We start from the raw sequence: 54,509 nt of genomic DNA, 5'->3' as shown, positions 1-54,509 counted from the left end.
AAAAAGTTAGGCCATACATATTTGAATTAGCAAGGAGTTCTTTGCACTAAGGTTTGTCAAAAAAATTAGGCTGATTTTACGTTTCTTTGAAAGTCAAGTCAAAGATTTTTTACTGATTTATTTCATTTTTTTAAGATTTGTCATATAGAATCAACTTCAGTTAGTGAGCATCGAATTTCCTGAGTTTCCCGCCTGTGAACTGCCCGGCAGCAAAAGATAACATAAGCAGCGGTATAACCTGCCAGCCAAACCCGGAGAATATTCTTAACAAAAACACGAAGGGTACAGGAATATGCACAGCCATCATCCAGCGCCTGGAGAACCTGGCGGTATTGAACCTCCAGTAGCCAAAAGGCAGGTTGATCAAAAACACCACCAGTATCAGTTCTATTAAGGACATTGCTATGCACCGATTGTTTCCATAACAGATGATTCTTCTCTTTACATTAATCACATTTGTGCTTTAAAAATGTAATGAAATAAATAACCGGACTTTAATTTTTTAAACCGCAAACTATTTACTTTACACTACTTGTAAAGTAATTTGTTTACATTGTGTGTAAAGTAATCGAAAGTTGAGCACAATATATCAGGAGGCATCTTTGGACATTATTGAACTTGATGATGTATGGAAGATATACAGAATGGGTGAAGTGGAAGTTCCTGCACTTAAAGGCCTGAGCTTAAAGATAAAACCTGGTGAATTCCTGGCTCTCATGGGGCCAAGCGGAAGTGGTAAATCAACAGCATTGAACATGATCGGCTGTCTTGATATACCCACAAAAGGCAGGGTGTTCCTTGAAGGACAGGATATTGCCGCCCTTACGGAATTGGAACTCTCCCGTATAAGAGGCAAGAAAATAGGTTTTGTCTTCCAGTCCCACAATCTATATCCAACGTTAACAGCTCTTGAAAATGTCCAGTTACCCATGAGAATACATGAGTTCGCTGAAGAAGATATCTGGGACAGGTCAGAGGAATTGCTGCAACTTGTTGGCCTTTCCGGCCGTGCAAATCATTATCCTTCCCAGCTGTCGGGAGGCCAGAGCCAGAGAGTAGCGATTGCAAGAGCTCTCTCTACAAATCCCTTATTGATTTTAGCTGATGAGCCAACCGGTAATCTCGATACGGAAGCAGGAAAAGAGGTACTGGATATTTTCACAGACCTGAATGCAAAAGGCGTCACGATCGCCATGATCACTCATGATGAAAAAATTGCGGGAAGGGCGAATAAAACTGTGAGAATGATAGACGGAAAACTTGCATCATAATTAACCGGAGTAAAAAATATATGAATCATATAAGAAAATATTTTATCGTTTTGCTGATCTCGCTGCTATTTTTGCAGGGAGCGGCTGCATCGAATTATTATCTTGTAACAGAACATGAACCAGTATATCCGGGAGACACGGTCTTTGTCTGGATCCCGATCAATAACATTGGCTATGGTACATCGCTGGTAGACACTGTTGTGAAACTGGTCCCGGCAAATAATGCTACGGAAAAAACTATACATGTACTTGATAGTGAGGTGTCACTCGGCAATATTGATGACTGGAATGATATGCGAACAGCCAGTTTTAAAGTCCATATAGATCAAAATACACTGGAAGGAGAATACGAGTTTATCGTTTATGTCACTACAAAAGAGAAAGAAAGCGGCATCACCACCACAGCAGCGTTAAAAGACAGGATACTTGTCATTAAAGGCACGCCGATTGTAACACTCGCAAACACCTCTATCTCTACTATCGCACCGGGCTCTACAAATAATGTTATATTAAAATTCAAGAACGAGGGAACGGGCATTGCAAGAAATCTGTATGTGGATTTAAACACTGACAGTGAGCATACTGCTTCCGTATTTTCAATAACAGGTTCCGGTACGCGATTTTTCCTCGGAAGCCTTGGCCCCGGGGAAGAGACCGAGATGAAATTCGATATGATAGTTGATTCTCAGGCCCAGACAGGTGTATATAATATACCTATTAAGATCTCAGGGATCAATTATTCTGCAAGCGATTTTATCGGATTGGGTGTTGCAGGGATTACTGACTTTGAATTGAGCTACCAGGAGTCTGGAAGCAGTTTTCTCCTCAGCGTATCCAATGTAGGAGTCAATCCGGCTAAAGCAGTCAGCGTGGAAATACCCCCTCAAAGCGGTTTCACTGTTTCGGGGAGCAATACACAGGTGATAGGCAATTTGAATTCCGGAGACTATACATCTGCAAATTTCCAGGTTGCCCAGAAAAGCGGATACAATATGAACATCAGGATACAGTATACTGATGCCGCAGGTGTTCGAAGATCAATAGATAAGAAACTGCCCGTAAAACTTTCCGGCGGTATGGCGGGTGCGACATCGAATTCAAATAATGACCAGCATGCGGCTATGCATGGCGGAGGAACGAATTATTCCACAGTTGCGCTTAGCTTTGCTCCCTATATCGGGATTGCGCTTCTTGGCATCATTGGCTTCTGGCAGCGAAAGAGCATCACCGGGATGTACCAGAGGATAAAATTCCAGAGGCAGAGAAGAAAATGAGGCTTCCGGATATATTCCTTCTCTCTCTTTCCCATGTGAGGAAAAGCAGGATGAGAAGCTGGCTTACCATAGTGGGCGTGATCATAGGTGTTGCCTCGGTCGTAGCCATTATATCCATAGGACAGGGAATGCAGGAAAATGTGCAGCAAAGGCTCGGCGGCTTTGGCGCTGATATAATAACCGTGATCCCAGGATATTTCAGGGCGACTGGTGTACATAGCGAGATGCATACAGACAGGTCTGTAAGTACGAGTTCTTCGATCAACCTCACAGATAAAGATTACAGGGTGATCAAACAGGTACCTGGCGTAAAGTATGTCAACGGGCTTGTTTCAGGTAAAGCCGATCTTAAATATGATAATGAAAAAACAGTTGTATCAGTGACTGGCGTCGATACTTCTGTCTGGAGACTGATGGATAATACGGGATTAGATGACGGGAGGTATCTCCAGTCCGGAGATTCTAATTCGATCGTCGTGGGATATAATCTTGCTTATGGGGCTTTCCTTCAGCCAATAACGCTTAACCGCCCGATTACCATTGGTGGAAAAAATTTCAGGGTTGTGGGTATCCTGAAGCAGTCAGGTGGGTTAGGAAGTGGCAGTGATACCGGGATATATATGCCGGCTGAGATGGCAAGAGAAGTTATCACTGAAAAAGTAGCAAATAATCAATTTACCTCTATGGTCATTAAGGCAACGGATGCCTCTCTTGTAGAATATGTGAAAGCTGATATCGAGCAAAAGCTTATGAGTTCAAGGCAGGTAAACCCGCGGACAAAGGATTTTACAGTAATAGCTTCAGCCCTTATCCGTGAACAGATGAGCGGCGTGACCCAGACTTTATCACTGTTTTTAAGTGCGATCGCTGCTGTCTCGCTCCTTGTGGGAGCAATAGGTATAGCCAATACCATGTTCATGTCGGTCATGGAACGAACCAGGCAGATAGGGTTATTGAAGGCGATTGGAACAAGTGAACGTGAGATCATGAAACTTTTCCTTATCGAGTCAGGAATATTCGGACTCGTGGGTGGGATAATCGGGGTAATATTTGGTGCTGCTATTTCCCTGCTCATCCCTTATCTGGGAATCCAGGCACTTGGTTTCGGAGGAGATATGAGAGCTACGATTACTGCAGGGACCATATTCTTTGCAATCGGTTTCTCGGTGGTGATAGGCATACTATCGGGAATAATACCTGCCAAGCATGCAGCCAAGATGAGACCTGTGGATGCTATAAGATATGACCAGTGAATAAAGGATTTCAATGTTAAGGGAATTTATACCATTATGTTTGATATGTTTATTGGATTACCAGGAGGCGCAAATATGATAGAGGACGAACTGGATGTTATTGAAAAGGAGATGCTTGATGATCTTAAAAAGCCAAAAGGGAGAAGGATACTTGTGTGTCCTGTCTGCGGCTCTGCCGGGGTCACATATTATATGGGCCTGAAAACAGGCTATCAGTACCAGTGCAATAGCTGTGATTATGTGGGGGCCGTGGTGCTGGAGCTGGATTGTTAATTATGCCAATTGACCCGGTTTGCTGGATGCATGTGGATAGAAAGACTGATTTAAAAAACGAATATAATGGCCAGACATACTACTTTTGTTCACTCAACTGCAAAAAAGAATTTGAAAAAGCTCCAGATAAATACCTGGGTGTGAAAAGCTCTATGAAGATGCCTGACCAGGTACAGGGCAGCAGCGTGGGGATAAATGAGAAAAACCCCTATGTAGCGCTTATCTGCAGCCACTGCGAGTTCTTCAAGGAAGATGATATCGAACTCGAATGTGCAGCATTCAAGATCTTAAAAAGCATGCTCCGGAAAGGCATGATCACGCAGGAAGAAATAAAAGATGCCTTCAAATGAGTTATATCCGGTACTTGCGCCGGGCCATACGCTGCGAAATCTTGAGGCGCATTTTGTCTATAGTATTAATGATGACCAGTTATATGAACTGGATGATGAGGCATTTGAATTCCTGGAAAAATGCGATGGCAAGAATCCTTTTCCAGTATCATTTCCAGGTGCGGCCAGCCACAAAGATACTATTGAATTCATTCTAAATGAAGGAATAATCCTGATGCAGGATTCTGTACATCAAAGAATTATAAAAGTTGACCGATCACCAATTCCTTCATTGCGCTATCTTTTACTGAACATAACGAACAAATGCAATCTTGCCTGCAAACACTGCTATCTTGGGAAATCAGGAAATATCGACATTGAAGTTAGCCGGTTTGAGAAGACGGTCTCACAGTTTGAAAGCATGGGCGGCCTGAAGCTTATGATCTCAGGAGGGGAGCCGCTTATGCATTCCGGATTCCGGGAGCTTATGGAAGTCCTGCCTTCCTATGAACTCAGGAAAGTAATTCTAACGAACGGGACATTGATCGGCAAGAAAGAGGCAAAGAAACTCTCAGAATATATAGATGAAGTACAGGTCAGTATCGATGGTATCTGTTCTCATGATATTTTGCGGGGGGTGGGCTCTTATGAAAAAGCCATGCGCGGGATCACCAATCTCCAGAGTTCCGGTATTCCTGTTTCTATCGCTACAATGGCGCACAAATATAACGCGGAAGAATTCGATGAAATGCAAAAGCTTTTTTCCGGCATGAATATCATTTCATGGAGCGTTGATGTGCCCTGCAAGGCAGGTAATCTTAAAGATAACCAGGATTTCATGCTTGATCTGAAAGGAGCGGCACCGCTTTTAAATTATGGCTTTGGCGCTGGCGCGCATGAGAGTACGGGAGATTATACGTGCGGCTCTCACCTGTGTGCCGTATCGCCTGATGGCATGGTCAGTAAATGCGGTTTTTTTGAGGATGAACCTGCGGGGAATATTGATGACCTAAGGGCAGCATGGGCAAAAATATGCAGGGAATACCTGTGGACGCTTGATAAGCTTGATTGCCATGATTGCGAGGTAATCCATGATTGCAGGGGAGGGTGCCGCTTCAGGGCAAGGCAATATGGAGGGATTTTAGCCCCTGACCCGCTGTTATGTCATGCTAACGGTATTCTGACCTACCTGTAAGATGTCGGATGCGTTTTTGTAACAACAAGAAAATCCCGGTAAAATTTTATAAACTTAAACCAACAACCTATTAATGAATTAAAATAATTTGTCCATTGAGGTGAAAACGTGAAGATCAAAATAGTAAAGAAGATCGCCAGAGGAACCTGCAAATGTCATTCTTCCTGCGCTTAATACTGCACAGCAGAGGAGATTTAAAACTTGCAGAATAACCTGTCGATTGTATATAATGGGCACATTGGGCAGAAGTGGGGTTTAAAAATTTTTACCTGGAAGTTATAGTGAGCTAATGCATAGAAGTAATGGTTTTGAGGCCATATACTTCATTACCTTCTGTACTCATACAAATCCTGCACTTACATAGACGTTTCAGCCGCAGACATCCCGGCTGCAGATGTCTTAGCCATAGAAGACATCTGGGCCATAGACATTTCAGACATCTTCTCACAGGAATCGGCGCATCGGCGGCAAACCCTGGCACAGGCTGCCATTATCTCATCGCCTTTGAACTGTTCGCAGCTTCCAGCGCACTTTATGCATATTTCTGCGCACAGATTACAGGTACGAGTGCTGAAATTCGAATTGCGCAGCATAAAATTTGCGCTTACCTGGCAGATTTCGCTGCAGTCAAGCATCAATCTCATATGCCCTGGTTCTGCATGCTTGCCGCCCTTCTCCAGGCAGTAAGACATGCTCGTTTCCAGGCATATACTGTGACAATCCAGACAATCATCTATGCACTTCTCCATTTCTTTACCCCTTTTAACTACTGTAGTACGTGCTATCGCCATAAAACTCACCTCCCTCATATGATGGCATATTTATATCTGAATCACTATTTACTTAAATGTTTCGCTCATAATTTCCAGAATCACTGTTTTGCCAAGAAACACTTTAGGCCCTTTAACGGATGTGAATCCGGCCTCCCGGGCTTTTCTGATAGCTTCTTCGAACGCTGTTTTTGAGACATGAAGAGGCGGTTCAACTATGAGAACTTTTCCATTCGGTTTTAGTATGGATTTTATTTCTTCAAAAAATTTTTTCTGATCCGGTAATTCATGAACTACGTAGAAAGCTAAAACAAAGTCGATTTTTTCTGATATTCCTATTCTGCTCTCTTCGGACTTATGCAGCGTGATACGTTTTTCAAGCTCTGTTCCCTGGATCTTGTCTTTTACCTTTTGAAGCATTCCTTCCTGCAGATCAGCAGCAATAACCCGGCCGGATTTGCCAGCCAATTGAGCCATATCAATAGAAAAAAAGCCCGGCCCGCAACCCATATCCAGGGCCACCATCCCTTCATCAATATAGGGTTCCAGTATTTTACGGGGATTTTGCAGCCACCTCCGAATTCTATTATCAAAATGTCCTGCCCTTTCAACCCGGCAAACAGGATTTTTCTTACTGCTCATTATATTTTTCTCCCCTTTTTACAATTTTCGTCTTAACTGATATGCAATACCAGCACTTAGCAACCCAGATATAACTTCAAACCCCGGTGTTGTTGGTGCAGGTGTTTTTGCTTCTTGCATCCTTGTAGATGCAGGTGTTGGGGTTACTTCATTTTCAATCACGATATCCACCGTGCGTTCAGAGAAATTTGCAATATACATCATCGCTTGCATACGGTTTCCACCTGGCATGGTCAGCCAGAATGAAGATTCTTTTGCATCATACAGCTCCTGCTCTGTCATAACCTGCCTCATTGGTTCGTTGTCAAGGTATAAGCGCACTCTCTGGTTTTCATTCCACACTAAAGAACTGTTATCTATGTTCATCATAACAAATTTCCCCGAAGAGTCAGTGGAATTAATTGTCATTCTCATACGATTTTTCTCCATGGATCTTACCATTACGTTCATATTCCCGGAATAGTTAACAATGGAATATTTATTGGACATACCCACAGAAACCTCTGCTCCCACCCTGTTACTCATCATTTCTCCCATGAACTTTTGATGTATCCCATCCACAGGCATATTCACAGGTGAAGCCCTGAAAATGATATTTCCTTTGCCCTGTCCGATCCTGACCACTCCTCCGTCAATACTTATACTTGTAGAATTCGTCGAGGCAATAAATGCGGTCAAATTACCAGCATCTATCTTCACTATATCATCTTCTTTTGAAGCTTTCACGCCTTCTGCAATATCAAAAGTGACAGTTGTATCTGTTTTTGTCATAATATTGATCACCGAGGCAGGATTATCATGAATTTGCATCACCACAGAACCGTCTTTGCTTGTAATTCTTGTCAGGGCGTCCGCTGTTGTTGAATCTTTGAAATCAATGTTGGTGACTTTTATAGAATCAAAAATCGTGATACCTGATATACCGTAATTCATCACGGCTCCCGTACTATTATCCACAGAAAAAGTCACATAGTTCCCGTAGTTGTTCCCCTCGCTATGCATGAATCCCATTCCGGTCATTCCTTGCTGACTTCGCATTTCGTTGCCCCGGTTCATCATGTCTTTTGCTATTCCACGCATCATATCGCTGCCAATCATGCCTTTTCCACCCATCATACCACCACCGGCCTGTCCATAAACCGGCAGGGATAGCATGAAGATAGCAAGCACGACAACAACTGTTTTTATAGATATATTCATATTATCCTCCCTTAACTTTATAAAATAATATCTCTTTTTTAGTTAATAACTGCTTCGTTATCAGAATAATTATCCCTGAAATCATAAACAGCACTCCTGACCAGAGTACATTCACAAACGGCATCAATTCTATATTCAGTTTTAATAAAACCGGGTTAAATGCATTTGAATTAAAATGTATCAGGATATCAGTAAAAAACGTCCTGTGGATCATGAGGTCATGAAAATAATCAGACTCTTCGCTCCTTAATAACCTGACTATTCCTGATCCATGAAGATCCCCATTTTTGTATATATTTACATTCACAGCCTGCTCACTTGAATTCCAGGCTATGGAAGTTGCGCTCACATTCGTTACGGCAATGCTCCATATTGCATCCGTACTCTTTGGCAGATCCAGTTCCAGGGATGTGTAATTCAAATCCACCGACCTGTTGAACGATGTGGATGCAACCGACCCGAGAATTACAAGTATGAATCCGGTATGGATCAACATTATGCCTGCATTGTTGGAGGAAAATTGGTTTTTTCCATAAATTAGCTTGAAAATCATCAAAGTTAGAACAAGGAGAGACATCGCTATGTAGGAAACTGCATATACAGAACCCGCTAATTGAACAAATGATGCTGATTTAAAAAAATCAGAAGAAGCGGAAATAAGCGCGGGTGTCCCGGGCAAATAAGACGCTGCCGCACCTGTAATGGCAATTAATGCCACAATAATAACAAGTTTTCCTGGTTTTATGTTACCTTGCAGCAGGCAATATCCGGTCAGGAGAGTTAACATAAACACAAGGGGAAAACTCCAGAAATTATACGCATCCTCTGGAAAAGGAATAAATTCACTGGAAAAACTCCCAAAAATGATCGAATACATTATACCCCAGAATGGGACAAAAGCAAGCAAGCACAATAATAAAATAGTTGCATTAAATGAAGTTCGAATCGAATGCAGATTCAATCCCTTATTGCCAGCAAGCTGGGACGAACCCTTCCTCAATACCAGGAAGAGTATCGATCCGGCTGCCAACAGCATTGCGCCAAGAAAAATGATCCACATCCGGTTCCCAAGAAAAATATGTTCAGAGCCTTTTATGCCTTTTCCCGTCAATACAATTATAAATATGTATAGTATAAAAACAAAGGCTGATAACAGGGGAGCAGTCATATCATATTCCGCGGGATTCCGACGATGCCTGGCAATAGCATGAAGTGCAGCTGTCAGGATAAGCCAGGCAACAAGAGCGCCGGATTGGGCAGGATCCCATCTCCAGAAGCCTTCCCATCCAACAGTCCCGTAAGCCCATAATCCGCCGGATGCCATCGAAAGTGATAACAAGAGCCATGAAGCTCTTCCCCACGATCTTGCCGTTTTTGCCCATTCTTTTTCCCCTGAATAAAGGAATGTTATGGCGCTTGCAAACAGGATCACTCCTGCCGCATATGCCAGCACAGCCAGCGGAGGATGTAAGAGAAACCAGGGATTCTGGAATTTCGGATTGAGGTTATAGCCTGTTGATGTAGTCCCATCGAACAGCGGGGATATTTTTTCAAATGGCGAGCCGGGAAGAAGGATTATTAATAACACAATCTCAATAACAAGAGCTATACACAATGTCTTTCTCCTGAATCCGGGGTTTTCACTGTCCCCGTTATTAAAAAGCAAAATGCAAAACATTACTGCCCATACGAGCAGAAGATAAAATCCCTCTTTTCCTGCCCACAAGGCAGCAACCCTGAATGGGAGGGACTCCCCAATATTGTAGATCGATACATATTTTATGGTATAATCTACGTAAATAAAATAATAAATTAGCAATACAAGCGCCATTGAAATGGAAACAAATGAAAAGCTAAGCGGGATTATATAATATTGACTTTTTCTCGCACAAAAAAATAATGAAACAGTTGCCGCAAAGAGTCCTATCAACAAGAAGATATTTCCAGCATCCATAAATTACCTGGTTTTTTTAATAATATACATTATTGCCAAAATACCGATTATCCCGAAAACAAGCTCCTGGTGCTCAAAAATATGCCAGATGCTCAATGTTTTGTTTATCACGAAAGGTACAGGTCTTACATCTCCCCACCTGTCCTTTGAATCACGGGCATGCACATAGATTATATGTGTCCCTTCTTTTAATCCGCCTGTATCCACATCTGAGTATGCTTCTATGGCCTGTTTACCTGCCAGTTCTTTTCCAAGTGTCAGGTTCCTGCCTTTCCCTCCATCCTTCACAGTATCGATAAAATACTCTGCGCCTGTGATATTGGCATCCCATCCCGATATGGCAAGAATATTCATTGAAATCTTTTTACCGGAAATGATCCTTGAGGGAACAAGGATAATATCTTTTATATACGGTGTTGTGTTTGAACTCGAAAGCACATGGAGACCGATGGGAGTGTCCCCGCCATGGCACAAATTGCAGTTACTTGCAGCCCTGTGTTGCGGGTTGGTGAGATTTGTGGCATTAAACGGGGTATCTCCGCCATATCTGACATGGCAATCAGCGCATTGCGCTCTTTCTCCCCGGCTCCAGTCTGTCCACCCCGGGGACTGGACGCTTCCTGTCGGGAATTCACTGTAATGGAATCTCTCTTTTCCAGTGCTATTATGGCAGGAATCGCAGGATATAACCTGTTGGACATCCGGTTTTTTCTCATCTTTCATAAAGTCTTTTTCCCGGTTAGAAAGATTATGGAACTGGTTTTTAATCTCGTTATGGCATGCTCCACAGGTAAAAGTCTTGTTAATATTTTCCACTGTGAGTGTACTGAAGTGGGAAGCATCATAACCTGAATGGCATGTAGAACATGTGGTGTTTTGCAGGTTCTGCTTTATATGGATATTGTGGCAGTCCGTACATTGTGCATTCCTGCTATCCGCAACCCTTCCAACAGGTCTTTCCCAGGAAAGTGTGGGTTTATGGAACCTGTTCACTTTCCCTGATTCATGGCATGTTTCACAATTTAGTTTCATCCCCAGCGCGACGTGCTCTCTCTGGTTACCATGAATGATGCGCGGGATCTGGACTGCAGGCTTATATGGAAAGCTTCCTTCCGTACTGTGGCACTCAGAGCAAAATATCTGTGATAAGTTGTCATCCTGTGGAATATTATTCAGCTCCAGGAGATTTTTAGTCAGGGAGCGGTTATGGAGCGTAGTGTTGGCCGTATTATGACACAGCTCGCATGAGAAGCTGGCATTCTGCGCTGTCGTATTTGCCCGCCCTTGCGGCGCTCCCGGATAATGTGTGCGGATAATATCCCTGACCCCGTATTTTTCAGCAGCGTCCTCTCTCGTATGACATTTTATACATGTTCTCTCAGCGGGAATTGTAAGATTTATATCGTGCAGCGTTTTAACCTGCCCTGTTCCGTGGCAATCAATACATGAACCGTTTTTAGCGTGGGAATATACCCGGGACGCGTTCCCCCATTTAGTGGCATTGGCAGGATTCCCGTGGCAGGAAAGACAATCTGTGGAGTTATATGTTATATTTGCAGCGTAATGCGAAACATTGGCTTTCGAAATATTAAATCCGGATTTTACGAGACTGTTGCCGTGGCATATCTCGCAGTTTATTTTCAAAACCAATTTTTCCCCGGCTTTTGTGTGGCCATTTACACCCGTGGCATTATAAGAAGTAGTAAATGAATGACATGATGCGCATGATCTTGGCGCCAGGTATTCTTCAGGATGGGTCACAGGCATGGTGCCGTTGCCGTGACATGCCCAGCACGCCTTGTTGACCGGATCGGTTACTCCTTTGCTTTCTGTCCTGTTATTGAGGTTCGCATGGACGCTCTTTCTTAAAGCATTAACATCTATCTGCTTTGCGGCTAATCCACCGAGGTTGTGACAGCCGCTGCATTCAGGGCTGAAATTCCCGCTGGTCAGGGAAGATTCATGGAACGTTGCCGGCACTTCACCTATTTTTATATACTGCCCCGGAACCAGTTCCGAACCGGTATAATTTCCAACAGTTTCATTTTGCCCGATCACATACGTTTCATTTGACAGGTGGCGAACATCTTCAATTACGATAATTGCCACTTCCGCCGCAGCGGCAGATGATACATTGATCACCTGGAAGATGAGAATAATAAAAAACAGGTATTTTATCAATTCATTCATACGTACTCATCCATTTACGAACATACCAGCTATCTTCAGGCTTAACATCGTGACCTCGACGCCATTCGATGTTGTATTGTATGTGAAGTAATCCCCTTCCCTGACGAACTCCTCTTTGACAACAATATTGTTTTTTATTAATGTGAGATACATATTTGTGCGGCTGAAATCCTTTATCTTCAGTTCATATCCGCTTCCAAGATCCCATGATTCACCCGGGTATATCGTTTTTTTATCAGCGGCTGAGAAATCGATGTCCATCTGGCTTAATGTGATATTCTCCTTCTCGTTCTTGAGTACGAAATACCTGTACCCGTCCGGCTTAGCCTGCCTGTAATCCCTGACATGGCAGGTGTAGCACTGGAAGCTGCTCGTTTCGGTATGTATATGTTTTGGCACAAATCCGCGAAAAGTCACAAGGCTCACTGTTCCGCCGTATAATATTTCCGATATCCCAAGATCGATTATTGTTTTTTTATCGCCGTTCTCAACAAGTTTCGCATCATACTTGAAGATGCCACCTTCGGGAACAAGGTCTTTCCGTACCAGTTTCCCGTTGTAATACAGTTCAAGCCAGGCCGACTGGCCTTCTTTATCCACTTCGGTGATCGCTATGCTGTAGTTCCGGTCAAGTTTCCAGGTTTCATCTGAAACAAGTTTCTTTTCAACCTCAACAAGCTGGATTGTCTCTCTCGGGTCAGGCGGGCTCCCCCATTTCTTCCCGGTTTCTTTATCCTGGTGGCAGCTTACACAATCCCTGGTATCCACTTTCGGGTATTGGGCGTAATGAGATACAGTGGAATTTATTGTTTTCCCTGAAACAAGGACATTATTGCTATGGCAAAGGATGCAGGCTGCCGCAACCTTTACCTGGCTGCTTTCGGGAGTATGCCTTGACAGATGATTTGGCTTTAATTTTTTTGTCAGGTTAAGAGGGCCGTCAATGTGGCATGTGGAGCAGGTATCCGGCTGTTCAGCTATATCCGGGTGTGCAGCAGGTGCAGTAATTATATTTGAATGACATGTCCAGCATGCCCGGTTGAGACTTGAACTTGCATTGTTCAGGTTTGCATGAATACTCTGGTTGATGGATGATTCGCTTACTTTATTCAGGGCAAAGCCACCTGTCCCGTGGCACTGTATGCAATTCGGTAAATTATAACCCTGCATATTTGCAAGTGTTGAATTGTGTAGCCTGCCTGTGCCGTGGCAAGATGAGCAACCAATACCACCATTGTGAGTTATGTTCGTCCTTGAGGTCTTATTGAAAACATCCGAGAACCCGGAACCCGGATCCTGGTGGCAGGAAGTGCAGTTGGTGCCGGACTTATTTTGATCAATCATATCTGTTCTTTTCTTACCGTAATGAGATATTGTCGAATTCGGGTTGCTCCCATTGAGGTTTATCATCTCTGGTTTGCCGTGGCATAGCTGGCATGTGGCATTCACTGTGATATTTACAGCACGGGTAGTATGCTCGGTTGTTCTCAGCGAATTAAATTTCCCGGAGATGTGGCAGGAGGTGCATGTGATCGCAGGATTATGCATCGGGTGCTTTATCGGCGGTGTTGTTGAGTTGGAATGACATGCCCAGCATGCCCTGTTGGGATCGGAACTTGCGTTATTCAGACCTGCATGAATGCTCAGGTTCATGATGCTTTCATTGATTTTCGGGGTCATTTTTCCCATCATGCCGCTGCTGTAATTCTTACTGCTCCCGTGACATCGCAGGCACTCGGACACTATTCCCATACTCATATTATACCCGGTCATATTGTGCCCGGTGTCGGAAAAAGAAGAAACTGCGAACAGGGATAAGGATTCTGTAGATGCCCTCAGTATATTTTCGCCTTCAATTAATTCAGTGGGCAACTGTGACCACGTTGAATTGGAATAATGGAAGATAGAAAGGTTGTTTTCATTCGTTATGTTCAATTCTGAATCGAAGTATGCTACCTCCATATTCACTTTATCATATGATAAATTTACGGCGTCTATCCTGAAGAATTTAATCGGGCTTCCGGGTAATGAAGCAATGGAGCTATTTTTACTATCCAGCTCAAGGACGATTTTTGTGCCCACGGGTCCTGTGAAGGAAACTGATATCGGCGCTAAATCTTTATCTGCATGGTCATGGGAGGTGTTGTTCTCGATTTTGGGTGTGTTATTATGGTTATGGAAAGAGGAATTATCAGAATGAGATGAAACTGCAAATAGAGATAAAGAATCGGTTGTTGCCTCCAGAGTATTTCCTTCCTTGTCCACTTTTGTGGGCAGCATGACCCATATTGAATTATTGTGTTCATGCCGGAAAATCATGAGTTTTCCTTCATCAGTATCTTTTAACTCCATTTCCGAATATGATATATTAACGGTGATGTTTTCGAAAGAAATGTTCTGTGCATCTGCCTTAAAAAACCTGACCGGGAAACCAGGTGGTTCTGAAGCCACAGGATTTTTTGTTCCGAAGTCCTCGATATTAACTTTTATTTGTTCCGCAATGTCTTTTATCAGGAAGGCTACGGACAGATTCGCATCCGGATGAAGGTGCAAGGAAGAATTTGCAGTCGTATTCGGGTGAATGTGGCCGGCTGATGAATTTGTGCTGTTATCCGAAGCATTATAATCTTGAGAATTGCCGTCTGTGGCATATGCCAGAGATGAGAAGAATGTCAGAACAAATATTATGACAACAGCCAAATAATAACGATTAACATATTGATTGCTGCTGCCATTTCTAATTTGCATCCTGTTTTTCAAAACGAGCATAATCTATACCATGATCATGTTAATAATTTTGTATATGGACTTTGGTTTTTAATACAGTTGTGCTTTATAAAGCCAAGATAAATATACATAATATATTAATTTTCTAAAGCGCAAAGTATTTAGAAATGTTTGGTAATACTATGCGAAAAGCTTGATTTATCCTCAGTTCATATCCTCTTAAGCAATTACTACTGCCAATTCTTCAATCTTAGCAATATGGATACAATCAAAATGGAAAAAACAAATGCCAGTATTGGAACTATCCATGTTTCAGGCAGGGTAAAGGGTATGTGGGTGTTTATTCCCCATTTATGCAAAAAGAGATCAAGCAGGCTTTCTTTCCCGGCTACATGTCCTCCCATTGAACCAGTCAGCGTTATGCTTAAAAATCCTCCCAGAGCCATCGAAACATACAAAGATTTCAGCTTCAGGCTCTTCCATAAATCTACTCCATACTTCCATCTTATAAGCAGGAATATCATCCAGAATATTATTGCGAATCCTGTGAAAATTATCTTATTCAGGACTAAAGGGGAAGCAAACAAAGCCTCCCCTGGCCAGGTCGAGGTGACCCCGGTTACAGCACTGAGTATAAGGAACAACAACCCGGCCAGTGCTGAAACATAGGCGGTCTGCTCAAGAACCCCGGTTATTTTTGGGAATTTTCCCAGTTTATCTATAATTATTATAAGTGAAATAGAAATGAATGCCAGGACAAGCATCCCGGTATGCATCTCGGCCGAAATTGTGTGTAAATGACTCATTTACTTCCTCCTATTTTCCGGAATGATAAGCAAAGCAGCTGCTATACCTGCAATTGAGATAACTCCGGTAATCATGGTAAGGAAGGATTGATACCGATCCTTTCCGGTTGGGATGGAATCAGTTGCCGGGTTTTGGGTTTTTAAGACGCTATCTTCCTTTCCTGGATTATCTGCATCATTCTTCCCTTTGCCTGAAAAGAAGTTTATATATGCTATTGATTTTGCCGGATGATAGCTGGTCAGGTCATCTGTATCTGAATATGCTAACTGGACTTTATACTCATTATCTGTCAAAGCCCTGTCAAAACTATCTTCAGTATTTAGTTTCCTTCTAAACTCGATAACCATACCCTTATCGCTCTCGGAACCTGCAGATTCCAGAATATCATTTTTTCCACCAAGAGCGGTATCAGGAGCATGATTTACAGCTGAATTGGCAAAATTATCCTGGATAAACAATTTGCCATCTTTCATATAACCCAGAATTATATCCGCTCCTTGCATCAGAGAGCCTGTGGGAGCTATGCCGATGCCCATCCATCCTTTAGCATGGCTTCTCATTGCCATGTATATATTTTCCTCATTCAGCGTCCAGTAAATATCCATATTTATTTTAGTATCCCTGTAATGATTTTGATATTCATCGTCCTGAATTTGTCCATCTATTTCAGGAATAAACTCGTAGAAAGCTGAGCTAACGCTGACGAAAGATAATAGAAATAACATTGCTGTGATGCCCCTCAAATATATAATTTTTGATTTCTTACATCGAAGAGATTGTATTATTTCGTCAAAAGTGCTTTTTCTCATAGCTATTCTTCAGCTATTGCACGTCTTGCTTTTGTTATGGCATCCTGTGCATTCAGTCCTTTTGCTATAAACTCGTCTCTTTTTTTACAAATATACATTAGTATGTTAAAAGTATCCATGATTTCGACTCTGCGTTTTAAAATTATGTACCGTTTATTTTTTCCGAACGCGGACTTATTCACCTCTTGATCTTTAACATGTTAATAGTATATGCTTATCCCTTAATCTGTTTTTGCTTTAAAAAACCAAACGACATATACTGGTTTTTGATTTTTTTGAAACAAAACGAGGTATTAATTTATATAAATTTAAAGCCCATATTTCGCTCTTCATAAAATTGATTTCACATTATTTCAAAATTCCTGATTTAAAGATGATTTGACGCCAAAAATATTTATCCCGTTGATCCTGGGGGCAAATTTCTAATCTTCCATAAGTATCCTAAATCAGGATTATGCCCCGAAAAGTAAAAGATAATATGGTCTTATTAAACCTAAGAAGATAGGATTTCATTCGCTAGTTTCTGAGATTTGTCTTCTCCCAATATCAATTTTCCAGATATCTTGCACCATTTAGCCAAATCAGTTTTATCTGTCGGTTCCAGTAGTTCAGGATTTTTATTCAGGTGGGCGGAAATTTGTCTATCCAGAAACATTTTCCCACCACCTGAGAGATATTTTTCACAAAGTCCGCATATTTTATCATAATATAATGTCATTTTTTTGCCTCATATAGAATTATGTTGATATCAACATTTTTCTCCACTTATAAAAGCTCACACCCATTGAAACCATAGCCAAGCTATTCAGTATTAGATTATATAATTCAGCGTCAGCTTCGCTAAAATTAGAGAGATGTGGGAGATATCTTATAACCGCAGAGACAATAAAAATACCCATAGCAATTGGGATGAATATAAAGACATCTTTTTGGCCAGTAGCCTCAATGACATCTATTACAAATTTTGCTACGATAATTGCTATAATCACCTGAGCAATATGAAAATAAAGAATTAAACTGCTTTCGTCTTCAGTTCCGTCAGTAGACATGCCCTGTGCGTAAACTGAACCAATTAAAAACATCAAAATCACCATAACTGTTAAACCAGAGATATAATATTTTAATTTATGCACCTTAATCACCACAATTATCATTATGATAATTGTATTTATATGTATCGTTAGATTAGGCTCTGGGACGACAAAAATATTTATCCCGTTGATACTGTAAATCCTGCTATCAAATTTATTTCGCATATGTGCGAAATGCAGGCTAAGGTCTTACCCATCAAAAATTTTAATGATTGCCCCGAAATAAACAGGCATATCCGGGGCATCAGGCCAGAATGGATTTATGGACATAAAAAAGCCAAGGTCTATTCCCACCATCCCATTGGCGGGATTTTCCTTGAATAATCACCTCTTGTATTGTTTTCTTCACCTCTGCTATTGACTTCTGTATCATTATTTTCTCTTACTTCTCGCACGAACTGATGCTTCATAATCTTCCTCTGTGCGCCGAAAAGTCCTGAAACATTTCCGGTTGTATTTGAAACTGAATCCTCAACTGCCCGGATTTTTTCCCTGTACCGCTCAATCGCCATATTGGCGTAATCCTTATTATTGCTTCTCAATTCGGTTTTTGCCTCCGCCAGCCGCGATCTTGCATAATTGTGCCATGCCAATATTTACTGTAAAAGCAATTGATAACAGGATTATTCCTGACATTATGCATTTCCCTTGATCAGAGATAACTTTTAAAGACGGAGAGTGGGGGGTGGTTGGGATTATTAAAACAGATTCTTTGGTCCCATCTCTGCTTTCGTCAAAAGTTTCGCTCATATTCATAAATCTAATTCACCTTTTAAGTATTCCTAAATCCAAAGGATTCGGCTTTCGGGCGCTTTTGAAGGGTTCACTCTGGCACAAACTCTGAACCCGGATACATGTTAATTGTAGGTGTTATCCCTTAATCAGTTTTTGCTTTAAAAAACCAAAACATATTTATCAATCTTTTTACTTTTTACAATTTGGCTGAAACTTCATTTGCAGCTGCTGGAACTAGCGATGCCAGGGCTTGGAGGAAAAATATAGAGTATATTTTTAACCGAGCCCCCGGATATTACCATGGATACCTCTATATCTTTGCTCTCTTCATCAGAAGGGCATTGGCAACCACGCTTATAGAGCTTGCAGACATGGTAATAGCGGCAAATTCAGGTTTTAAAATTATTCCGTAGGGAACAAGTATGCCAGCAGCTATCGGGATTGCCACGACGTTATAACCTGTTGCCCAAACCAGATTTTCATTCATTTTGCGCATGGTCTTATCGCTCAGCCTGATAAGCCTGGAGACATCCCCGGGATCGTTCCTGATTAGAACAACATCAGCAGATTCAACTGCAACATCAGTGCCTGCGCCGATAGCTATCCCGACATCTGCCTGAACAAGCGCAGGTGCATCGTTTATGCCATCTCCAACCATCGCAGTTCTCTTTCCCTGATCCTGCAATCCTTTTATAGTACTTGCTTTCTGCTCTGGAAGAACCTCTGCAAAGAAAGTGGTCAAACCCAGCTCTTTAGCTACGTAGGCTGCGGTCTGTTTATTGTCCCCGGTAAGCATAGCTACTTCTAAGCCGAGTTCTTTCAAAGCCTTAACTGCTTCTCTGGATTCATCCCTTATCAAGTCCGCCATGGCAATTAAACCTTGAAGTTTCTTATTCTCCGCCACATAAACGACAGTCTTACCCTGGGACGAAAGTCTTGAAACAGCATCCTGGTATTCTTCAGGTTTTATTCCTAAATCTCGTACGAGATTTGCATTTCCTATGTAAATCTCACTATTGCCGACAATAGCCCTGGCGCCTTTTCCCGGAATAGCCGTAAACTTTTCAGGTTTTATGCTCCGCAATCCCTCTTCCTCAGCTTTTTTAACTATTCCTTTTGCTATAACGTGCTCTGAATTAACCTCTACGGAGGCGGTATTTTCCAGGATATCTTTTTCGCTCCAGTCTCCCAGCTTAATAATATCTGTAACACCGAATTCCCCCTTTGTTAAGGTTCCTGTTTTATCAAACACCACAATATCGATTTTTTTTGCAATCTCCAGCGCTTCAGCGTTCTTTATGAGTATACCTCTATTGGCAGCCATGGTCGTAGATATTGAAGTAACTGCCGGGATAGCTAATCCCAGAGCATGGGGGCAGGCAATAACTATGACCGTGATAGCAAGCGTTAGAGCGAAAAGGCTGCCCGCTCCGATTCCGAACCAGAAAAGGAACGTTCCGCCACCCACAAAGATTGCTACAAGGGTCAGGTAGCTGGCTGCCCTGTCAGCAAGTTTCTGAACCTGGGGCTTGGAAGCCATGGTTTGCTCAACAAGCTTAATAATCTGGGCAATGGCTGTTTCCTCACCCGTCTTTGCCACCCGGACGCGGATAGCGCCTTCAATATTAATAGTTCCTCCTATAACCCTGCTTTCTTTCCTCTTTTCAACTGGCTTTGATTCTCCCGTGATCATAGCTTCATTTATTGAGGTTTCTCCCTCCAGAACTAAGCCATCTATCGGAACCTTCTCACCCGGTCTGATTAGAACAATGTCTCCGACTTTGAGATCTGAAGTAGAAACTTCTACAATTTCACCGTTCCTTATCAGATTAGCTGTAGGCGGGATCAATTTAACAAGCTCTCTTAAGGCTCCTGCCGCGCTTCTCTGAGCTTTCATTTCCATCCAGTGCCCGAAGAGGATAAAAGTGGCAAGAGTGCTTATCTCCCAGTAAAAATCCGGCGCTTCGAAAAAGAAAGTAGAACCTAAACTGTATAGATATCCTGATAGCAATGCAATTGTTACCAGGACGTTCATATCAAGCGTGCGTAATTTAAGTGATTTAACCGATCCTTTATAGAAAACAAAGCCTCCATATAGAATCACCACCGAAGCTGTGATAACGAGCAATATTTTCCAGGCAGGGGATGGCGGCAGTGTATATCCGGCCCAGCCCTGGATAGAGGGTGAGAGTATCAGAACAGGAACCGTGAAGATTGCAGCAACAATAAAGTGCCTCTTTATCTCAGCCTCCATCATCGCGTGGTGATCATGCGGGGCTGGCTTCTTCATCTTCGCTGCTTCATGCTCCATATGGGCTTTATCATGAACAGCTTTTTTTTCCTCGCAGCGGATTCCACATTTCTTCAACTCTTCTATTATATCCCCGGAACTGACCATGCCCTTATGGACTTTAACAGTCAGTAAGTTGTTCACGGGATCAAAAGAAGAATCAGTGACGTGCTCAACAGAATTCACCATGTCCTCTACCTTACAGGAACATTCAGGGCGTATGTAATCGCGAACCTCCAGCCTTATTGTTTCGTATTGATTTTCCATCAAAAACCCCTTGCAGAAAGCATTGGCATAAATGCACTGCCATACAAACATAGGGCTTCTTTTTACGATATACTTTTCCTTTTGATTATTTGCATTTACTGCAATATATAATAAAAATAGTAAAAGGATGATTATCCAAATCTTGGCACAACACTCTTCTCCCAGCCATAGAAGTCGGCTTAAAAAGCTTTATATGGGGAATGAAGAAATATATAATAGGAGGAGTGAATTAGTGAATGGAAAGCGATAAGAAGAAAAATACGAAAGTTGTAGAAGAGACTGTGGAAACCCTCAGAAACAATCTCAAATTTTTAAAAGTATTTGAAAAAACGCATATCGAAAAGCTTGAGCCGCCATGGATAACAAAAAACAGCATAATAATGGATTTAAACACGTTGAAACTCAGGGATTTCTCCAGAGGAGACAGCGGTATCCCCATGCTAATCATACCCCCTTATGCTGGCCATACTTCCACAATAGTTGATTTTAACACTAAACAGAGCCTTATTGAGCTGCTCCTGGAGAATGGGATAAAGAGTGTATACTCGATAGACTGGAAGAGCGCAACCCGGGAGATGAAATATTGCAACATAGATACCTATCTGAGCGAGCTAAATATATGCGTAGACGAATTAGGCGGGCGGGTCAATCTTGCGGGAATGTGCCAGGGCGGGTGGCTGGGCACCATGTATGCTGCAAGGTTTCCGGGCAAAGTAAATACTCTTGTTCTTGGAGGAGCTCCTATAGATACTGATGTCGGGGATGGGACCATTATGAAATATGCTCACATGTTACCTCTGGAATTTTTTCATGGACTTGTATCGATAGGAGGAGGCGTTCTGAAAGGCGATTTCATGCTTGGCGGCTTTAAAAGCCTTCACCCCGATGACCAGTATTTCAACAAATACGTGGCGCTCTACAAGCATATCAATAACCTGGAACACGTTAAGAGGTTTGAAATCTTTGAGAGATGGTATGAGTATACCATTGACCTTCCTGGGAAATTGTACATTCAGATTGTAAAAGAGCTCTTCAAAGAAAACAAATTTTTTAAAGGGGAGTTTGTTGGGCTCGGAAAGAAACTGGATCTTGGCAATATAAAGTGCCCTGTATACATGTTAGCCGGGGAGAGGGATGACATAACCCCTAAAGAACAGGTATTCAATGCCGGGGAGCGGCTTGGAACCGATAAGAGCGAAATTGTAAAGGACATAGCTAACGGCGGTCATATTGGACTGTTCATGGGTTCAATACCCCTCAGGGATAACTGGCCGAAGATTATTGAATGGATAAATGTACATTCAGCCGGATAAGTTATGTCCGTGCAGAAAATTGTATTTTAAAGGAGTTAAATCCTTTTTAACATATCTTTTCCACAGACCTTGCACGAAGGGCATAACCAGTCATCCGGTATATCTTCAAAAGCAGTTCCGGGCCTGATTTCAGGAGGCTCACCTTTATCCGTATCATAGATATAGTTACAGATACTACACTGATATTTTGCCATTTATCCACCTCTTTTAAGGAAGCGCTTAATTAATAACATAACTCCCTGTAGCTAGTTTGTATTTAATTAATCAAAAAGCTATCGTATAAGGTTAAACGAACATCAGAGGGATTTCATATTATCTTCTCCGCAACCATATTTTGAACGGGGGTGCTTATAAGTGAACACTCTCTGGCAACATTTTGATATAATCTATCAGTTCACGGTAAATCTCATGCCTCGGACCCACAATTATCACGTGAGCCGGAGGATGAATTTTCTTCAATCTTCCGATGGCGGCACTGGCCGAATCCACCAGCGGCACAATAGCTGCAGCCACACACCCGCCTTTTATTGGAACTTTCATTACATTTACGAGTATGTTGTCTGCAAACCCTGGTTCAAGCTTTTTTGGTACTTTGGCGTATGATATATGACCATACTTCACAAGGTCACGAAGCGCTGTTCTTAATTTAGAACTGTCATTCGCTCTAATTACTGCCAGTGATTTCATTTTTTCTACCTTATACCCTAAAGGTGCTTCTTTCATTAAGCTGATTTTGGTTTAAATTGATAAAAAATATAATGGTTTAATTTTATTTTCTAATAAATTCGATATTTCGGCAATGCGGGGAAAGGGAGATATGCGCTTCAGGCCTCAGCTTGCCGATTAGACGGTATTTATTCAACACAGCGAAGCAACCGTAAAACTTATTAGTAAGGAAAAACCTATAATACTTAGGAGTTCAGGTTTGTGTTGGTTCAGGGGAATTTGTAGTACTTCACGACTCAATTTTCATGACAATTAATTCAATGCCAGCATAAAAAAGTTAATATAAATCGATAAGGGAGGAAAAAGATCATGAGGAAGATAATTCCGGGAAGAATAGATATTTTGATTGGGATAGGAATAATAGGGATATTACTGCTTGCGCTGGCAGGAACCGGAAGCGCGCATAGTGTTTATGGATCGGTGGTCGGGAGTAATTGTGCTGCTTGCCACAGTGGAATCCCGGCATTGAACGCAAACGGTATTCTCTTTAAAGAAAATCACAAATTTAATGGTCTGACAGAGCCGCTAACATCAACTGCCAGCTGTACTTACTGCCATACAAATTTAGCAACCGGTTTTCTTCCGTTTACGTCTAATGGTTCTTTTTATAACAGTACGCACAGGTACAATGATACCACGCTGGCTTCAGCAAGGCTTGCACCACCAGCCTCCTGTTATAGTTGTCATGTGAATGTCAGTGCTGGTAATTTCGCTCTTATCTCTGGCGTTCCTGCAACGTACCTGAAATCGACAACCTGTGAAAACTGCCACAAAAGCAAGTATGACAACTGGCGCGGCACAATGCACCGTGTAATGCTGACAGATAACAGCACTGCCCAGGGCATGGGCCTCCCAACACCGCCGAATTTAACCTGGACGGATATGTCCTATGTGATAGTGGGAAAACAGGAACTGAGATACCTGAACGAATCCGGATACTTGTTCAAGAGGTTCTTTGCTGAAAACGGGACATCTGCTGATTATGGCCCCAGCCAGTATACATGCGGGCGTTGCCATACAACAGGATATAATGCAAGCAATGGTAACCAGAGCGGCCTTCCGGGTATAGTGGGGACATGGAGTGAGCCTGGTATCGCATGCGAGAGATGCCACGGCCCTGCAGGCGACGGACATCAGGTAAAAGCGGATGTATCAGAACAGTTATGCCTGGAATGCCATAACGGTTCAACAAGGCAGGGACTATTCCTGTCAAGTGCTCATTCCCCGCCGCTTAAAGCGCCTGCAACATGCCTCAGATGCCATTCTCCGTTCGATTATGCAAGGAATAACACTGTAACAAGTGATACGGCAATAAATGTAGTGTGCGCAAATTGCCATAATTCCCATGATACAAGTGATAACAAGTATAGAGAGCTATTCTCGCCCGGAGGTTTCAATCAAACCTCATACGCTGATATGAAGGATGCAAAAAACAGCCTATTTAATTCAACTGCCAGCAGGCTTCTTATTACAGGCGGCCCAACAGGTACTCTGACCGGAGAAAAAGATGTCTATGATACTCTCATGACGCCAGCATCGATACCTACTGACAGGATTGATGACAGCTACCCCGGACCAATAGAAGTGACAGGCCCTGTCTCAGAAGTGCTCTGCTCAAATTGCCACTATGAACATGGATTGTCTCATATAGCTGAAGTGAACCTGACACATGCGAGGTTAAATTATCCGGGATTAGGACTTCCGCCTGCCACATGCACCGACTGCCACATGTCAGGTACCCAAAAGAACCACTCCTTTAATGTGAAAGATGAAGTGAACTTCCCGTCAAAGACATGTTCGCGCGGCACACAATGCCATGTAACAAGTGATCAGAATTTGAACCATAGTATTTTTTCACTGGTACCTGAGGTAAATGAATGGAGGCAAAGCTTACACAATGAAAAAGCGAATGGTGGTTTTTACCTCAACAGCACCGGTGTTCCGAGGGAAAGGGAAAGCTCTTGCAGCAAATGCCATTCACCGTCCAACTGGAACCCGTTAAATGAAAGAGCAATCGTATCTGCGGATGATTTTAATGGTATTACATGTGCGGTTTGCCATAATATCCACGATATGGGCGACTGGCTTAAAAAGACCGGAAAGCCCTATGCATGGTATAACAGGGATGCGATCCCGGTATTTAACACAACTGGTGACCTGACCAGATACAAAGCTAACTATTCGGTAATGGAAAATACAACAGAGCTATGCGGCAACTGCCATTCGAATGATAGTCCCAGAATTTTCAGGGAAGGACCAGGCTGGAATAATACAAATGATACAACGCCAATACGACCTCACGGCCTGCCTGCAAAGGATATATTTGCCGGCTCATGGAAGCAGACAAACCTGGGATTTGAATGCATTTCCTGTCACATGGCAACAAAGGTAACCGACCCGACGAATATGACCGAGATGGTGCTGCCTGATAGCCAGAAGGTGAAAGGTCATTCTTTCAAGGTAAATGTTGATTTACTCCAGAGCAACACAACTTGCGCAGGATGCCATACAACCGGGTCCCAGCCTGGCAATTTAAGTGATACTATCGAGAAAATACAGGCAGATACCCGTGCAAAGTGGAATGTCACAAATACGACGGTAACGGATGCATTGGGTACAATTAATGCCTTTGCAGGTGAGAAGAACCAGAGCCGTAATATGATCGCCGATGCGTACTGGAAGCTACAAATGGTCTCATCGGAAGGAAGCTGGGGTGTGCATAATCCAGTGAAAGTAAACAATATGCTCAATGAATCCTCAAATGAGGCAAATGCTGCCGTACAAGCTCTGGGTCCAGGAAATCAAACCGGAAATCAAACTTTCACCGCTAACCTATCAGGCAGTGAGGAAGTACCGCCAGTTATCACAGAGGCACGGGGCCAGGCCACATTTATTCTGGACAATGACACTGTGCACTTTACTCTGGCCGTATCCAACATAACAAATGCCACATTATCACATATCCATCTTGCACCTGTAGGTCAGAATGGCCCGATAGTGGCATTACTTTATCCCGGACCAACGAAAACAGAAAGCTTCGACGGCGTACTTGCGCAGGGCAATATAACGGCAGAAAACCTGACAGGTCCCCTTGCAGGAATGCCTCTTAGCGCTCTGATAGATAATATGACGGCTGGTAATACATATGCCAATGTGCATACTGTTCAGAATCCCGGAGGCGAGATCCGGGGTCAGATAAAAACAGCAGTATCAGTGACCCCGACATTCAGCATCTCAGGATTCAAGCTCGATAACAACGGAACGGGCCTTGCGAACTGGAACATCACCCTGACAAAACCAGATAACACGGTCATGGACAATGTAACCGATGCCAGCGGCATGTACCAGTTCATGAATCTGTCAAACGGCACTTATACTATCAATGAACAGATGCATCCAGGATGGACAAACGTGTCTGCGATGCCTGTGCAAGTAACTATAAACGGCGCAGATGTGATGAACCAGAACATCACTAACAGGCAGGTGCAGCCAGGGGAGACATTCAAGATTTCAGGCTTCAAGCTCGATAACAACGGAACTGGTCTTGCGAACTGGAATATCACCCTGACAAAACCAGATAACACGGTCATGGACAATGTAACCGATGCCAGCGGCATGTACCAGTTCATGAATTTGCCCGGCGGCACATATACAGTTGCAGAACAGATGCAGCCGGGATGGACAAACGTATCTGCGATGTCCATTCAAGTCACCATCGCAGGTTCGGACATGATGAACCAGAATTTCACAAATACAATAATAATTCAGCAACCAAATGTAACCTCCTTCGAGTTAACACCCGATAGAACTGCTGCACTGAGCGGAGGCACCATAACCATAACAGTAAAGGCTCTAAATGTTAATACAACAGATACGAGCTTTAATGGAATGGCGAGTATAACTGTTAATGCAAGCAAGAATGCAAGCGCTGTAATCTATCCGCCAAATGTAACATTCAGCAATGGAGTAGCTACCCTGCCAGTGAGTTCAAATATAGCCCAGTTCGTAACCGTTACGGCAACAAACGGCAAAACAACAGGCAGCACAGATATCGCATTTGCAGACATGGTATTTGACCTGGATCCGGGCTGGAATTTAATATCCATCCCGAATTTCGCAAATCCGGACAGTGTTGACATGATACTGAAGAACGTGAAAAATAATGGACTTGTTGGATATGATCCTGGAAATAAGACCTTCTCCACGCCTGCTGACCTGCAACCCCTGTATGGATACTGGATCAATGTTACTGCATCCAACCAGAGTATCGGATTCATTGCAGATACGAATGTTGGATCCACACCTCCTCCAGGCAGGGACCTCTTTGAAGGCTGGAATCTTATCGGGGTTGTTGCAAGTAAGCAAGAACAGGAGCAAAATAAACAATTGGACGCAGGCCTTCTTTTCCAGCCCCTCCAGATAGGCGGGAAACCACTGTATTCATACCTGGTATCTTATAAGAATCCCCGCAAGACCTACACTGTCGGAGATGATCTGACAGATCGTACACCATTGAACAAGGGACAGGGATACTGGCTCTTTATGAATACATTGACCGATACAAACAAGGACACCTTTGTTTGGGGAGGAAGGGCATGGCTGCCTGGTTCAAGTTAGGAAAGGTAGAGAAAAGAAAGAAAAGGGAATAATCCCTTTTCTAATTTTTTTTGGTGATATGGGGAAGTAAAAGGCCACAATGCCTTCAACTCCCAATCGTGAAGTCATTATTGCCTGCATCATTATTTAATATGTTAATGGTGCTTGTTATCTTCACTCTGTAATCACTTCCTGTAGCCTGTGTAACCGGGATTAGCCATGGATGTGAGCCGTCATTGATGGTGCTTGCTATGATCACCCTGTTAAGGACTCCTGATTTCAGCAGTTCTATCTTCACATACGATCCAGGACTTTCAGTAGAACTCCAGTTGATGATCCTAGTTGTTCCACGTGTCCAGTTTTCTGCGCCATTTGGAGTTACAACAGTGATGGAAGGTACCGGGATAGTGAAGTTGGCATCGCTTGTGTCCGTGTTCGAAACATTGGCTGTGCTTGTGATCCTCACTTTATAGTCATCTCCTGGAGTTTGTGTTGCTGGAATTATCCATGGATGTGAGCCGTCATTGATGGTGCTCGCTATGATCACCCTGTTCAAAACTCCTCCTTTAAGGAGTTCTATCTTCACATACGTTCCGGGACTCTCAGTAGAATTCCATTTTATTATTTGAGTGCTTCCTCGTATCCAGTTCTCCCCTCCGTTGGGAGAAACCACCTTGAATGATGGGGCGGGGATCATGAAATTATCATCGCTCGTGTCATTGTTTGAAGCGTTAATGGCGCTAGTTATCTTCACTTTATAATCGCTCCCCGGCGCCTGTGCTGCTGGAATTAACCAGGGGTGTGAGCCGTCATTCAGGGTTGCTGATATGATCAACTGGTTCGGCTTTCCTGGTCTGAGCAGTTCTATCTTCACATACGATCCGGGACTCTCAGTAGAGTTCCAGGTTATGATTTTAGTTGTTCCCCGTGTCCAGTTCTCTGCGCCATTTGGTGAGACGACATTGATGGATGGGGTCGGAATGGTGAAGTTATTATCGCTGGTGTCGCTATTTGAGATGTTGATTATGCTCGTAATCTTTACTTTATAGTCTTTTCCCGGGACGAGTGTCGCGGGAATAACCCATGGATGTGAACCGTCATTCAAGGTGCTTGCTATGACCACCCTGTTGAGGGTTCCTGCTTTCAGCAGTTCTATCTTAACATACGTTCCGGGACTCTCAGTAGAGTTCCAATTAATGATCTTGGTTGTACCTCGCGTCCAGTTCTCTCCACCATCTGGAGTTACGATAGTGATGGATGGTACAGGGATAGTGAAATTGGCATCGCTTGTGTCGTTGTAAGCCGCATTGGTTGTGCTTGTGATCCTCACTTTATAGTCCGTTCCCGGTGCCAGTGTCGCGGGAATAAGCCACGGATGTGAACCGTCGTTAACGGTGCTCGCTATGATCAGCCTGTTCAAAACCCCTCCTTTAAGGAGCTCTATCTTTACATATGTTCCCGGACTGCCACTTGAATTCCATTTGATTGTTTGAGTTGTCCCTCTTCTCCAGGTTTCTCCTGCGTTCGGGGCAGTGACAGTTATATTTGGGGCCGGGATTGTGAAGTTGTTGTCGCTGGTATCTGTGTATGAGGAATTGGAGGTATTAGTGATCCTTATCTTATAGTCAGTTCCTGGAGTCTGGGTTGCAGGAATTAGCCATGAGTGTGAGCCGTCATTTAGTGTGCTTGCTATGATCACACTATTCAGGACCCCTGCTTTCAATAGTTCTATTTTCACATACGTTCCCGGACTGCCAGTTGATGTCCAGTTGATAATTTGGGTTTTGCCTCTGGTCCAGTTCTCACCGCCATTGGGAGAGATTACGTTGATAGGTAATATTGCGGAGGCATTGATAGTGAAGTTGTTGCTGGTGTCGTTATATGAGCTATTTGTTATGCTAGTAACCATGATTTTATAATCCGTCCCCATCGCTTGGGCCGGGTTAATTAGCCAGGTATAGGAACCAGAACCGCTACTTCCTATTGAAGTACTTGAGTTGATTGTGCGATCAAATATCCCACCCTTCAGGAGTGTGATATTTACAAAGGATCCGGGAGTGCCGCTATAAGTCCAGCGTATCATCTGGGTTGTGCCTATTGTCCAGTTCTCACTGCCGTTAGGAGAAACCACTGTAATTGATGGAGTTGGAGTTATTATTTCAGATGCTGTTCTCATAGTAGCATTAACCCACGTCAGGTTGATATTGCCTGAAGTATCCACCGTATGCGTTCCGAGTTCATACAAAGTATCTGGATTCAGTCCTGTGAAATTGTAGTAGTTCTCCGGCGCCTGGACGCTGGTCTTGAAGCTACCGTTAAGGTAGAGCATGACCTGGGAGAAATCGGGATCAAGGGGATTGGTCCAGGCGAATTTGAGCCAGGTAGTGCCTGCTGCCTGCAAGACCGGGTTACTGATGCTCTGAGGCGGTATGTTATCGGATGTGCTGCCTACTGTGATGAGTTTGGACGCTTCGTTGTTCGAATAATCTATTTCCTGGATTTGCTTATCCGGATTCAGCTTAATAGAGATTGTATGTTGGCCTGAAGTAGATGGCTTCCAATCGAAGCTCATGTTATAGCTGCCTCCAACTGGCAGGTAAAATATCGTCTTATTCATGACAGTATCATTATCCTGGAGTTGAACAAGCACATCACCTGCAACTTGAGTTCCATAATTATGCACTGTGATATTAATAAATCCGGATTCACCCAGAGGTGCATTGGTAGGTGCTATTATTTCCCTCTGGTTTATAACTAAATCCGGATTACCTGTGAATTGATCAACCATTCCAAGTATTTTATTATCGGCATCACTCTGGTTTTTTGCACTGACAGATAGTGTGGCAATTTTGTAGTGTACAATTACTCTCATGTTCGAAGAAACTATATAATGACCGCCATTTAGATGAGTCGTGGAAGTTGTTATAGTGTTAATACCGCTGGAAAGACCTGAACCGAAATTCAAGAGACTTGGATCCATTGAAAACTGGTAGTAACCATTCGGTATCGTGTTCGTTAGACCAACAGTACCCTGTCCATTCAATAGAATATCTACATTATGTGGTTTGTAGCTGTTTTCAGGCCAGGGCAGGGTATAATCTGGTATAATATAAGCCATATCTACATTCGGTGTGCCGTCATTCAAGATACTTGGCACTGTAGGCGGAATATTAAACGTGTTATTTATAACAGGTCTATTTGTGCAATACCAGTCTTTAATCTTTTTTAATATGTTAATCCCAAAAGCAGACCAGTCACCGCCTTCTTCGACAACTCTATTCCAGTCCTCTATGTTAGAGCCAACATTGCCAATAAAATTCAATGGTCCAGCTAATTTTAGAAGGTTTCTAAGGTGCTTATATTCCTTTATTTTTATCAATCGATAATTCTTGTCCCCTATACGCCCTAATAGATCTTTTACGATTCGCTTTGTTTCTATTTTTGATAACGGTTCAATCGTAGTTTCACTTATACCCCCTACAGTTTCGATTGTTTTCTCAATTGCCTCAATTCCTTCACTTGCAGCGATTTCTTTCATGGCATAACCAATGTCAAATGCACCCATTACGGTACCAACACCCGGTATAAATCTACCGATACATTTGGCTATTACTCCGTCTTTGGTGTGAGGTTCGAACGGATTGCCAAGTGCTGACATGTTCGAGTTTGAAGAAGTAAATACTTGCATTTGTGCCTTGAACTGGTTGTCGCTAAAGAAGTTCTCTGTATTGCTGTAAATACTGCGAGGCTCTAAAGTAAACACCTCCTCAAACGAAGACGGATCCTCCATAATAAAAGAAATATTGAATGCTGGTTGAGTATTCAGGTTTACAGGAATATACAATTCCACAAATTCAGGTTCAAATTCCATGAAAGATATTGTTCTTGATTCCCTGTAGATAACATTGCCATTGATAGTGACATTAAGATGCAAATCATCGCTCATTGTTTTGTTCACTGCTATAGCATATGTCAGCAAGATCGTAGTGGAGTTCACAGGTTCTATATTGATCAGCTTGAATAGCTTACTGCCATCCTGTTCTTTAGTAACATGTTTCATCCTTACGAAATCAACATCTGTGCCGTTAGCCTTAAATGGCAACACGGACACGTAATCAGGATTTAAATCAACTACGATTGAGGCATTTTCGGTAAATATAAATGTCTTCTGTATAGAGGTTGCTATTTCAGTCGGATCAGAAATCATTATGAGAGCAGAGTACTCACCCGGATCTATTGAAGATATATTGAAAATTATTTCATCTCCCGAAATTTCACCTGCTGATTCAAAGTCCGTAATTCCTGCGCTGTCTTTAAAGTATATTTCTGCAACAGAATCTGGCTTCAAGCCCGTCTTTTTGGCTTTTATTACAAACGGTGGTGAGTCTAAAGTTAAATTCATGGAGTTGTTTATTTCATAGCTTATGTTAGCTTCTGAAGCATTGGTCCATATCACAGAAAATGGCTGGAAAGACTTGAATGGAATCTCATTTACACTGAAGTTTCTTGTCTCTGTAGTTTTGCCAATACCAGTCAACTCGGCAGAATAGCTGTAATTTCCAGGTGGGCCAAAAATGGTAAATGAAGCCACCCCAAATAGATTACTCGTCCCATAAATTGTTGTAACATTGCTATTACCCGGGTAATCATATCTCAAAATCAATGACACATTTGCACCGCTAACAGGCCTATTAAACTGTTCAACTAAAACACCTACCTTGCCCAATAATGAAACTGTATTGCCAACCACAAAAGGTGCCAGAACGCTTTCTTCTGGCGGATTTGTGTAATTGATTCCATCAGCATCAAACGGTTCCAGGAATTTTATATTTAATGGCGGACTTATCCCAACAAATATCCTCTCGCCTTCAGGTGTGTTAAAATTGGTGGTTTTGTTCACCTCTTCGCCTGCTCCGCTTACGGAAATAGTGGCAGTGAAACCTGTTGTACCAGGAACTAATGCAGGAACAGCCTCAAACTCCATCATGCCTCCTTTTTGCAGGTAACCGTGATTTATGGATGGTTCAAAGAAAACTGAATTCTTATGCTCATCGTCTATGCTTACTTTCAAGTCAGTTATCGTATCCCCGTAATTTGTTATTCTAAACTTCTTTTTTAAAGTAATATTGTCGCTGCTCATCTCATCGATAGAGAAGTTGATATAAGGATGATAAACATTGATGTTTGCAATGGCAAAGTCGTGTATGTATTCTGTAGTATTATCGTCTATGTTGGTGAGATTCAAGCCGAGCTTATAGCTCCCGAGCAAAGCGTCCTGAGCATGCAATGCAAGTGTTTCAGCCATTGACTGGCCAGGGGATAAAGTTATTATTTGATCCTCAGAGCCGCTCCCTACGAAGTTGCCTATCAAGTCATCATAGGGATTGGTAACATGCATTAGTAACCTGTGCGGTTTAGAATCTGTGTTCTTCACCGTAACCTGTACTCGCTGGTCATAGTCCCTGTTTATATTGAAAGAATATATTTTTTGAGTAAATGATATTCCATTATCTATGAAGAAATAATTAATTGCACTCTCTGATGAACCACATGAGGTATTGCTCCTGACATAATACGCATACCATGTATTTCTGGAAAGATTAAATAACCTTACAAAGTGCTGTCGACCATTTGCCCCTGTAATTGCGGTATAATTCGCCTCGTTCTGCGCCCTGTAATAAACTTCAGTGGTTGCATTACCATAAGTATCCCAGGTTATTGCTATATCCGTGGAACTCAGTCTACTTCGATTCACTGGCAAAAGGTTATTGATTGAATGACCGGAGTCAATTCTGAGCTCTGCCTGATCTGACTCAGTTGCATTTGTGACAACGGAAGAAACATATGCGCTGAAATTTCTTGATGTTTCACTTATGGAGCAAGTTGAAGGCAATGTTATATTGATGTTAACATTACTGATTTCTCCAGGGTTAAGATTAACATTCGTTCTTTCGAGAGTATACCAGGTGTCATTTAGTCCAGAAATACTTATGTTGTAATTGCTTGCTGCAGAACCATAGTTGTTTATTGTAATTGTGGATTTTTTGCTGCTTCCAAGACCAATTGTATTAATATCTGGTGAAATATATACGTTGAAGAGTTCAAGTAGTTGCCCATTAAGGATTGTACCTACTCCATGGTTGTCAGTAATGCTGCATCCGATACAGTTTGATAAATTCACAAAGAACGTTTCGTCTGGCTCTATTGTAGTGTCACTATTCACCATTATAGTAACATTCTTTGTTGTTTCTCCGGCTGCAAAGGTTATTGTTCCGGAGTTTGATGTATAGTCTGACGGTGCAATTGCAGTTCCATTTGCTGTTGAAAAGTTTACAGATGAGACACCTGTTGTATTACCTGATCTTGTTACCGTAAAGACAAAGTTTCTTGTACCAGAATTGGGTTCTGTCAACGTTATATCGTTTATTGAGATGCCGGGCAACAGGGTAGCTGAAATGGGCTGCCAGCTCAGCTCCCGATCCGAAGCAGTATTATTAGTCACCCTTATCTGCTCACTGCCGTCAGGATTCATTATATAAATCTCATAGTTGCCATCCCTAGAAGTTGCAAATGCAATCTTTGTTCCATCTGGTGAGAAAGCTGGATCTGCATCAGCACTGGGTGATTGGGACAGGTCTGTCGGGGCTGTACCCGTACATTCCTGGCATGTATATGCATTCGTGATATAGATATCAGCAACCCAAGTTCCGGAATTTCTAACAAATGCAATTTTTGTTCCATCAGGTGACCATGCCGGGTTCCCATCAGAAGCAGTGTTATTTGTCCTCCTTTGCGGATTGCTGCCATCTGCATTCATTACATAAATCTCATAGTTGCCGTCCTTATTAGTTATAAATGCAATTCTGGTTCCGTCTGGTGACCATGTTGGGTTCACATCGTCAACAGTGTTATTGGTTAGCCTTTGCTGATTGCTGCCATTTGCATTCATGACATATACCTCATATCCGACCCAGGAGCCAGTATCTCTGTTGGTTGCAAAAGCAATCCTTGTTCCATCTGGTGACCATGTCGGGTTTATGTCGCTAGAAGTGCTGGAAGTCAGTCTTTGCTGGTTGCTGCCATCTGCATTCATTACATAAATCTCATTGTTTCCATCCCTATTACTTACGAATGCAATCCTGGTTCCATCAGATGACCAGGCAGGATTCACATCACTGGCGGTGTTATTGGTCAGCCTTGTCTGTCCGGTACCGTCCGCATTCATTGAATATATCTCATCATTACCATCCCTGTTGCTCACAAAAGCAATCTTGCCATTGGAAACAGCTGTTACTATTGGGGTTGCGACTGCAATAGTCATCAAAGTAAGCAAAAAAATTGCTAAGAATGTTTTTATTGAAATATGTTTTTTCATAATATTTAACTCCATTATTTATATTGATTATTGTTTTTAATAATTGGCAGAGCCGTTATCCCGACCGCGATCCTGAGGGCCCTCCCTCCGCAAAAGTTTTTCAAAACCATTTTTTCACCATATCCCGTAGAGATACCACTCACACACAAGATTTTTGAGCAGAATCCTATCTAAATTGTGATTAAGCTGTGGCACTATAAATAAATGGCGGATCGCCCAATCTAAACCCCAGGCACCACATAAATCCCTTTCGCGGTTTTAACAATATTGATCTCACTCCCCGGCTCTGCTCAGGAATTCCGGCCTTTTGATTGTGACCGATTCATAAGTTTCAGGGTCCATGACCTGTATCGTTCGTCCCTTATACAAGATCAACAGGCAGAAGAGGAAGAAAAGTTGCGACAAGAATAGTTTAAAGATGGATGTAAGATATAAGTATTAACTTACAAATATAATGATGTGAAACTGAATGATATCAAGAAATAGATATGAGAATATCATATTAAACGAAATTCAGGGGCTTTCTGACCGAGAATTATCTAAGATCGTAAAAACTATTCATTTCATGAAGAAAGAGATTATTGGGGAAAAACAAGGGAATGTGGTAGATATCCTTAAATTTGCCGGAATATGGAAAAAAATGTCACGGACGGAGTTAGATATTTTTTCTGAAATCGTGAAAGAGCGTGAAAAATTCAGTGAAGGAAGGGCTGTTATTGAATAGTTTTACTCTGGATACTGATATCGTAATTGAAATACTCAGGGGAAACGAGTCTTGAAAAATCTCACGGCACCACAAAAATCCCCTTCGCCGTTTTAACGACATTGATCTCATTCCCCGGCTCTACGCTCAGGAATTCCGGCCTTTTGATGGTAACCGACTCATAAGTTTCAGGGTCCATGACCTGTATCGTGCTTCCCTCATCCGCGACCAGTACCGCGGGAACTGCATCCAGTCTCCTGCTTAATTTCTTTACATCTATCAGGTCATTGAAATTTTCCATGAACCTTTTTCCGGTTTCAAGATCGAGACCGCTTACATGCTTTCCGCAGTTCTGGATTTCAATGACTTTATCCCCAACGCTTATAATATCCCCTTTGACGAATTCAGGGAGCCGAAGAGCAAACGTGATCCGGTAAAGGTCTACGCCGTTCTTCTGTCCCACAAGCTTGGGAAATTCCTGGAATTTTCCCCCGAAAACATCAATGATCGCCCTGCAAACTTGCTTTCCAAGCTTCATTGAGCCCACATAAAGATCAATACCCTCTTCAAGATCAAGGGTTTGTGAAATAAACGCAAGCCGATCGCCCTTTTCCCGTGAGCGTTCTGCAACATCTTTCGCGATCTGCGTGCATTTTTTAAGTTCTTCACTCGTGGGGAGGCGTTTATCCGCACGTATCTGGACAATCCCCTCAAAATAACCCCCGGATATCCTGCTGCACGTATCGCAGGTCTCCCAGCTGATCCTCATTTCAGTATCAAGCGAAGATTCAATCGGTGCATCCTTGATTTTAGCGCTGGAATCTACATGGATGCTGTATCTTGAATAATCAAGGGACTTCGGGGTTATTGTCAATTTCAGGTCATCAGCTTCGTTATCAATTTCTAGCGACTCGTTTACACATTCACGGACCGTCTTTTCCTCATCTTCCCCTGATGACCACCGACCTTTCTTGAACACCGAGCCGCAAGTCCGGCAGATTCGCGAATAAAGGACTGCGGGACACTCTATCAGGGTCCTGTTTCCCGTGAAGCACTCAAGGCATATGTTTTCAAAAAAAACATCCGTATCTTTACCGCATTTCGGACAGAATAAAGTGACCATTATATTTTTCCTAAAGTACTTCTTGTCGCAGCGCTTACGCTGCTTTTTGAATTGTGTGCGGGTTTCCAGCCCAGCTCCTGCAATTTTTCGATGGAAAGAAGCATTTTTGGCACATCGCCTTTCCAGCCGCGCTTCCCGCCAGTATATGTGAATTTGACATCTTTTAATCCCATTTCTTTAACGATCAACTCGCCGATTTCGGTTGAATTTATTGTATCATTTGAACCGATGTTGAATATATTTGCCATATCATGGCTGTTCTCAACTGCAAATAAAATAGCATCCACACAATCAGAAACATGGATATAAGATTTTCTCTGCTGCCCGTCCCCAAGTATCTCAAGAGTTTCAGGATTTTTCCTTAGCTTATTAATAAAATCTATAATTATCCCGTGTGTTCCCCTCTCACCCACGATATTTGCAAAACGGAATATCCAGGATCTCATATCAAATGTATGGCAATATGAGGTGATGAGCGCTTCACAGGCAAGTTTTGAGGCGCCGTATAATGATATCGGGACAAGCGGCCCGTAATTTTCAGGTGTGGGTATAATTGACGCCTCGCCATATACTGTGGATGTTGATGTAAAAACAATATTTTGCTGCCTGTTAATCCTCATCGCTTCAAGCAGGTTATAGGTAACGATTATGTTCTGCTCCAGATGTACTTTTGTGTTATCAGCACCGAGCCTGACGTCGGGATTTGCTGCGAGGTGATAAATGAAATCCGCACCTTTGATGGCATGTGTTAGTTCTTCATGATCAAGCATATCAAGTTTAACTAATTTGAAATTCTTATCAGGAATATGATGTTCAAGAAACTCCATTTTCCCTGAACTCAGATTATCAATAACTGTGACTTCATTCCCGCCTGTTAGTAATTTATCGGCTACATGGCTTCCGATAAAACCCGCTCCCCCTGTTACTATTATTTTTTGCATTATGTTATGACCTCAGTGATGTGCTAAAGTTGGGGATGCGGAGGATGGGATTTGAACCCACGAATTCCTTCGAAACCAGCCCCTCAAGCTGGCGCCTTTGACCTGTCTGGGCAACCTCCGCAAATGAATGCTTTGAAAGCATTATTGAATATTTATAGATAAAAGAGATCGTATTCTCTTTTATCAGAGGGCATCAATTATTTCACTTAATTGTTCGGCTCTCTTCTTAATACTACCTGCCGCTTCAAGAGCGATTTCTTTAGCGGTCAGGGCGCCTGTTGTTTCAAATGTCATAACAAAGGAGTCGGGTTTACTTGTTACTTCAATTGAATCCATGTCGCATTTTTCTTCGCATAACATGCACATGGAACATTCAATTACATTAACGACCTTGACTTTGTCACCGTCCATTTTCAGGATACTGCGCGGACAGACTTCAACGCAGTTTCCACAATAATCGCATTCTCCGATTGTCACAACGGGCATATTTTTAAATCCTGCCGCGACTCCGGCCTGCCATTTACTGTGTTTCCTGCCTGTTCCAAGCCTCGCTATTGCTTCTACTACGATTTTGTGCTTATCTTTGAGTTCCACAATTGGTATGGTTTTATCAGATGGCTCTACCTGCGGATCAGCAGAAACCAGGTCACCTGAATATACGACTTTCGGGCCTTCTGCACTAAGGGTCAATGATAATTTACATAAAGGGCAACCTGCGCCTTTGCAGTTGCACTCTTCAGGAAGCACATAGGATTTGTTATCTGTTTTTAACGGGATCAATCCTAATCTTAATGCAAACTGTTCATCAAACAATACAGAAGTATTCTCATAGATATTAACATCATCAATAGCCATTACCGGAACTTCTGCAAGGATGCTTCTTCTTAAAGCATTTGCAAATGATGCAGAAACATCGGATAGAACGAACCTTGCCTTGCGCTCTGATAATTCGATTATGTCAATATCCATTTACACACGCCTGCCCTTCTTAGGTTTTGTGCCGTCATGAGGTATCGGGGTAACATCCTCGATCCTGCCGATTTTTATTCCGGCACGTGCAAATGCCCTGATGGCAGCCTGCGCTCCTCCTCCGGGACTTCTCTGCATGTTGCCGCCTGGCGCTCTTACTTTTATGTGAATACCCATTATTCCTTTGTCTCTTATCTTATCAGCAATCTGGTTAGCCATCTGCATGGCAGTGTAAGGGGAACTCTCTTCCCTTGCAGCCTTTGTAACCATACCGCCGCTTGTTTTTGCTATCGTTTCAGCCCCTGTTAAATCAGTAATTGTTATCAGGGTATTGTTGAACGAGGAATATATATGAGCTACAGCCCATTTCTCAGTTGCCATTATTTAGCCTCCCTCACGGGGACATTTTTTGTTTCTTCCGGTTTTGTTGTTTCCTGGACAATATTCTTTACTACCTGTCCGGGTCTTGCCGGATGGGATTCCTTCGATAATTCAGAACCTGTATAATAACCCAGTGATAATTCTTCGTCAGCCGGAACAAGATAACCAGGTACGGTGATCTTTCTTCCTGCAACGGAAATGTGTCCATGTACAATAAATTGCCTTGCCTGTTTAGGTGTATTGGCAAGTCCCTGCTTGTGCACCTGGGTCTGAAGTCTCCTCTCAAGGAAATTATTCACATCAAGCGATAAGATATCATCAAATACCGAATCATTCTTTAATAGACCATACCTTTTCAAACGATTGAGAATATTGTCTCCATCTGTCTTCACATGCCCTTTAAGTTCTCCTTTTATACTTTCCGCAAGCAATTTCCTGGCGAGTTCCCTGTATTTCTTAAGTTCGCTGTGGGCTTTCCAGACTTCCCTCTTATTCCTGAGGCCATATCTTTTTACAAGTTCAACCTCCGGTTCGATCCTTGTTGCCTGCCAGGGATGCTTGGGCGTGTTATATGATTTTGTGTTTTTTCCAGGGTAGCCCATTATTTACCAGCTCCTTTTGTCTCCTCTTTCTTTTCAGCTTCTTTAGGTTTTGCCTGGAGAGTTGCGCGCGAGACACCAACTGTTCTTCCTCTTCTGCCTGTTGACCTTGTACGCTGGCCGCGTACTCTCAGGCCGCGCTCATGTCTTAATCCTTTATATGAACGCATTTTTTTCATTGTGTTCAAATCTTCATTAAGACCCAATAATACATCTGTCCCGATAAGATGCTTGTCTTCACCTGACATGATCTCGTTTTGTTTATTGACCATCCATGCCGGGAGAATGGATGATATGTTATCTACTGATGATTGTAATCTCTCTGTTTCCGCATCGGAAACATAACCCAGTGTTGCTTTCGGATCAACAGTTGAATTAAGGGTTATAATTTTGGCTACACGCCTGCCTATGCCTTTTATTCCTATCAGTCCATACTGGACGCTTTTTTTACCATCAAGGTCAGTATTTGCAATACGCACAAAATGTTTGATCTCAGGGCCGGTTTCTTTGGCTTTAGGAGCTTCTTTCTTTCCTTCTTTCGGGGCGCCTTTACGATCTTTCTTTTCGTGTTCCTTTCCTTCCCCTTTCCCCTCGTGTTTCTTTTCCTGCTTCTTCTCTTTCTTCGCTTCCTGGGGAGCCGCTTCCTGCTTGGGAGCCTCCTTCTTATGAACTTCTTTCTTGGGTTCTTTTACTTCTTTTGTTTCTTCTTTTTTAGCCATATTTTCCTCCTGTGGCTTTAGCCCCGGAATTATCCGGCGCAGCCCTCGCATTTGGGCAGCCCTAATACTTTTGCATAGCATTTATATCTTATGTATCACTATTGTCAACAAAAATGTGGTCAAATGTTCAAAGTAATCCCGGCGATCGATCTAAAAAATAGAAAATGCGTTTCCCTTGTCCAGGGTATTCCAGGTACGGAAAGAGTATCAATTGACAATCCTTTAGATGTCGCTTTGCGCTGGATAAGGGGTGGCGCTAAAATAATCCACCTCATTGACCTTGACGGTGCCATCAACGGACTCCGTTTAAATAGTTCAATAATTGAATCGATAATCAAATTTTCCAGGATTGAAACGCAGGCAGGCGGCGGGATAAGGTCCAAAAAAGATGCGCAGGGTCTCCTTTCATTGGGCGTGGATAGAATAATCCTCGGTACATCTGCAATAAAGCAACCTTCCCTGGTAAAAGAACTCGCAGACGAATTCGGAAGCAACAGGATCATGGTTGCCCTGGATTCAAAAAACGGCAGGGTCACCACACACGGCTGGGCTGAACAATCCGCTTTCTCAGCAGTTGAGCTTGGCAGGAAATTTGAAGAACTCGGAGCAGGAAGCATACTTTTTACAGATATTAATACGGAAGGGTTATTACAGGGAGTAAACCCTGCGCCCACACAGGAACTTGTGGATGCCCTGGAAATCCCGGTAATAGCATCGGGAGGAATAACCACATTATCCGATATCGAAATAATCAAAGGGACAGGGGCAAAAGGCATCGTTATCGGAGCAGCCCTGTATGTAGGGAATTTCACCCTGGGTGAGGCGCTGGAATTTGATGAAGATTAAGATATTGTCAATTTGTCGGTTGCTAATACTATGATATTAAGTAAATCATATCCAGTAACCTTCTTGATTAGAGCATTCCACTTTTAGCAACCGAAGACTTGACAGAACCAACTAATAACTTTCGATTTTTTCTTTAACATAATGATATAGTGAATCATTCATATTTCGCCCAAAAGGAAACGATAGAATAAACCGCAAAGGTCGCAAAGAACGCAAAGCTTAGCAGCAAATCTTTGCGCCCTTTGCGTTCTTTGCGGTGAGCGTTCAATTAATCTTTGAATTCCTATCGGGTTATTTTACGCTGAATGACTATATGAACAGCGAAGGCCAAAATTAGTCTTTGGCTTTCCACCCAGCGTCGTTTATCTGCACGTTCGCGCCTTATCCCTGATCGCTTGGAGATTCATAATCTCTTCCACGTCGAAAACCGGGGGCAAACTACCATCCACTTTTTTCAATCTAATGACAGTCAGGAAATGCCCCATCCTGCCATGCAGTTCCGCGATCAATACTGCTGCGGCGGGAGCATAGCCTGGCAGATTAATTATATATTCACCATGCTGCAAGCTTTCTGGAGAGATTTTCACGGATGCTATCAAATCGCAAAATTGGGGTCTGAATGGGCGGCTTTCATGTAAACTACTCAGGGCTGGAAGCCCTGAGCGTTTGTTGCTGTTTCGGTTCGCAGTAAAAAACGGTTTGAAGTTTTTCTGAGAATGTGCCCGAAAGATACAGTCACGACAATTGTTATTAGGGATAAGTTTCACAATTTCAAGGGGCCAATTCATCTCCTGCTTGAAAGCAGGAGGGTTCTCTGCCCCTTGACCCACGAACTAACCACGGATCAAAACCCTCCTTGCGTAATTGACGATAAAGATCAAGAACGTAAGTCTCATAATCCTCAGATAAATGACACAGAAAAATCCGCAAAAAGCCAAAATCTCCATTATTTTTTCTCAATAATATATCTTTTTTTACTGCCAATTCTTACTCCGACGAACATTTGTTAGAAATAATCTCAAGATTTCACACATTCTTCTGGATTCGGCAGAATATTTCTATACCTGAAATCTTTGAGATTCATATATCCAATCTTACCATTTACTTCAAGATTCTTGCCAGTTTCAACATCAAGCAATAATTTTAGCTGTTTAAGTCTATAAGTATCCCAGAGAGAGGACGCATTTCCTCTATATTTATCGATATTATTAAGGATATATTTCTCAAAAGTCGATGCTATCCTTTTAATATCTTCATGACTTTTTGGAGATTCTGCCAGTACCCATCCAGAATTGTCAAAAAGAGTCGAGTACCTTTTATCTCTTTCGACTATAAATAGTGCAGGATTGATCTTCACCGAACCTAATCCAATAGGCTTACCCATACCGATCTTGTGTGCACACCCATCAGGAAGTCTTAGTGCAAAAAGTAATGCTCCCAATTCATTTTCGGTCAAATTTTCATACCTTATGCGGAATCTAAAATGTATGTTAGGTTTAACAGGTTTGACCTTGGTCTCAATATTTTTATTCGAATTTTGTTTGTCTTCTTCCCAATTCTTACCTGATTTATGCCAGTAGAACTTGTTGCCTCGAATTAATGTTTCTGAATTGTAATGTTTAAGCTTTTTCGGATTAGTTGAATCCTGTTCTAGATAATGTTGAAAAGTCGTAGGCTTTGGCCCCAATAGTATTTTGGGAATCTTCTCTTCAAGAAAAGGATTTATTTTTGGATCAACAAGCTTGGCATCCTCAAAGAAGACTCGTCCTGAAAAAGAATCTTTGCTATCCTCCGCAGTATTTCCGAAGATGGCATGAGCAAAATCAATTTTCTTTGTATGATTATCTTCAACAAGCGAGGGTGGTAAATGATCACTGATAGTTTTTCTGTATGCAATGCGGAATAACCCTGTATGACCAAAAGAAACTCTTGGTTCTCCATTCTTATCCATCCATTCAACATAAAAACATGGAACTTCTCGATCTTGTTTGCATAGTTTTAGAAGGTTTGGAACTCTGTCAGATCTATTCTCATCAATTTCATAACTTTCGATATCTATTTCTGAGATTACAATTTTCTTTTCCGGTTTCTTATCAATTTTAAATATAATCCAATCTTTTTTTCTTGGCATTGAACCAGAGACGATTATACATCTGCCATCTGGTAATCTATAAAAATTAAATTCAGAATAAACCTGCCCAATTTTTCGGACAGATTCCATGGCATCATTTTTGCTTATTCTTTCAAATTTCTTTCCTTCAGCGGGATAAATAGCATATTCAAATCCTTCCCTAACAAGATATCCTGCAGACATTCTATAATCTGATCTTCCAGTTTCTTCGTTTTTAGGATTCATATTATTTTTATACTCATCACGCAAACTGCTTATGTCAGCAAAACTTCGATAGTATAGGTTCTTATCTTCAAAAAATCCAAATCTGCTCCAGCTTATAATCTCCACAAGGCTTCGTACCATTCCTCTAATACTGCTTCCTGGTATGCGCACAATATCTGCTGGTGAAAAAAAATCTGATTTATCTTTTGCTTCGATCTTTTTTCTTACTTCATCTTCAGTCAAACTGTCTCGTATGTAAATTGGAGTTAAAGTTTCCAGATCGCAATCAATATGTCCTGATAATCTATCTGAATAATATTTATCCTGAGGCAATTTCGGATCTCCCTCAACAATTGAAGTATTTAATGGTACGAAATTATAAGGAGCATGTGCAAAATGAGTAATGGGTTTTATTTGATTTTCGGCAGCATTTCTTGATTTTGAACCACTATCTGTATCAGGTTTCTTTTGAAGTGGTCTAAAATTATTTCTTAGGAAATTCTGATTTTTATTGAGATTTTTTTTTCTTTTATCCCTATAAACCATGTTCACACCCCACATGGGTTTCTATTTTTATCCGTAATTGACACGAATCTACAATCTTCATATCCGGCTTGCTCGTATGTGGAGTCGTAAGTTTCATATGAAATGTAATTGCGAGTTAGAATAAATGCTCTGTTTTCAGAGTTGTCAACTTTGAGATGTTTTACTGGAAGTACTAATTTCGTTCCTCTTTCCTCTGATATTTCAGTGAATTCCCCTCTAAATTCCAGTTTTGTTCCCCACAAAACCTGATATGCATCTACTACATCTACTTTATTTCCCGTTTCATCGATCCTTAATCTTCCTCTGAATCCATTTCTATTTTCTTTCCAGACGAATAATTCCCTATCAGTGTTGAATAACCTCATTTTTTGAATAAATTGCGGTTCAAATTCTTTATTTTCATAAAATTTGAAGTCTTCTCCATCATATTTACCTATCAGCACCTTATAATCAAGATAAAAAACACATAAGCCTTTTTGCCCAAAATAATCTTTGACTAACGATTTTATGGAATTGAAATCTTGAATTTCAATGATATTGAACTTTGATATACTCGATTTAATTTGTCTAAATTGTAACCCGTTACCTATATCTTTCATGCCATTACTCCTTGTATGCTTTTAGCAAACTCATTCAATTCTTTCACTGCCTGTTCTGTTTCATCAGATTTTTTCATAAAAAAAGTGATGCCTTTTCCTGCAGCTTTTATTTCTAGTTCTCTCTCTTGTTGATTCTTATTTTGCCACCTGATTAAGGCTGAAATTCCTTTCAAAATTCCCCTGCCTACATTTTTTTCTCCACCTATTGCGAGATCTTCACACCACAAATCCTTTAGAACCTGAAGCATAAGTCCCGCCTCCCAATTTTTATATTTTCGGATACTGATATTTACAATTACTGATTCATTCAGTTCATTTCCACTCCACAAAGGCATGCTATTGAAAAGAGCGGTTTTTATTGTCCCACCAGTAAACCTATCTATCTTTATTCGGTTTTGAAGCTCTGGCAAAGTATTTCTTATTACTCTCTCTTCAACCTTGACACGGCTTTTGATCTTCTTTTTTCCCTCATTTTCACCTGCAATGCCAAACAATTGGTTAATTTTTTGTTCAGCTCCATCGTTTTTAACGGTTTTAAGGATTTTTAAGGCACGATTGCGTATGGCGCCTTTTAATGAAGTGCCTGGAAGCACAAATTCTCCATTCGATGTAATGTTTACAGCATCAGGCAAATCAGGTTTTTCAGAATACGCTCTTATAATAATTGAATTCACTAATGCAAATTTAGCTTCTATGCTAAAAACATCAATCTTTTTAGAATAACTGATATATTGTTTTGCATCTAAATAGGAAATACCATGAGATAAATCTTTTTTTAACCATCTATAAACATCATCTTTCTTGGAAAAATCAAACTCTATTACCTCAATATTCTTTAATGCAACTTTTCCAAAACCGCTGTTAGTTTTGGCGCCGATCGCAATCTTAGATGACATTAAAGGTTCTATTATAGTTGCAATTATTCGCCTGAAAATATCTTTATTATAAATTTCTCTTAAAGTGACTTCCCAGAATAGATCAAATACTGCTCCCTTATCTACTATTTCGAAATCGTACTTTCCCTTATCCTTTGCAGTCTGGTTTATTGGATTTATACATACACCATCTCGAATGTTTATTTTTCCCTCAGTTGAGTAGAGGTCATGACAAATAAAAGAACTCTGTATTGATTTTTGAGTAACGGAGTTTATTTTTTCAGACATTCCCCAAAAATAATCAGAATCATCTCCAATATTTTCAGAAATATTATTTTTAAAGTAATCCTTTAATACACCTATGAGAGAAGTGGCAGGAATAAAGGGCATACCATTTTCATCTTTCAGGACTTCTATATCGATGAATTCATTAATTCCACTTCCAATAATCAATGGAGATTCGAGATACAATTTCCCCCTAATGATAATTTTTCCAATCAAGGATAAATTATTCAAATCAATTACCTCCTTTCTTTTTTTCTTTACGCATGCTTCTTAGGAAAGTATGCCAATAATGCCAATGATTTTTCTTTTTGAATTCCTCATCTACTTCAGGAACAAAATCGATCAGTTTGCAGAATTCTGATAAATGCTTATTCTTATCAATTGGAATCTCGTTGGCTTTTATAAATTCAAATAGGTCTTTATCCTTATTTCTGCAAATTCTCAATTTTTTTTGTGTAAGTTCTGGAAATTTGTCTAAGATTGCACTAAAATCCTGTGAATTCTTTGAATCATTGAGGGACATCTCCAATTTTCCGATTAATGAATTAGTAGGTAAGTTCTTCAAGTTATCACAAAATCCTTTACAATCTTCTAATGCCTTATTTTCAGTATATTTAATATATGATCTGATTGCTGCATCCTTGATTATATATTTAGCAATTTCAGGGATTTTTCCTGGGGGTTTCTCGGATGCCTGTTCTTTTTCCTCTACATTTTTTTTGTTATTTTTTAAATCTCCCTGTATATGCAGATTTTGTAAATTTAATGCGAAGCGACCAAAGCCTTCGTTTGTACGCTCACCAATTCCTGTTTTCTGCAATTCGATCAATAATTCTTTTATTTTATTATTAATTCCCTTTATTTCTATTTTAAAACAGGAACCTGCTTTGATAGCGGTTTCACTTGGTCTTTTAATTTGCCAAATTGAAATAAAATTTTCGTTGGTTTCAGCTTTTTTAAATACTTTTTCTATTTTAATATTTTCAGGATCTATCGCAAGATATTCTGCCAGATATACCTTGAAATCAGTAAGAGAAGCTGAGGAAAAACCGAATTGATTATATATTATTGCAGATGACAAAAGCGTCACGGTAAAAGTAGCATCATCGATATTATCAGATTTGAAGGTATTCACTTCGGATGAAAATTCTTCAGGTTTATCTGAAATGAATGTGAATTTCGCCTTACCATATTGGATATTTTTTGATCTGCCAATATTGATGTCCATGCATTTTCCAAATGATCGGAATAGCGCCTCAAGTACTTCTTTTTCCCCGATTATCCTCCCGGAAAATTCTTGCTGTGGGTCAAGCGACTCATAATTGTATATTGATCCATCATCACTGCATCCTTTTATTCGATTACTTCTTGTATTATGAAAGTTAATTGATTTTGAAGCATGTAATAGATCGATGCTATTCCCTCTTAGCGCACAATACTTACCCACATATTTGGTTTGTTCATCCCTGTTTTCTTTTTTGATCAAATCGTAAATTTTATTTTCATCTCTTTTTTCTGATTGTATTGAGAGAGGCGTTGGATAATAATAAATTATATTTTTATCTTTACTTTTGCTCAAATAGGCATTTGTAAATGATAGTCTGGAACCAAGAAAGCAATTATAGAAAAGTTCGTCTTTATGGGCTTCAAACTTTAAATCTTTTTTTTCGATATATTTTTGGGCAAATATCCCCCGAATTACCGATCCAGGAATATAATCCAAAGTGGACACTATGTTTGTGTCCCCGGATATCGATGTTAAAAGAACCGGTGATAAGGTTCTAATAGTATATTGCATTTGATGCATTTATATCACCTTTGATATATGATTTATATATTTTTTATTTAATGATATATTATTTTCATCAAAAAGGTTGCAACTGATGCATCCAAAACCCCTGTTCCTGTTAGTGCCCATATATCTCAAATTACTTACAGCGAGGGAAAGCAAGCACAGTAAATGTTCTTCTATCCCATTACATTCGATTTTTCCAGAAAAATTACTGCCTTTTTTCAATACTCTTTTTGTTCTTAATGAATGAACTTTTGCAATCCCATTATTATCAATAGCTGTTTGTTGTCTTGTTATTGTAAAAGTACCCAATATAATTTCCTTTGTGATTAATTCTTGATATTTTGTTTTCAACCATTCAAGCCATTTTCTATTTGATTCATAATCGGATAAATAACAATTCGGAAATGAAAACATGCTTGAACGCATTTGGCCAGGTTTACCAAATAGCATTTCGATATCACCGTTTGTTGCGAATTTTATCCCTGAGTTTTCAAACATCTCAACAATTTCGATTGCAGACTCTTTTAGACAACCTTTTACTCTTTTGGCTGGAATATAAGGTAATCCGATATCATCAAAAACTATGTCACTATCTATGTTTGCACCCCAACCTTCTCCTGAACCGATTAAAGTATCTGAAAGAAGTTTAAGTTCAAAAATTAAATTCATTTTTCAATCCTCCCTAAATCAAGGTCAAATGGATAGAATTTCATCAACTCAAGCATGTCAAAATATGGTGTAAACTTAGTCCCCTTATCTTCCCCCCATCCTTTTTTCTTACATTCAGGATGGTCTTTTACTTCTGGAAGAAAATTCCCCCTATACTCCATCTCTTTTATAAACATCTCACATTTTGGGATTCCCTGCTCCAGTATTTCCCTCATTTCAGATAATTTCGATTTAGGCCATTGTTTTTTCAATTGCCGTATCCCATTTAAACAATCATCTAAACTTCGATGATCCCCAACTTCAAGTCTGTATGGCCTTAAACAAAGGCATCCTTCCGAAGCACTATAGTTCTTTTTACGTATTTCATCCAATGTCCCAGAAAATCCACCATATGCTATATGAAAATCTATCCAAGAAGTGTTTTTTTCTTCTTCAATTCGCGCTTTCTTTTTCGCATGATTACAGAGATCTTCAGCAAGTTCATAGCCTCTATAAAATGGATATTTTGTCTTTGTTATTGATATACCTGCACAAGATGAAAGTTTAGTGTTATCATAAACTGGTTGTTTCGAAAATTCCTCCATGAAAATCTTTGCAAAATATATACCCAAATTTCCATGCGATACAAATGTAATATCATCTCCGCCGATGATTATAGGTCTAAGAGGAAGCATATTATATGACAAATTAAAATTATCATTGTAATAATCGTCATATATTTCCACTATTTTTTCGAGTAATTTCCCAAATGATCTTTCAGTGGCATTATGTACATCATTTGAAAAGCATCTCAACTCTTTAAGATTATTGCATTCTCTAAATCTTTTTCCCATTCCGTTTCCATCTATATGGACAATTGAAATATGGTTATCGCCTTCTCTCTGCCCAAGATTATTAAGTTCATCTGGAAACTCAAATTTATCCTTTAAAATATGCTTAAATCTTAATTTATGTTCTTTTTTCGCATTTTCAACATTCATTATCTTGGATTTTGCAACTGAAGAAATGTAGGTGCTATCATTACTATTAAAGCATTCTGCAGAAAAACCTGTATGACTGCATTCTGCAGTTATTCCATGCCTTGGCAGCATCGTTTGGGGTTGATTTTGATTTTTGTTATTAGTTAATTTATTGAAAAGCTCATTCATTTCAGACTTAAAATTTTCAGTAATAGCAGAACAATTTGTATCTCTTATGGCAATTGAAGGGATTAATCCAGGTGTTTTTAACAGAAGGTCTCTTGACCACAGTCTTGCGATTTCTTTAGCAGTTGAATTTTCTTTGAAAAAAAGAAGTGCATTTCCACCGCCTATATAACCGATTTCGCCTTCTGCATTTGAATCGCATATCTGGAATTTTTCCGGTTTCTCATGCCAGTCATCAAAGTCAATATTTATTGAACCTTCTTCAAAAGCAGATTTCAAATTATCTTTGAATATATTCTCCACAAGATATGATGCGCCAAGATTTTCTTTTAATTTATTACTCCCAAATACATACTGTTGAATGGAAGCTACTTCCAGTAGGACAGAAGTAATGCTCATTTTATCATCCAGCCTTTTATGCAAATAAAATTTTGTTTTTTCATTATCCTATCACCCAAATTTATATTTTTAGATCAATTGTAATGTTCATTAAATCATAGACTATACCTTTACAATTATTTTTGGAGAAAGATCGATTTCAATTAGTTCCTCTTTTTCGCTTTGTTCGATATATTCTATTTTCTTATTGCCATTTAGACATGATATTATCATTCCTGCTGTCATAGGTTTATTACCTGCGGTAATGTCTGAAATAATTTCAGATGGGCTGATATCATAGGACAGATTACTATATATCCCCTCAATCAGTTCATTGATATGTTTTGGATCATTTGAATCCAGGATTAACTTGAAATCTGGTTTTATAGCATCATTTAATACCCTACTAAAGAAATAGTTGATAATATCTATATTAATTTCTGAATTCTTAGAATGTAATAACCAGCAATATTTCAATACTTCTTGGTGATGATTTACTGCTTTGAATATCGATCCAATCCCTCTAATTTTTTGAAGCTTAACTGGATTCTCCTTCCCCTCATTAACAAAATTATCAATTATATTTTTACAATTATTAAACCAATCTTCTTCCATTTTATCATTTTTTATTGAGTCCTTTGGAGGTTCACTTACAAAAGCAATCAATCCCTTATATTTTCTTATCAATAGATTTCGTTCCACTGAAATTGTTTCTTTCATTTTTTGCAGATATTTTGCTATGAAAACAAATAAAGATATCAATAGGATAACGAATATAATTAAAACCCAAAATTCCAGTGAAAATCTACTCATAACATTAGCAAAAAGACTTGCCGTAATTGACGATAGGAACATCCATGCTAAAAAAGCCCATATGAACCTTTTTGAAGGAATTACTAATTTTTCTACGGCTTCTATAGCTTCTTCTTTTTTCACATCAATACCACCAATTGATATATTACTTAATCCAGATTGACATTATAAATACTTTTCGTAGTATTTCTTATTATATCCTGAAATCCATTAAACCGGTTCATCTCTTTTCTAACAATCGGGTGGTAATGAGGAGCACAGCACAATGGTTGTGGATGTTTCAATCCCCTAAACCGGGTCATCTCTTTTCTCACAGAAAAAAAAGAAAAAATGAAGGGAAAGGAAAAAAAGTTTCAATCCCCTAAACCGGGTCATCTCTTTTCTCACATAACAAAAAGGGATTATTATAATTTAAGACACTGTTTCAATCCCCTAAACCGGGTCATCTCTTTTCTCACGTGTGCTTGCAATGATTCCATTGAAAATGACCGTATGTTTCAATCCCCTAAACCGGGTCATCTCTTTTCTCACGACATCGATGTGGTGATATCAATAAAACCAATAAATGTTTCAATCCCCTAAACCGGGTCATCTCTTTTCTCACTATGAATGTAATATTTTCTGGTATTGCCGAGTTTAGACAAATGTTTCAATCCCCTAAACCGGGTCATCTCTTTTCTCACTGTAAAATTAGAAAGGTTTGAGCATTGTTGTTCAAGTTGTTTCAATCCCCTAAACCGGGTCATCTCTTTTCTCACCGAAAGATGCAAAAGAGAAAGAGAAGAGGAAAAGAATAAGTTTCAATCCCCTAAACCGGGTCATCTCTTTTCTCACTTTCTTTTGTGTTCGGAGTATTCGAAATGGCGTTAAGTCAATGTTTCAATCCCCTAAACCGGGTCATCTCTTTTCTCACTAAAGAGAAGAAGATAAGAAGAGAAGAAAAAAGAAAAAGTTTCAATCCCCTAAACCGGGTCATCTCTTTTCTCACCAAAGGCCGTTAAGGATTTTGCAGAAATTGTGAAAAAGAATATTGTTTCAATCCCCTAAACCGGGTCATCTCTTTTCTCACCAGAAATATCCTAGGATTGATTCTAGGGAGTAATGGATGTTTCAATCCCCTAAACCGGGTCATCTCTTTTCTCACACTATGCCAGGCAGCAGGAAATACCCATTCAAAAAAACGGTTTCAATCCCCTAAACCGGGTCATCTCTTTTCTCACTACAGGAGAAAGGAAAGGAGAAAAACATATGGGAAATCTGTTTCAATCCCCTAAACCGGGTCATCTCTTTTCTCACCCAGGCACGGCACACATGCGTCCGATGCGGTCAGGAGTTTCAATCCCCTAAACCGGGTCATCTCTTTTCTCACTCTGCATTCCCGAATGTCGGAGGAACCACAGCACAGTTTCAATCCCCTAAACCGGGTCATCTCTTTTCTCACAAATACAAAAAGAGGAATGAAAATGTGCAAAGTACAATTGTTTCAATCCCCTAAACCGGGTCATCTCTTTTCTCACCTGGCTTCCATTTTTTCAGTGGTTTGTGTTTCACCGTTTCAATCCCCTAAACCGGGTCATCTCTTTTCTCACCCCATGTCACCGCATGCTGGTTTCTTGAAAAGCATTCTAATGCCTTTATTCGGCAATTAGCACCTTTTTAAGATTCCTTATATTATATAACGATTTCGGAAAAATAATGTTTGGCGATTGCCTCGATATTTTCACGAAAAAAGCTGCATCTTCACATATTTATATAAACCAATTCAGCCTCTGCTTGCTGGCGATTGCCTACCCCTGTTTTCGGGGGTCTGGAGGGAATCGCCAAAAATGATGACTTTCTAAATAAATCTACTTTTTTTACAGACTTCTTAAACAATATGAAAACTAACTTCTTTTTCGAATTCTCCTCTTCCTAGAATTATGGCTTTTTTCAGACATCCTTCACATACATGATATATTCTTATGCTATCGCCACATTCTGGAAAATCTTTCAATTTTTCAATAAGCTCATCCAGTCTGTTCTCATCTATCAAAAACTCAAATACGCTGTATTGCACACGTGTTCCATGATCTAATAGCAGGTTTGCCACTTTGGTTCTCGTTCCGTCATCGGAAATATCGTATGATATCACCACAAATCCCATTCATCTCACCAGGAATGGCTGATATTCTTCCCTGTTAAGAACAGCCTTCTGGATTTTCTCAGCCTGGATCTGGAAAAGCTTGCGGTAACTTGTTTGAGAGTCCTGTTCCCTGTACAGAAAGGGTTTCTCCATTCTTTCTTCATAGTACCCCAGGAATCGTTTGAAAGCTTTCTTATCAAGTAAATAAACGCCGTTATCTTGTTTATTAAAATCATCTTTTTTTATGCTACCATTGTTGATCATGGTCATGACAAGCCCATCCACCACAGGATGCCGGAACTCCTCCACAAGGTCAAGAGGAAGAGACTGCCTGCCATATCGTAAACCATGTACAAATCCTATGAAAGGATCAAAACCCGCGGATTCTATCAGCGCCCCTATTTCATTCCCGATAAGCACATAACCCAGGCTTAAAAGAGCATTCGTCGGATCCAACGGCGGATGTCTTGTCCTTTTCTCGAATGCAAAATCTACCGACAGCATCCTGGAATAGCACCGAAAATAAGCTGCGCTGCTTGCACCTTCAAAACCCATCAGGGCAGCAATGGTATTCTTATTCTCATTCTTTTCCTGGACTGAAGAAATGGAATTTGAAATGATCTTAAGTTCAGGTGAAAAATCCGCTTCAGGATGATTTCTCTGGTAGCGCAGGATAAGAGCGCGCTGGTTAATCATTTTTGCCCCAATAATACTTTTCGCGATCAATAGTTTGAATTCTTCGTCCTTATATCTGTCATACTGGGCTAACCTTAAAAATACATTCTTCGATTCAACCGGCATCAGCTTGCCTTTAAGCCTGCCGCCCATGGAAAGGAAACTCACATCGATCCTGCTGTCAAGGAGGAAACTGATAACCTGGGTGCTGAGCTGCACTGCACCAAATACCAGTACCCGGTCTATCCCGCTTGCAGGAACCTCAAGTAAAGTAGTGCCGCCTTTCTCAACAACAAGTCTCTGCGAGGTCTTTCTCAGTTTTGAGCCCTGTTCTGTCAGATATAATGCTGTCATTTGAAAACCTGGATTTCAATATTATACTTCGCGTTGACACATATATATAAATAACATGTAAATCAAGTGTAACTTATGCCTGTTGAAAAAGTGCCATCCTGGATAAAACAAGTTTTGATGCCTGAACTCAATGAGATTAAAGGGGAGCTTAAGTCAATCAATACAAGGATAGATTCGGTTGAAGCTCAGATAGTCAGCCTGAGAAATGAGACAAAATCAGAGATAGTACGCATTGAAGACAGGATAGACAGTCTTAGGAAAGAGATGATATCTAAGTTTGAGACCACAGATAATAAGTTTGAGATTACACATAATAAGATAGAGACATTAAATAAGATAGTAACTATAAAATTTGAGTCTTTGGAACAGCGTATTCCTGTAATCGAAAAGATAACAGTTTTGGAACTAAAGATCGCTGAGATAGAGAAAAGGCTGGCTGTTGCATAACTTTCGGGAGTGTAACATAATTTGCTGAAACTTCCTATAACAATTTACATTTTTCATATTTATATATATGCATCCATTCGTTCACCGAAATACACCTGAAGTT

Annotated in this window: 44 protein-coding genes, 1 tRNA gene and 1 CRISPR repeat array; of the genes, 11 read left to right on the top strand and 34 right to left on the bottom strand. The window is 40.8% G+C overall.

Going from position 1 to position 54,509, the window contains the following annotated elements:
• Nucleotides 1-160 precede the first annotated feature (160 nt).
• Nucleotides 161-400, bottom strand: a complete 240-nt coding sequence (locus FIB07_13350) for a hypothetical protein (GenBank protein NJD53841.1) — start codon at nucleotides 398-400, stop codon at nucleotides 161-163.
• Nucleotides 401-644: 244 nt separating this feature from the next.
• On the opposite strand from FIB07_13350, the gene FIB07_13345 reads away from it, so the two are divergent.
• The 6 genes from FIB07_13345 to FIB07_13320 all read left to right on the top strand — a co-directional run bounded on the left by FIB07_13345 (nucleotide 645) and on the right by FIB07_13320 (nucleotide 5,595).
• Nucleotides 645-1,271 (top strand): ABC transporter ATP-binding protein, encoded by a 627-nt coding sequence (locus tag FIB07_13345; GenBank protein ID NJD53840.1) that lies wholly within the window; start codon nucleotides 645-647, stop codon nucleotides 1,269-1,271.
• A gap of 20 nt (nucleotides 1,272-1,291) precedes the next feature.
• Nucleotides 1,292-2,545 (top strand): hypothetical protein, encoded by a 1,254-nt coding sequence (locus tag FIB07_13340; GenBank protein ID NJD53839.1) that lies wholly within the window; start codon nucleotides 1,292-1,294, stop codon nucleotides 2,543-2,545.
• Nucleotides 2,542-3,798, top strand: coding sequence for an ABC transporter permease (locus FIB07_13335; GenBank protein ID NJD53838.1), 1,257 nt, complete (start codon nucleotides 2,542-2,544; stop codon nucleotides 3,796-3,798). The genes FIB07_13340 and FIB07_13335 overlap by 4 nt, the downstream gene beginning before the upstream one ends.
• Before the next feature lie 75 nt (nucleotides 3,799-3,873).
• A complete protein-coding gene (locus FIB07_13330) occupies nucleotides 3,874-4,071 on the top strand; it encodes a hypothetical protein (protein NJD53837.1) in 198 nt (65 codons plus the stop codon).
• A gap of 2 nt (nucleotides 4,072-4,073) precedes the next feature.
• Nucleotides 4,074-4,421: a YHS domain-containing protein gene (locus FIB07_13325; GenBank protein ID NJD53836.1), complete on the top strand. Its 348-nt coding sequence runs from the start codon at nucleotides 4,074-4,076 to the stop codon at nucleotides 4,419-4,421.
• Complete coding sequence (locus tag FIB07_13320) at nucleotides 4,408-5,595, top strand: radical SAM protein (GenBank protein NJD53835.1); 1,188 nt, start codon at nucleotides 4,408-4,410, stop codon at nucleotides 5,593-5,595. The genes FIB07_13325 and FIB07_13320 overlap by 14 nt, the downstream gene beginning before the upstream one ends.
• Nucleotides 5,596-5,951: 356 nt before the next feature.
• On the opposite strand, the gene FIB07_13315 is transcribed toward FIB07_13320, so the two are convergent.
• From FIB07_13315 to FIB07_13255, 13 genes are all read right to left on the bottom strand, one after another.
• A complete protein-coding gene (locus FIB07_13315; GenBank protein NJD53834.1) occupies nucleotides 5,952-6,386 on the bottom strand; it encodes a four-helix bundle copper-binding protein in 435 nt (144 codons plus the stop codon).
• A 48-nt stretch (nucleotides 6,387-6,434) separates the two neighbouring features.
• Complete coding sequence (locus FIB07_13310) at nucleotides 6,435-7,007, bottom strand: class I SAM-dependent methyltransferase (GenBank protein NJD53833.1); 573 nt, start codon at nucleotides 7,005-7,007, stop codon at nucleotides 6,435-6,437.
• Between the two features lie 18 nt (nucleotides 7,008-7,025).
• On the bottom strand, nucleotides 7,026-8,207 hold the full coding sequence (locus tag FIB07_13305) for a hypothetical protein (protein ID NJD53832.1): 1,182 nt from the start codon (nucleotides 8,205-8,207) through the stop codon (nucleotides 7,026-7,028).
• A 1-nt stretch (nucleotide 8,208) separates the two neighbouring features.
• On the bottom strand, nucleotides 8,209-10,161 hold the full coding sequence (locus tag FIB07_13300) for a hypothetical protein (GenBank protein NJD53831.1): 1,953 nt from the start codon (nucleotides 10,159-10,161) through the stop codon (nucleotides 8,209-8,211).
• Nucleotides 10,162-10,164: 3 nt separating this feature from the next.
• Nucleotides 10,165-12,351 (bottom strand): hypothetical protein, encoded by a 2,187-nt coding sequence (locus FIB07_13295; GenBank protein ID NJD53830.1) that lies wholly within the window; start codon nucleotides 12,349-12,351, stop codon nucleotides 10,165-10,167.
• 6 nt (nucleotides 12,352-12,357) lie between these two features.
• On the bottom strand, nucleotides 12,358-15,120 hold the full coding sequence (locus FIB07_13290; GenBank protein NJD53829.1) for a hypothetical protein: 2,763 nt from the start codon (nucleotides 15,118-15,120) through the stop codon (nucleotides 12,358-12,360).
• Between the two features lie 188 nt (nucleotides 15,121-15,308).
• Complete coding sequence (locus FIB07_13285; GenBank protein ID NJD53828.1) at nucleotides 15,309-15,884, bottom strand: hypothetical protein; 576 nt, start codon at nucleotides 15,882-15,884, stop codon at nucleotides 15,309-15,311.
• Nucleotides 15,885-16,694, bottom strand: a complete 810-nt coding sequence (locus FIB07_13280; protein ID NJD53827.1) for a hypothetical protein — start codon at nucleotides 16,692-16,694, stop codon at nucleotides 15,885-15,887.
• 493 nt (nucleotides 16,695-17,187) lie between these two features.
• The gene (locus FIB07_13275; GenBank protein NJD53826.1) at nucleotides 17,188-17,412 is read right to left on the bottom strand and encodes a hypothetical protein; all 225 of its coding nucleotides are present in this window, start codon (nucleotides 17,410-17,412) and stop codon (nucleotides 17,188-17,190) included.
• Between the two features lie 19 nt (nucleotides 17,413-17,431).
• Complete coding sequence (locus FIB07_13270) at nucleotides 17,432-17,848, bottom strand: hypothetical protein (GenBank protein ID NJD53825.1); 417 nt, start codon at nucleotides 17,846-17,848, stop codon at nucleotides 17,432-17,434.
• A 221-nt stretch (nucleotides 17,849-18,069) separates the two neighbouring features.
• Nucleotides 18,070-18,327, bottom strand: a complete 258-nt coding sequence (locus FIB07_13265) for a hypothetical protein (GenBank protein NJD53824.1) — start codon at nucleotides 18,325-18,327, stop codon at nucleotides 18,070-18,072.
• The gene (locus FIB07_13260) at nucleotides 18,314-18,541 is read right to left on the bottom strand and encodes a hypothetical protein (GenBank protein ID NJD53823.1); all 228 of its coding nucleotides are present in this window, start codon (nucleotides 18,539-18,541) and stop codon (nucleotides 18,314-18,316) included. The genes FIB07_13265 and FIB07_13260 overlap by 14 nt, the downstream gene beginning before the upstream one ends.
• A gap of 289 nt (nucleotides 18,542-18,830) precedes the next feature.
• Complete coding sequence (locus FIB07_13255; protein ID NJD53822.1) at nucleotides 18,831-20,777, bottom strand: copper-translocating P-type ATPase; 1,947 nt, start codon at nucleotides 20,775-20,777, stop codon at nucleotides 18,831-18,833.
• A gap of 536 nt (nucleotides 20,778-21,313) precedes the next feature.
• Between FIB07_13255 and FIB07_13250 the strand changes: the two genes are divergently transcribed.
• Nucleotides 21,314-22,390 (top strand): alpha/beta fold hydrolase, encoded by a 1,077-nt coding sequence (locus tag FIB07_13250; GenBank protein ID NJD53821.1) that lies wholly within the window; start codon nucleotides 21,314-21,316, stop codon nucleotides 22,388-22,390.
• A 35-nt stretch (nucleotides 22,391-22,425) separates the two neighbouring features.
• Here the strand turns inward: FIB07_13250 and FIB07_13245 are convergent, their stop codons facing one another.
• Together FIB07_13245 and FIB07_13240 are read right to left on the bottom strand one after the other, a co-directional pair.
• Entirely contained in the window at nucleotides 22,426-22,584 is a 159-nt protein-coding gene (locus FIB07_13245; protein ID NJD53820.1) for a rubredoxin, read from the bottom strand.
• Nucleotides 22,585-22,738: 154 nt separating this feature from the next.
• Complete coding sequence (locus tag FIB07_13240; protein NJD53819.1) at nucleotides 22,739-23,077, bottom strand: DUF356 domain-containing protein; 339 nt, start codon at nucleotides 23,075-23,077, stop codon at nucleotides 22,739-22,741.
• Nucleotides 23,078-23,425: 348 nt separating this feature from the next.
• On the opposite strand from FIB07_13240, the gene FIB07_13235 reads away from it, so the two are divergent.
• Entirely contained in the window at nucleotides 23,426-27,733 is a 4,308-nt protein-coding gene (locus tag FIB07_13235) for an ammonia-forming cytochrome c nitrite reductase subunit c552 (protein NJD53818.1), read from the top strand.
• Between the two features lie 85 nt (nucleotides 27,734-27,818).
• Here FIB07_13235 and FIB07_13230 read toward each other — a convergent pair whose 3' ends face one another.
• Nucleotides 27,819-35,102: a hypothetical protein gene (locus FIB07_13230; GenBank protein ID NJD53817.1), complete on the bottom strand. Its 7,284-nt coding sequence runs from the start codon at nucleotides 35,100-35,102 to the stop codon at nucleotides 27,819-27,821.
• Between the two features lie 454 nt (nucleotides 35,103-35,556).
• On the opposite strand from FIB07_13230, the gene FIB07_13225 reads away from it, so the two are divergent.
• Nucleotides 35,557-35,811, top strand: a complete 255-nt coding sequence (locus FIB07_13225; protein ID NJD53816.1) for a hypothetical protein — start codon at nucleotides 35,557-35,559, stop codon at nucleotides 35,809-35,811.
• Nucleotides 35,812-35,872: 61 nt separating this feature from the next.
• On the opposite strand, the gene FIB07_13220 is transcribed toward FIB07_13225, so the two are convergent.
• The 7 genes from FIB07_13220 to FIB07_13190 form a co-directional block, all read right to left on the bottom strand.
• Complete coding sequence (locus tag FIB07_13220) at nucleotides 35,873-36,913, bottom strand: NMD protein affecting ribosome stability and mRNA decay (protein NJD53815.1); 1,041 nt, start codon at nucleotides 36,911-36,913, stop codon at nucleotides 35,873-35,875.
• The gene (locus FIB07_13215) at nucleotides 36,913-37,854 is read right to left on the bottom strand and encodes an NAD-dependent epimerase/dehydratase family protein (protein ID NJD53814.1); all 942 of its coding nucleotides are present in this window, start codon (nucleotides 37,852-37,854) and stop codon (nucleotides 36,913-36,915) included. The genes FIB07_13220 and FIB07_13215 overlap by 1 nt, the downstream gene beginning before the upstream one ends.
• Nucleotides 37,855-37,890: 36 nt before the next feature.
• Nucleotides 37,891-37,975, bottom strand: a tRNA-Leu gene (locus FIB07_13210).
• Between the two features lie 62 nt (nucleotides 37,976-38,037).
• Nucleotides 38,038-38,823: a DNA-directed RNA polymerase subunit D gene (locus FIB07_13205; protein NJD53813.1), complete on the bottom strand. Its 786-nt coding sequence runs from the start codon at nucleotides 38,821-38,823 to the stop codon at nucleotides 38,038-38,040.
• Complete coding sequence (locus FIB07_13200; protein NJD53812.1) at nucleotides 38,824-39,204, bottom strand: 30S ribosomal protein S11; 381 nt, start codon at nucleotides 39,202-39,204, stop codon at nucleotides 38,824-38,826.
• Nucleotides 39,204-39,806, bottom strand: a complete 603-nt coding sequence (locus tag FIB07_13195) for a 30S ribosomal protein S4 (protein NJD53811.1) — start codon at nucleotides 39,804-39,806, stop codon at nucleotides 39,204-39,206. The genes FIB07_13200 and FIB07_13195 overlap by 1 nt, the downstream gene beginning before the upstream one ends.
• Nucleotides 39,806-40,522 (bottom strand): 30S ribosomal protein S13, encoded by a 717-nt coding sequence (locus FIB07_13190; protein ID NJD53810.1) that lies wholly within the window; start codon nucleotides 40,520-40,522, stop codon nucleotides 39,806-39,808. Before FIB07_13190 ends, FIB07_13195 begins: the two co-directional genes overlap by 1 nt.
• 123 nt (nucleotides 40,523-40,645) lie before the next feature.
• Between FIB07_13190 and FIB07_13185 the strand changes: the two genes are divergently transcribed.
• Complete coding sequence (locus FIB07_13185; protein ID NJD53809.1) at nucleotides 40,646-41,368, top strand: 1-(5-phosphoribosyl)-5-[(5-phosphoribosylamino)methylideneamino]imidazole-4-carboxamide isomerase; 723 nt, start codon at nucleotides 40,646-40,648, stop codon at nucleotides 41,366-41,368.
• 362 nt (nucleotides 41,369-41,730) lie between these two features.
• Here the strand turns inward: FIB07_13185 and FIB07_13180 are convergent, their stop codons facing one another.
• From FIB07_13180 to cas1, 10 genes are all read right to left on the bottom strand, one after another.
• Nucleotides 41,731-42,198 carry a hypothetical protein gene (locus FIB07_13180; GenBank protein ID NJD53808.1) on the bottom strand — a complete coding sequence of 156 codons (468 nt, stop codon included), beginning with the start codon at nucleotides 42,196-42,198 and terminating at the stop codon, nucleotides 41,731-41,733.
• Nucleotides 42,199-42,386: 188 nt separating this feature from the next.
• Nucleotides 42,387-44,264 carry a TIGR03986 family CRISPR-associated RAMP protein gene (locus FIB07_13175; GenBank protein ID NJD53807.1) on the bottom strand — a complete coding sequence of 626 codons (1,878 nt, stop codon included), beginning with the start codon at nucleotides 44,262-44,264 and terminating at the stop codon, nucleotides 42,387-42,389.
• Nucleotides 44,252-44,848: a TIGR03984 family CRISPR-associated protein gene (locus FIB07_13170; protein NJD53806.1), complete on the bottom strand. Its 597-nt coding sequence runs from the start codon at nucleotides 44,846-44,848 to the stop codon at nucleotides 44,252-44,254. The genes FIB07_13175 and FIB07_13170 overlap by 13 nt, the downstream gene beginning before the upstream one ends.
• Nucleotides 44,845-46,239 (bottom strand): hypothetical protein, encoded by a 1,395-nt coding sequence (locus tag FIB07_13165; protein NJD53805.1) that lies wholly within the window; start codon nucleotides 46,237-46,239, stop codon nucleotides 44,845-44,847. The genes FIB07_13170 and FIB07_13165 overlap by 4 nt, the downstream gene beginning before the upstream one ends.
• Before the next feature lies 1 nt (nucleotide 46,240).
• Nucleotides 46,241-47,815: a hypothetical protein gene (locus FIB07_13160; protein NJD53804.1), complete on the bottom strand. Its 1,575-nt coding sequence runs from the start codon at nucleotides 47,813-47,815 to the stop codon at nucleotides 46,241-46,243.
• On the bottom strand, nucleotides 47,816-48,472 hold the full coding sequence (locus FIB07_13155; GenBank protein ID NJD53803.1) for a CRISPR-associated protein: 657 nt from the start codon (nucleotides 48,470-48,472) through the stop codon (nucleotides 47,816-47,818).
• Nucleotides 48,469-50,016: a hypothetical protein gene (locus FIB07_13150; protein ID NJD53802.1), complete on the bottom strand. Its 1,548-nt coding sequence runs from the start codon at nucleotides 50,014-50,016 to the stop codon at nucleotides 48,469-48,471. The genes FIB07_13155 and FIB07_13150 overlap by 4 nt, the downstream gene beginning before the upstream one ends.
• Before the next feature lie 102 nt (nucleotides 50,017-50,118).
• Complete coding sequence (locus tag FIB07_13145) at nucleotides 50,119-50,931, bottom strand: hypothetical protein (GenBank protein ID NJD53801.1); 813 nt, start codon at nucleotides 50,929-50,931, stop codon at nucleotides 50,119-50,121.
• Between the two features lie 76 nt (nucleotides 50,932-51,007).
• Nucleotides 51,008-52,397: direct repeats of the CRISPR family, unit length 37 nt; unit sequence GTTTCAATCCCCTAAACCGGGTCATCTCTTTTCTCAC.
• A 278-nt stretch (nucleotides 52,398-52,675) separates the two neighbouring features.
• Complete coding sequence (gene cas2 / locus FIB07_13140; protein NJD53800.1) at nucleotides 52,676-52,951, bottom strand: CRISPR-associated endonuclease Cas2; 276 nt, start codon at nucleotides 52,949-52,951, stop codon at nucleotides 52,676-52,678.
• Entirely contained in the window at nucleotides 52,952-53,959 is a 1,008-nt protein-coding gene (gene cas1, locus FIB07_13135) for a CRISPR-associated endonuclease Cas1 (GenBank protein NJD53799.1), read from the bottom strand.
• A 75-nt stretch (nucleotides 53,960-54,034) separates the two neighbouring features.
• Here cas1 and FIB07_13130 point away from each other — a divergent pair, with 75 nt between their 5' ends.
• Nucleotides 54,035-54,406 carry a hypothetical protein gene (locus tag FIB07_13130; protein NJD53798.1) on the top strand — a complete coding sequence of 124 codons (372 nt, stop codon included), beginning with the start codon at nucleotides 54,035-54,037 and terminating at the stop codon, nucleotides 54,404-54,406.
• Nucleotides 54,407-54,509 lie beyond the last annotated feature (103 nt).

This window comes from Candidatus Methanoperedens sp. (assembly GCA_012026795.1).
In the GTDB taxonomy this organism is placed as follows: domain Archaea; phylum Halobacteriota; class Methanosarcinia; order Methanosarcinales; family Methanoperedenaceae; genus Methanoperedens.
This window is presented reverse-complemented; position numbering and strand designations above follow the sequence as displayed.

Excerpts from the sequence above, each read along its gene's own strand:
- FIB07_13305 (NJD53832.1), bottom strand. The coding sequence starts at position 8,207 with ATGAATATATCTATAAAAACAGTTGTTGTCGTGCTTGCTATCTTCATG.
- FIB07_13195 (NJD53811.1), bottom strand. The coding sequence starts at position 39,806 with ATGGGCTACCCTGGAAAAAACACAAAATCATATAACACGCCCAAGCAT.
- FIB07_13230 (NJD53817.1), bottom strand. The coding sequence starts at position 35,102 with ATGGAGTTAAATATTATGAAAAAACATATTTCAATAAAAACATTCTTA.
- FIB07_13275 (NJD53826.1), bottom strand. The coding sequence starts at position 17,412 with ATGACATTATATTATGATAAAATATGCGGACTTTGTGAAAAATATCTC.
- FIB07_13130 (NJD53798.1), top strand. The coding sequence starts at position 54,035 with ATGCCTGTTGAAAAAGTGCCATCCTGGATAAAACAAGTTTTGATGCCT.
- FIB07_13320 (NJD53835.1), top strand. The coding sequence starts at position 4,408 with ATGCCTTCAAATGAGTTATATCCGGTACTTGCGCCGGGCCATACGCTG.
- FIB07_13290 (NJD53829.1), bottom strand. The coding sequence starts at position 15,120 with ATGCTCGTTTTGAAAAACAGGATGCAAATTAGAAATGGCAGCAGCAAT.
- FIB07_13270 (NJD53825.1), bottom strand. The coding sequence starts at position 17,848 with ATGATAATTGTGGTGATTAAGGTGCATAAATTAAAATATTATATCTCT.
- FIB07_13340 (NJD53839.1), top strand. The coding sequence starts at position 1,292 with ATGAATCATATAAGAAAATATTTTATCGTTTTGCTGATCTCGCTGCTA.
- FIB07_13350 (NJD53841.1), bottom strand. The coding sequence starts at position 400 with ATGTCCTTAATAGAACTGATACTGGTGGTGTTTTTGATCAACCTGCCT.
- FIB07_13240 (NJD53819.1), bottom strand. The coding sequence starts at position 23,077 with ATGAAATCACTGGCAGTAATTAGAGCGAATGACAGTTCTAAATTAAGA.
- FIB07_13155 (NJD53803.1), bottom strand. The coding sequence starts at position 48,472 with ATGAATTTAATTTTTGAACTTAAACTTCTTTCAGATACTTTAATCGGT.
- FIB07_13205 (NJD53813.1), bottom strand. The coding sequence starts at position 38,823 with ATGGATATTGACATAATCGAATTATCAGAGCGCAAGGCAAGGTTCGTT.
- FIB07_13185 (NJD53809.1), top strand. The coding sequence starts at position 40,646 with ATGTTCAAAGTAATCCCGGCGATCGATCTAAAAAATAGAAAATGCGTT.
- FIB07_13175 (NJD53807.1), bottom strand. The coding sequence starts at position 44,264 with ATGTGGGGTGTGAACATGGTTTATAGGGATAAAAGAAAAAAAAATCTC.
- FIB07_13260 (NJD53823.1), bottom strand. The coding sequence starts at position 18,541 with ATGAATATGAGCGAAACTTTTGACGAAAGCAGAGATGGGACCAAAGAA.
- FIB07_13220 (NJD53815.1), bottom strand. The coding sequence starts at position 36,913 with ATGGTCACTTTATTCTGTCCGAAATGCGGTAAAGATACGGATGTTTTT.
- FIB07_13190 (NJD53810.1), bottom strand. The coding sequence starts at position 40,522 with ATGGCTAAAAAAGAAGAAACAAAAGAAGTAAAAGAACCCAAGAAAGAA.
- cas1 (NJD53799.1), bottom strand. The coding sequence starts at position 53,959 with ATGACAGCATTATATCTGACAGAACAGGGCTCAAAACTGAGAAAGACC.
- FIB07_13315 (NJD53834.1), bottom strand. The coding sequence starts at position 6,386 with ATGGCGATAGCACGTACTACAGTAGTTAAAAGGGGTAAAGAAATGGAG.
- FIB07_13300 (NJD53831.1), bottom strand. The coding sequence starts at position 10,161 with ATGGATGCTGGAAATATCTTCTTGTTGATAGGACTCTTTGCGGCAACT.
- FIB07_13215 (NJD53814.1), bottom strand. The coding sequence starts at position 37,854 with ATGCAAAAAATAATAGTAACAGGGGGAGCGGGTTTTATCGGAAGCCAT.
- FIB07_13235 (NJD53818.1), top strand. The coding sequence starts at position 23,426 with ATGAGGAAGATAATTCCGGGAAGAATAGATATTTTGATTGGGATAGGA.
- FIB07_13200 (NJD53812.1), bottom strand. The coding sequence starts at position 39,204 with ATGGCAACTGAGAAATGGGCTGTAGCTCATATATATTCCTCGTTCAAC.
- FIB07_13280 (NJD53827.1), bottom strand. The coding sequence starts at position 16,694 with ATGAGAAAAAGCACTTTTGACGAAATAATACAATCTCTTCGATGTAAG.
- FIB07_13330 (NJD53837.1), top strand. The coding sequence starts at position 3,874 with ATGATAGAGGACGAACTGGATGTTATTGAAAAGGAGATGCTTGATGAT.
- FIB07_13225 (NJD53816.1), top strand. The coding sequence starts at position 35,557 with ATGATATCAAGAAATAGATATGAGAATATCATATTAAACGAAATTCAG.
- FIB07_13335 (NJD53838.1), top strand. The coding sequence starts at position 2,542 with ATGAGGCTTCCGGATATATTCCTTCTCTCTCTTTCCCATGTGAGGAAA.
- FIB07_13325 (NJD53836.1), top strand. The coding sequence starts at position 4,074 with ATGCCAATTGACCCGGTTTGCTGGATGCATGTGGATAGAAAGACTGAT.
- FIB07_13150 (NJD53802.1), bottom strand. The coding sequence starts at position 50,016 with ATGAGCATTACTTCTGTCCTACTGGAAGTAGCTTCCATTCAACAGTAT.
- FIB07_13160 (NJD53804.1), bottom strand. The coding sequence starts at position 47,815 with ATGCATCAAATGCAATATACTATTAGAACCTTATCACCGGTTCTTTTA.
- FIB07_13285 (NJD53828.1), bottom strand. The coding sequence starts at position 15,884 with ATGAGTCATTTACACACAATTTCGGCCGAGATGCATACCGGGATGCTT.
- FIB07_13310 (NJD53833.1), bottom strand. The coding sequence starts at position 7,007 with ATGAGCAGTAAGAAAAATCCTGTTTGCCGGGTTGAAAGGGCAGGACAT.
- FIB07_13345 (NJD53840.1), top strand. The coding sequence starts at position 645 with ATGGGTGAAGTGGAAGTTCCTGCACTTAAAGGCCTGAGCTTAAAGATA.
- FIB07_13255 (NJD53822.1), bottom strand. The coding sequence starts at position 20,777 with ATGATGGAGGCTGAGATAAAGAGGCACTTTATTGTTGCTGCAATCTTC.
- FIB07_13250 (NJD53821.1), top strand. The coding sequence starts at position 21,314 with ATGGAAAGCGATAAGAAGAAAAATACGAAAGTTGTAGAAGAGACTGTG.
- FIB07_13295 (NJD53830.1), bottom strand. The coding sequence starts at position 12,351 with ATGAATGAATTGATAAAATACCTGTTTTTTATTATTCTCATCTTCCAG.
- FIB07_13170 (NJD53806.1), bottom strand. The coding sequence starts at position 44,848 with ATGAAAGATATAGGTAACGGGTTACAATTTAGACAAATTAAATCGAGT.
- cas2 (NJD53800.1), bottom strand. The coding sequence starts at position 52,951 with ATGGGATTTGTGGTGATATCATACGATATTTCCGATGACGGAACGAGA.
- FIB07_13245 (NJD53820.1), bottom strand. The coding sequence starts at position 22,584 with ATGGCAAAATATCAGTGTAGTATCTGTAACTATATCTATGATACGGAT.